The sequence below is a fragment of the Bacillus sp. GW823-FHT06A11 genome, assembly GCF_058795355.1.
This window is the reverse complement of record NZ_JBXAHS010000003.1, coordinates 757176-814846: the sequence shown is the minus strand read 5'-3', so window position 1 is coordinate 814846 and position 57671 is coordinate 757176. Positions and strand designations below refer to the sequence as shown.

General features: G+C 35.1%; 54 protein-coding genes, 2 pseudogenes and 2 riboswitches (1 of these 58 only partly in view). Of the genes and pseudogenes, 43 read left to right on the top strand and 13 right to left on the bottom strand.

The genetic code is table 11. The features are described 5' to 3' along the window. Nucleotides 1-49: 49 nt before the first annotated feature. Together AC1Q8L_RS18305 and AC1Q8L_RS18300 are read right to left on the bottom strand one after the other, a co-directional pair. Nucleotides 50-361: a hypothetical protein gene (locus AC1Q8L_RS18305; protein WP_000860701.1), complete on the bottom strand. Its 312-nt coding sequence runs from the start codon at nt 359-361 to the stop codon at nt 50-52. 167 nt (nt 362-528) lie between these two features. Beyond that, entirely contained in the window at nt 529-1806 is a 1278-nt protein-coding gene (locus AC1Q8L_RS18300) for a histidine--tRNA ligase (protein WP_000425311.1), read from the bottom strand. Nucleotides 1807-2147: 341 nt separating this feature from the next. On the opposite strand from AC1Q8L_RS18300, the gene ybaK reads away from it, so the two are divergent. From ybaK to AC1Q8L_RS18280, 4 genes are all read left to right on the top strand, one after another. Next, entirely contained in the window at nt 2148-2624 is a 477-nt protein-coding gene (gene ybaK / locus AC1Q8L_RS18295) for a Cys-tRNA(Pro) deacylase (protein WP_000710852.1), read from the top strand. 236 nt (nt 2625-2860) lie between these two features. Further along, nucleotides 2861-2964, top strand: a riboswitch (purine riboswitch). 176 nt (nt 2965-3140) lie between these two features. Further along, nucleotides 3141-4019 carry a 5'-methylthioadenosine/S-adenosylhomocysteine nucleosidase gene (locus tag AC1Q8L_RS18290; RefSeq protein WP_000742449.1) on the top strand — a complete coding sequence of 293 codons (879 nt, stop codon included), beginning with the start codon at nt 3141-3143 and terminating at the stop codon, nt 4017-4019. Nucleotides 4020-4237: 218 nt separating this feature from the next. Beyond that, the gene (locus AC1Q8L_RS18285) at nt 4238-4594 is read left to right on the top strand and encodes a hypothetical protein (protein ID WP_001229427.1); all 357 of its coding nucleotides are present in this window, start codon (nt 4238-4240) and stop codon (nt 4592-4594) included. A gap of 583 nt (nt 4595-5177) precedes the next feature. Next, complete coding sequence (locus tag AC1Q8L_RS18280; RefSeq protein WP_000672183.1) at nt 5178-6005, top strand: endonuclease I family protein; 828 nt, start codon at nt 5178-5180, stop codon at nt 6003-6005. A 146-nt stretch (nt 6006-6151) separates the two neighbouring features. Here AC1Q8L_RS18280 and AC1Q8L_RS18275 read toward each other — a convergent pair whose 3' ends face one another. Further along, on the bottom strand, nt 6152-7582 hold the full coding sequence (locus AC1Q8L_RS18275; RefSeq protein WP_098311822.1) for a YfcC family protein: 1431 nt from the start codon (nt 7580-7582) through the stop codon (nt 6152-6154). Between the two features lie 199 nt (nt 7583-7781). On the opposite strand from AC1Q8L_RS18275, the gene rraA reads away from it, so the two are divergent. The 7 genes from rraA to AC1Q8L_RS18240 all read left to right on the top strand — a co-directional run bounded on the left by rraA (nt 7782) and on the right by AC1Q8L_RS18240 (nt 15547). Continuing rightward, a complete protein-coding gene (gene rraA, locus AC1Q8L_RS18270; protein ID WP_000266036.1) occupies nt 7782-8261 on the top strand; it encodes a ribonuclease E activity regulator RraA in 480 nt (159 codons plus the stop codon). Nucleotides 8262-8600: 339 nt separating this feature from the next. After that, nucleotides 8601-10541, top strand: coding sequence for a DUF4430 domain-containing protein (locus tag AC1Q8L_RS18265; protein ID WP_001241091.1), 1941 nt, complete (start codon nt 8601-8603; stop codon nt 10539-10541). Between the two features lie 57 nt (nt 10542-10598). Then, nucleotides 10599-11432, top strand: coding sequence for a DUF4430 domain-containing protein (locus AC1Q8L_RS18260; protein ID WP_000048891.1), 834 nt, complete (start codon nt 10599-10601; stop codon nt 11430-11432). Between the two features lie 22 nt (nt 11433-11454). Next, entirely contained in the window at nt 11455-12333 is an 879-nt protein-coding gene (locus AC1Q8L_RS18255) for an energy-coupling factor transporter transmembrane component T (RefSeq protein WP_002152639.1), read from the top strand. Continuing rightward, complete coding sequence (locus tag AC1Q8L_RS18250; RefSeq protein ID WP_002152641.1) at nt 12306-13967, top strand: ABC transporter ATP-binding protein; 1662 nt, start codon at nt 12306-12308, stop codon at nt 13965-13967. Before AC1Q8L_RS18255 ends, AC1Q8L_RS18250 begins: the two co-directional genes overlap by 28 nt. Beyond that, on the top strand, nt 13940-14641 hold the full coding sequence (locus AC1Q8L_RS18245; protein ID WP_000044914.1) for an ECF transporter S component: 702 nt from the start codon (nt 13940-13942) through the stop codon (nt 14639-14641). The genes AC1Q8L_RS18250 and AC1Q8L_RS18245 overlap by 28 nt, the downstream gene beginning before the upstream one ends. 183 nt (nt 14642-14824) lie before the next feature. Continuing rightward, nucleotides 14825-15547 (top strand): YwiC-like family protein, encoded by a 723-nt coding sequence (locus AC1Q8L_RS18240; protein WP_000706561.1) that lies wholly within the window; start codon nt 14825-14827, stop codon nt 15545-15547. 32 nt (nt 15548-15579) lie between these two features. Here AC1Q8L_RS18240 and AC1Q8L_RS18235 read toward each other — a convergent pair whose 3' ends face one another. Beyond that, nucleotides 15580-15771, bottom strand: a complete 192-nt coding sequence (locus AC1Q8L_RS18235) for a hypothetical protein (RefSeq protein WP_000554029.1) — start codon at nt 15769-15771, stop codon at nt 15580-15582. A gap of 121 nt (nt 15772-15892) precedes the next feature. After that, nucleotides 15893-15991, top strand: a riboswitch (SAM riboswitch). A gap of 40 nt (nt 15992-16031) precedes the next feature. Between AC1Q8L_RS18235 and AC1Q8L_RS18230 the strand changes: the two genes are divergently transcribed. The 4 genes from AC1Q8L_RS18230 (at nt 16032) to AC1Q8L_RS18215 (ending at nt 17946) form a co-directional block, all read left to right on the top strand. Continuing rightward, nucleotides 16032-16349 carry a hypothetical protein gene (locus AC1Q8L_RS18230; protein ID WP_002094089.1) on the top strand — a complete coding sequence of 106 codons (318 nt, stop codon included), beginning with the start codon at nt 16032-16034 and terminating at the stop codon, nt 16347-16349. Nucleotides 16350-16608: 259 nt separating this feature from the next. Further along, nucleotides 16609-16992, top strand: a complete 384-nt coding sequence (locus AC1Q8L_RS18225) for an SWIM zinc finger family protein (protein WP_086387799.1) — start codon at nt 16609-16611, stop codon at nt 16990-16992. Nucleotides 16993-17020: 28 nt separating this feature from the next. Then, entirely contained in the window at nt 17021-17596 is a 576-nt protein-coding gene (locus AC1Q8L_RS18220) for an NAD(P)H-dependent oxidoreductase (protein WP_001101578.1), read from the top strand. Further along, the gene (locus AC1Q8L_RS18215) at nt 17593-17946 is read left to right on the top strand and encodes a hypothetical protein (protein ID WP_001006466.1); all 354 of its coding nucleotides are present in this window, start codon (nt 17593-17595) and stop codon (nt 17944-17946) included. Before AC1Q8L_RS18220 ends, AC1Q8L_RS18215 begins: the two co-directional genes overlap by 4 nt. 40 nt (nt 17947-17986) lie before the next feature. Here the strand turns inward: AC1Q8L_RS18215 and AC1Q8L_RS18210 are convergent, their stop codons facing one another. Next, a complete protein-coding gene (locus AC1Q8L_RS18210; RefSeq protein WP_000490008.1) occupies nt 17987-19333 on the bottom strand; it encodes a short-chain fatty acid transporter in 1347 nt (448 codons plus the stop codon). 597 nt (nt 19334-19930) lie between these two features. Further along, nucleotides 19931-20476 (bottom strand): transcriptional regulator, encoded by a 546-nt coding sequence (locus tag AC1Q8L_RS18205; protein ID WP_000066851.1) that lies wholly within the window; start codon nt 20474-20476, stop codon nt 19931-19933. Nucleotides 20477-20598: 122 nt separating this feature from the next. Between AC1Q8L_RS18205 and AC1Q8L_RS18200 the strand changes: the two genes are divergently transcribed. From AC1Q8L_RS18200 to AC1Q8L_RS18190, 3 genes are read left to right on the top strand one after another with little or no spacing between them, the layout of a single operon-like run. Then, nucleotides 20599-20838 (top strand): PLD nuclease N-terminal domain-containing protein, encoded by a 240-nt coding sequence (locus AC1Q8L_RS18200; RefSeq protein WP_000690914.1) that lies wholly within the window; start codon nt 20599-20601, stop codon nt 20836-20838. Next, complete coding sequence (locus tag AC1Q8L_RS18195; protein ID WP_000763099.1) at nt 20835-21740, top strand: ABC transporter ATP-binding protein; 906 nt, start codon at nt 20835-20837, stop codon at nt 21738-21740. The genes AC1Q8L_RS18200 and AC1Q8L_RS18195 overlap by 4 nt, the downstream gene beginning before the upstream one ends. Continuing rightward, nucleotides 21737-22525, top strand: coding sequence for an ABC transporter permease subunit (locus AC1Q8L_RS18190; RefSeq protein WP_001065771.1), 789 nt, complete (start codon nt 21737-21739; stop codon nt 22523-22525). Before AC1Q8L_RS18195 ends, AC1Q8L_RS18190 begins: the two co-directional genes overlap by 4 nt. Nucleotides 22526-22579: 54 nt before the next feature. On the opposite strand, the gene AC1Q8L_RS18185 is transcribed toward AC1Q8L_RS18190, so the two are convergent. From AC1Q8L_RS18185 to AC1Q8L_RS18175, 3 genes are all read right to left on the bottom strand, one after another. Continuing rightward, nucleotides 22580-23839 carry a serine hydrolase domain-containing protein gene (locus AC1Q8L_RS18185; protein ID WP_000768738.1) on the bottom strand — a complete coding sequence of 420 codons (1260 nt, stop codon included), beginning with the start codon at nt 23837-23839 and terminating at the stop codon, nt 22580-22582. A 100-nt stretch (nt 23840-23939) separates the two neighbouring features. Next, entirely contained in the window at nt 23940-25139 is a 1200-nt protein-coding gene (locus AC1Q8L_RS18180; RefSeq protein WP_001190321.1) for an MFS transporter, read from the bottom strand. A 15-nt stretch (nt 25140-25154) separates the two neighbouring features. Then, nucleotides 25155-25571 carry a MarR family winged helix-turn-helix transcriptional regulator gene (locus tag AC1Q8L_RS18175; protein ID WP_000343680.1) on the bottom strand — a complete coding sequence of 139 codons (417 nt, stop codon included), beginning with the start codon at nt 25569-25571 and terminating at the stop codon, nt 25155-25157. A 189-nt stretch (nt 25572-25760) separates the two neighbouring features. Here AC1Q8L_RS18175 and phaZ point away from each other — a divergent pair, with 189 nt between their 5' ends. The 7 genes from phaZ (at nt 25761) to AC1Q8L_RS18140 (ending at nt 32003) form a co-directional block, all read left to right on the top strand. Further along, on the top strand, nt 25761-26657 hold the full coding sequence (phaZ, locus tag AC1Q8L_RS18170; protein ID WP_000594880.1) for an intracellular short-chain-length polyhydroxyalkanoate depolymerase: 897 nt from the start codon (nt 25761-25763) through the stop codon (nt 26655-26657). Between the two features lie 67 nt (nt 26658-26724). Continuing rightward, nucleotides 26725-26952, top strand: coding sequence for a hypothetical protein (locus tag AC1Q8L_RS18165; RefSeq protein WP_000549496.1), 228 nt, complete (start codon nt 26725-26727; stop codon nt 26950-26952). 118 nt (nt 26953-27070) lie between these two features. After that, nucleotides 27071-28267 carry an MFS transporter gene (locus AC1Q8L_RS18160; RefSeq protein WP_000062798.1) on the top strand — a complete coding sequence of 399 codons (1197 nt, stop codon included), beginning with the start codon at nt 27071-27073 and terminating at the stop codon, nt 28265-28267. Next, on the top strand, nt 28251-28451 hold the full coding sequence (locus AC1Q8L_RS18155; protein WP_000166303.1) for an NETI motif-containing protein: 201 nt from the start codon (nt 28251-28253) through the stop codon (nt 28449-28451). The genes AC1Q8L_RS18160 and AC1Q8L_RS18155 overlap by 17 nt, the downstream gene beginning before the upstream one ends. 604 nt (nt 28452-29055) lie before the next feature. Beyond that, entirely contained in the window at nt 29056-30291 is a 1236-nt protein-coding gene (locus tag AC1Q8L_RS18150) for a CapA family protein (RefSeq protein WP_000887593.1), read from the top strand. A 48-nt stretch (nt 30292-30339) separates the two neighbouring features. Continuing rightward, nucleotides 30340-31071: a M15 family metallopeptidase gene (locus AC1Q8L_RS18145; protein WP_000241993.1), complete on the top strand. Its 732-nt coding sequence runs from the start codon at nt 30340-30342 to the stop codon at nt 31069-31071. A 593-nt stretch (nt 31072-31664) separates the two neighbouring features. Further along, the gene (locus AC1Q8L_RS18140; RefSeq protein WP_001071899.1) at nt 31665-32003 is read left to right on the top strand and encodes a DUF3895 domain-containing protein; all 339 of its coding nucleotides are present in this window, start codon (nt 31665-31667) and stop codon (nt 32001-32003) included. Nucleotides 32004-32107: 104 nt separating this feature from the next. Here AC1Q8L_RS18140 and AC1Q8L_RS18135 read toward each other — a convergent pair whose 3' ends face one another. Next, entirely contained in the window at nt 32108-32815 is a 708-nt protein-coding gene (locus AC1Q8L_RS18135) for a DNA alkylation repair protein (RefSeq protein WP_492339475.1), read from the bottom strand. A 282-nt stretch (nt 32816-33097) separates the two neighbouring features. On the opposite strand from AC1Q8L_RS18135, the gene AC1Q8L_RS18130 reads away from it, so the two are divergent. The 13 genes and pseudogenes from AC1Q8L_RS18130 (at nt 33098) to AC1Q8L_RS18070 (ending at nt 50589) form a co-directional block, all read left to right on the top strand. Beyond that, nucleotides 33098-33556, top strand: a complete 459-nt coding sequence (locus AC1Q8L_RS18130; protein WP_000591650.1) for a hypothetical protein — start codon at nt 33098-33100, stop codon at nt 33554-33556. A 322-nt stretch (nt 33557-33878) separates the two neighbouring features. Further along, a complete protein-coding gene (locus AC1Q8L_RS18125) occupies nt 33879-35678 on the top strand; it encodes an S-layer homology domain-containing protein (RefSeq protein WP_025117791.1) in 1800 nt (599 codons plus the stop codon). Between the two features lie 461 nt (nt 35679-36139). Continuing rightward, on the top strand, nt 36140-36916 hold the full coding sequence (locus AC1Q8L_RS18120) for a DnaD domain-containing protein (protein ID WP_000312097.1): 777 nt from the start codon (nt 36140-36142) through the stop codon (nt 36914-36916). A gap of 112 nt (nt 36917-37028) precedes the next feature. Further along, a pseudogene (locus AC1Q8L_RS18115) lies at nt 37029-40435 on the top strand (DUF4132 domain-containing protein). Nucleotides 40436-40537: 102 nt separating this feature from the next. Further along, nucleotides 40538-42928, top strand: a complete 2391-nt coding sequence (locus tag AC1Q8L_RS18110) for a penicillin acylase family protein (RefSeq protein ID WP_086387795.1) — start codon at nt 40538-40540, stop codon at nt 42926-42928. Between the two features lie 552 nt (nt 42929-43480). Further along, nucleotides 43481-44308: a helix-turn-helix transcriptional regulator gene (locus AC1Q8L_RS18105; RefSeq protein ID WP_000762795.1), complete on the top strand. Its 828-nt coding sequence runs from the start codon at nt 43481-43483 to the stop codon at nt 44306-44308. Nucleotides 44309-44601: 293 nt separating this feature from the next. Then, nucleotides 44602-44841 (top strand): cupin domain-containing protein, encoded by a 240-nt coding sequence (locus AC1Q8L_RS18100; RefSeq protein ID WP_000997182.1) that lies wholly within the window; start codon nt 44602-44604, stop codon nt 44839-44841. Nucleotides 44842-45042: 201 nt separating this feature from the next. Next, the gene (locus tag AC1Q8L_RS18095) at nt 45043-46110 is read left to right on the top strand and encodes a glycoside hydrolase family 113 (protein WP_000739781.1); all 1068 of its coding nucleotides are present in this window, start codon (nt 45043-45045) and stop codon (nt 46108-46110) included. 89 nt (nt 46111-46199) lie between these two features. Next, nucleotides 46200-46391 carry a DUF378 domain-containing protein gene (locus AC1Q8L_RS18090; protein WP_000670804.1) on the top strand — a complete coding sequence of 64 codons (192 nt, stop codon included), beginning with the start codon at nt 46200-46202 and terminating at the stop codon, nt 46389-46391. Between the two features lie 208 nt (nt 46392-46599). Continuing rightward, complete coding sequence (gene serC, locus AC1Q8L_RS18085; protein WP_000442914.1) at nt 46600-47682, top strand: 3-phosphoserine/phosphohydroxythreonine transaminase; 1083 nt, start codon at nt 46600-46602, stop codon at nt 47680-47682. 12 nt (nt 47683-47694) lie between these two features. Beyond that, on the top strand, nt 47695-48867 hold the full coding sequence (locus AC1Q8L_RS18080; RefSeq protein WP_000490222.1) for a 3-phosphoglycerate dehydrogenase family protein: 1173 nt from the start codon (nt 47695-47697) through the stop codon (nt 48865-48867). Nucleotides 48868-48880: 13 nt separating this feature from the next. Beyond that, nucleotides 48881-50128: a DUF1015 domain-containing protein gene (locus tag AC1Q8L_RS18075; RefSeq protein WP_001063081.1), complete on the top strand. Its 1248-nt coding sequence runs from the start codon at nt 48881-48883 to the stop codon at nt 50126-50128. Between the two features lie 84 nt (nt 50129-50212). Further along, nucleotides 50213-50589 (top strand): annotated as a pseudogene (locus tag AC1Q8L_RS18070) (MaoC family dehydratase). A gap of 186 nt (nt 50590-50775) precedes the next feature. Here the strand turns inward: AC1Q8L_RS18070 and AC1Q8L_RS18065 are convergent. Together AC1Q8L_RS18065 and AC1Q8L_RS18060 are read right to left on the bottom strand one after the other, a co-directional pair. Further along, on the bottom strand, nt 50776-51186 hold the full coding sequence (locus tag AC1Q8L_RS18065; protein WP_000454093.1) for a DUF3224 domain-containing protein: 411 nt from the start codon (nt 51184-51186) through the stop codon (nt 50776-50778). 75 nt (nt 51187-51261) lie between these two features. After that, on the bottom strand, nt 51262-52293 hold the full coding sequence (locus tag AC1Q8L_RS18060) for a S66 family peptidase (RefSeq protein ID WP_000905881.1): 1032 nt from the start codon (nt 52291-52293) through the stop codon (nt 51262-51264). A 309-nt stretch (nt 52294-52602) separates the two neighbouring features. Here AC1Q8L_RS18060 and AC1Q8L_RS18055 point away from each other — a divergent pair, with 309 nt between their 5' ends. From AC1Q8L_RS18055 to AC1Q8L_RS18035, 5 genes are all read left to right on the top strand, one after another. Beyond that, complete coding sequence (locus AC1Q8L_RS18055; protein ID WP_000525482.1) at nt 52603-53244, top strand: F0F1 ATP synthase subunit alpha; 642 nt, start codon at nt 52603-52605, stop codon at nt 53242-53244. Nucleotides 53245-53575: 331 nt separating this feature from the next. After that, nucleotides 53576-54415, top strand: coding sequence for a YitT family protein (locus AC1Q8L_RS18050; protein WP_000747488.1), 840 nt, complete (start codon nt 53576-53578; stop codon nt 54413-54415). Nucleotides 54416-54567: 152 nt separating this feature from the next. Next, complete coding sequence (locus AC1Q8L_RS18045) at nt 54568-55245, top strand: response regulator transcription factor (RefSeq protein ID WP_000781973.1); 678 nt, start codon at nt 54568-54570, stop codon at nt 55243-55245. A 1-nt stretch (nt 55246) separates the two neighbouring features. Beyond that, a complete protein-coding gene (locus AC1Q8L_RS18040; protein WP_025117784.1) occupies nt 55247-56623 on the top strand; it encodes a sensor histidine kinase in 1377 nt (458 codons plus the stop codon). A gap of 201 nt (nt 56624-56824) precedes the next feature. Next, entirely contained in the window at nt 56825-57295 is a 471-nt protein-coding gene (locus tag AC1Q8L_RS18035) for a DinB family protein (protein ID WP_000820992.1), read from the top strand. 104 nt (nt 57296-57399) lie between these two features. Here AC1Q8L_RS18035 and AC1Q8L_RS18030 read toward each other — a convergent pair whose 3' ends face one another. Beyond that, nucleotides 57400-57671 carry the end of an MFS transporter gene (locus tag AC1Q8L_RS18030; RefSeq protein ID WP_016512572.1) on the bottom strand. It continues 988 nt past the right edge of the window, so only the last 272 of its 1260 coding nucleotides appear in the window; its start codon lies off the right edge, out of view; its stop codon occupies nt 57400-57402.

Below are 57671 nucleotides of genomic sequence, written 5' to 3'. Positions count from 1 at the left end.
TTGCCAACCTATCTCAAAACTCTATGGATTAAAGTTTCATTTTATCCATCTATGAATCATACACTTCTTTTGCATTCATAGAAACAGCATCTAATAAAAGAAAAATGGCTGCTATAATATGTAGAAGGATTTCTATATAAGGAAAGAAGGCAACTAGAGTAACGATAATACCTATATAATGAGCGTACGTATTCATCCCTGCTTTTTTAGCTAATAAAATAGTAGTGATATGTAAAGCAATCAATAGTAGTAAAGGTAATCCATCTAGGTTAACAAGACTTGGAAATAAATAATAACAAGGAATTAATAAAAGATGATAGATTCCTGTGATCCACTTTAGTGCTTGTATGTAAGTTTTCAAAGTAAATCCTCCTAAAACAATATACATCTATATATTACTAAAAATAACAGGTAATTGGATATTATATATTTTTAGTTTTAGTTTTAGGTAGCTTGTAATTATTTTATGTAAACTAATTATTGATTATCTATAAAATAGAAAAGCCACCCAAACGAGGGTGGTTCGTATTATAAATAACTACTTAAAGAAGAAAGGGAGACCTTCACTTCACTACCTTCTTTCATATTTCTTAGCATAACGGTTTCTGTACTAAGTTCTTCTTCACCAATAATAAGCACATAAGGGATATTCTCTTTATTGGCATAATTAAGGGCACGTTTTAATTTGCGTCCTGTTAGTTCAAGTTCAACTTTTAAGGAAGTGGTAGAACGTAATTGCTGGGCAATTTGTAAGCATTGTAATTCTGTTCCGAGTGGGATGATAAATAGATCCGCTGTAGATGATAATGTTTCTTTCTGCGAAAGTGCTGTATAAATAACGTCTAAACCGAATGAAATGCCGACTGTTGGATAGTTCATATTATCACCACGGAATGCTCCGATAATGTTATCGTAACGGCCGCCACTACCTATGCTAGATGTAATTGAGCCATCTTTTAGGAAGATTTCATATACAGTCCCTGTATACATTGTGAGTCCTCTTGCTAAAAACGGATTGAATATCGTATTTTCATTTATTCCGAGAGCGATTAAATATTGCTGTAATTGTTGCAATTCGTTTACTCCATCGGCAACGAGTTGGTTATTGAAAGCTTCTTTAAAGTCAACAATTGTAAGCTTTAGACAAGATAATACAGTATTACATATTGTATCAGCCATTTCTTCAGAAATGCCGCGCTCTAATACATCTTTTCGTACACCATCAATCCCAATCTTTTCGATTTTGTCTAATGATAAAATGACGTCACTTGTTAATTCAGTAGGGATGTTAATGGCCTGAAGAATACCATTTAACAATTTTCGGTTATTATATTGGATCGTTATCTCTAAGTTTAATGTTTGGAACAGCTCAAACGCCATGCTCATGAGTTCTGCTTCTGCCATGACTGATTCTACACCGACTATATCAACGTCGCATTGTATAAATTCACGAAATCTTCCTTGTTTAATTGGCCCATCTCGAAATACTTTCCCAATTTCATAACGTTTAAAAGGGAGGCGAATATTCGGATTCATTGCCACAACTTTTGCGAATGGAATAGTTAAATCGTATCGTAAGGCAAGCTCACGTTTTCCCTGATCCTCAAGTGTATATATTTCTTTTAAAATTTCATCGCCACCGCCGTACTTGTAAGACATAAGCTCATACATATTTAACGTCGGTGTCTCTAACGGTTTGCATCCGTATCGTTCAAACGTATCTTCACAAGCCCTTTTAATTTTATTTCGCAGCACTTGCTCCTCTGGTAAATAGTCTTTTGTGCCTTTTACATTTTTCATTTCCATTGTAATCACTCCTATTTTAAAATTAAAAAAAGCTATGCGGGTATAAAAATACCCACATAGCTTTATGAACGCTTCGTGGGTCAACAGGAAAAGCCCTGTACCCACGAAGAAAAATTTTTCTTCGGATACACGGCGTTACGTATGATGATGAAGTTGGAAAGAAGTATTAAAATTTCGCATTACAAATCTCTCCTTAACATAAGTTTTTTCAAATTATATCAGATGATTTTTGAATTATCAATATTTTTAGTTTTGAAATATACGTGAAGTTATGTAGGAGAAATGGAAAAGGGTGTATAATAAAACTTAATAATATGAAATAACCTTTTAAGGAGAACGTTATGAAAAAAGATAAAACAAATGCGATGCGAATATTAGATAAAGAAAAAATTGAATATTCGATGATGTCATATGATCCAGACGATGGGAAAATTGATGGCGTATCAGTAGCCGAGAAAATTGGACGAGAAGTGAGAGAAGTATATAAAACGTTAATCGCTCAAGGGAATAGTAAAAATTATCATGTGTTTATTATTCCGGTAGATGAGGAACTAAATTTAAAAGCTGCCGCAAAAGCAGTAAGTGAAAAGAAGATTGAAATGATTGCTGTGAAAGATATTACGAAAGTGTCAGGATATATTCGTGGCGGTTGTTCACCAGTCGGAATGAAGAAGTTATTTTCTACATGTATTGATGAAAGTGCCCAATCACTTGAAACGATGATAGTAAGTGGCGGGAAAATTGGAATACAAATTGAGCTTAAAGTAGATGACTTGGCGAAAGTGACGAGAGCGCAGTTTGGAGAGGTAACGAAATAAATATATATAAAGAAGTTCTGATTTTATGGGATTTCTTTTTATTTTAGGAAGATTTTCATTAACGATTGCTGTGGGGTAAATTAGTTTAGTGTATAATATTTTTTGTGATGTAATCTATTTGAAAAGGTTTTTTTATACCTAATAAACCTTTAAATACGAACATTTACGAAAAAAAAATAAAAAATGTTCATATTTAAATTGCGCACACACGAATAGTTTGTTATATTATCCATATAATAATTTTGAATAACATCACTCGTATATACTCGGTAATATGGTCCGAGCGTTTCTACCTAGTTCCCAATGAAAGAACTGGACTACGGGTTAAAGTATTCGGTCGCCCTGTGTAATGTGCGCTACCGTTCTATAATGTAGCATTGGTCTCATCTTTTGTTTCATTAACTTTGACTACCGTAGTTCTAGAAAGTAGAGAATCTTCTACAATTTCTAGAACTTTTTTTGTTTGGACCAAAAGCATCCAGTATAGAAAACAACAAGAGAAAGAGGAGATTATTTATGAAGAAGAATACGTTGAAAAAATGTGCTGCCCTAGTAACTACTGTTGCATTGTCATTCTCGATACTTGCGGGATGTGATGCGAGTCCGAAACAAGTTGAGGCAAAAAGCAATCAAAAACCAATCTTAATTCAAGGGCCAATGCCGATAGAAGCAGAAAAGTTTGCGAAAAGGCTAAAAAATGTGAAAGAAGAAAAGTCTGGAACTTTTGTATTTTATAAAGGAACTGTCGACAATTATCCTGTAATCGTTGCGAAAACAGGTAAAGGAATGGAGAATACAGCAGCTGCTACAGCGGTGGCTATTGAAAAATATAAACCTACAGCAATTATTAACCAAGGAACATCAGGTGGACATGATCCAAATTTAAATGTATTTGATATTGTGTTAGGAAAACAAGTTGCAAATATAGGTTCATTAAAAACAACAAATATGGATGAGAACCAAGGAATTGAGCCGACAAAATGGATATCTATGGACTTAATGGCTTCTGAAGGAAGTGCAGGAGAAGATCCAAATGCTGAGAAAATCCGATACTACGAAGGAGATAAGGAATTACTTGCAGCGGCTCATGCAGTGAAAGATAAATATACAAAAGGTAAAGTAGTTGAAGGTACGATTGGTTCAGCAGACGTTTGGAATAACGAAGTTGATAGAATTAAGTGGTTCCATACAAAATACGGTACATCTGTAGAAGAAATGGAAGGAGCTGCTGCAGCTCAAATCGCAAAAGCTTATGACGTCCCGTTTTTAGGGATTCGAGTATTATCTAATAATAAAACAAACGGTGGGAAATATAACCCAAATACAGCAGCGGCAAATCAAGAATATGTATATGAAGTAGTTAAAAAATATATAGATTCAATGCAAAGTAAATAGTAGTAGTTCTGTTCCAGCATAAACGTCAAGTAACTGTAACTGTAAATGTTTTCGAGACGGATAAACTTGTCTTAGGAATGGTAGTTGAAAAAGAAAAGCTTGTTTCTTATAGAAAATATAAGAAACAAGCTTTTTTATTTAAAATAAATTGGGTAATTAAACTATAACATCAATATATAACGTTGAATATCATAATAATATAATGGAGGTGATGTTATATGGCTCTTACTACAGGACCAATTGAAAACGTAGGAAATCAACCTGCTAATGCAAATAGAGTTAGGGTAAAAATCCTTAACCGTACTGCTGGCCCACTTACTGGAGTAGCTAGAGTTTTTAGACTTGACGGTTCATTAGTATTAATTGAACAGGTAAACTTCAATGTAAATTCTAATGCTTCTACTTTTGTAACTCTAAGTTTAGTTCATCCTGCTCTTGGACAAGCATTTGAATATGAAGTTCAAATTGTTCCTAATCAACCTGGTGGACTATATAGTGTTTATGGACTAACAGCTGACAGTGTTATCATTACTGCACAACGTATTGTGAACTCAGAATTGACACAGTTTCTTTAATTAAAATAGATTGGTGCCTACATGGTATCCAATCTATTTTTGTACGTATTATTCAGAGAAAGAAAGGTTTTACACAAAAATAAAGACAGTTATGGAAAAAGGAAAAGTCGAGCTATCATCTTGATTTTTATCCCGCTATTTGCCGGGCAGTAAGACCACCACCTCAAAATTCAGCGGAAGCAAAGAAGTTAGGTGAGGGAGGAACGAAATCCCACTGATTAAAGTTTCACTTTATCTGTTTTGTGGCACGGTTTTCTTTGAATGCTTTTTATTCAAACTGTTTTTTTTAAGTATTTATCAAATATGCATTATTGCATAAATTAATTTACATTTATAAGTTAATATTAAACTACTTTTTAATTGTAAAGAATATTTTAATAATCTTTACGGGAGAAGGATATTTCTTGTGAAAAGTAAAATTGTTTGGAAAGTAGATAAACAAAAAGTTTGGAAATGATATAAACTCAATAGAGTTTTGTATTAAATAAAAAGAAAAGGGTGGGTATGGGTTTCTAAAAGTTTTGGGGGAGAAAGCATTTTTTAGTTAGTAGCTTCAAATTATATTTTAAAGGGGAATGGGTATATGAAGTTTCGAAATACAAAGATTGCTATGATTACACTATCTTCATTTTTTATTTTAGGTTCTGCATCTCTATCATTCACAGATACTATACACGGTGAAGTAGCTTCTGCATCAGCACAAGAGATTATTGTAAAAAGTTATGACGATACATATTATAATAACGCAATAGGAAAAACGGGCTTAGAATTAAAGAAGGAACTGCATAATATTATTGATAATCATACAAAGTTATCATACAGTGCGGTTTGGGAAGCACTAAGAGATACTGATGAAGATCCAAATAATAAAAATAATGTGATACTCTTATATACTGGTCGTTCGCAAGGGAAGCTTACGAATGGATCAGGAGTAAATAACTGGAACCGTGAGCATGTTTGGGCAAAATCTCACGGTGACTTTGGAACGACTGCAGGACCTGGAACAGATCTACATCATTTAAGAGCGACGGATGTATCTGTAAATAGTTCACGAGGGAATTTAGATTTTGATAATGGTGGTGTGAATCATTCTGAAGCGACAGAATGTAAATATGATAGTGATTCTTGGGAACCTCGTGATAGTGTAAAAGGAGATATTGCTAGAATGCTGTTTTATATGGCTGTTCGTTACGAGGGGGACAACGGCGAAATAGATTTAGAACTAAATGAAAAAGTGAATAACAATAAAGATCCATACATGGGGAAACTATCGGTTTTATTAAAATGGAATGAACAAGACCCGGTCGATGATTTAGAGCGAAAGCGTAATGAAGTGATTTTTACAAAATATCAACATAACCGCAATCCTTTTATTGATCATCCTGAATGGGTAAATAAAATTTGGAACTAAGATTTTTAAAGGTATTATATTTTGATAGAAGGGATTGATCATTATGATCAATCCCTTCTTATATTTTTACTAGAATAAATGATTTTTATAGGATTGAAGAGGAGAATAGGATAGATATTTTATCAAGTTAATTATATATGGGTATTTTAGTACGGTCCCCACTCAATATTCACCCCAACAATAAGAAAAACAAGTCCAATGATAAACCAAATGAGTGCAAGTGGAGCCATGAAACGAATCCATTTTCCATAAGAAATCCCGCTTGCTGCGAGAACGCCCATTAAAACACCGGAAGTTGGATTTAAGCAGTTTACTACACCTTCCCCAAGCATAACAGCCTGTACTGTAACTTGGCGTGTAATGTGCATGAAATCAGCTAATGGAGCTAATATCGGAATAAAAATAACCGATTCTCCTGTCCCGGATGAAATAAGGAAATGTAATGCAGCACTACTTACGTACATACCGATAACGCCAAATACAGGGCTTTGTCCTTCAAGAGACTGTGCGAGTTGGTTAACGATAGTATCAAGTAATTTGCCTTGTTCTAAAATGACTGAAATACAACGAGCCATTCCAACGATTAGAGCACCGTAGATAAGATTTTGGCAGCCAGTTAGAAAAGTAGATGCGATATCGTTTGCTTTCATACCACCTATTATTCCGGCTGTAATTGCTATGAAAATAAAAGTAGCGGTCATTTCTGCGTCCGTCCAATGTAGACGAAAAGCGCCTATTAAAAATACAATTAACGATAAAGCTGAAACGAGTAAAATTAATTTATGACGTATTGTCCAAGGAACTTCTTTTTTCTCCGCTTCTTTTTCGCTTGAAAGAGCGTTACTTGGAAACCAGTTTTCGCCAAGAATGCTTCCTTTATTCGATTTTTTCAAGCGCTTTACATACCAATTAATATAAAGGATAGTGGCAAGTAAAAAAGATATATATATTGCGGTGCGTAAACCAATCCCGGAAAACATCGGAAGTTCTGCGATCTTTTGTGAAATGCCTAAAGGTGAGGGGGATAAAATAGTAGCATTAAAACCAGCATAAGTGCCTAAATAAATAATTGCTACACCGACGATAGCGTCCCATTTTAACGTGCGTGCAACGATGATACCGATGGGGATAAAACCGATAACTGAGTTAACGATAATACCAGTCGTTCCAAGAATAGAAAAGAGCGCAGCAACTATACAAATGAAAAGTAATTGCTGATTCCGAAATTTGTTAATAACATGATAGATTAAACCGTCAAGAGCACCTGTTTTTTCAAGAATTGCAATGGCTCCACCTGTAAATAAAATTAGAAAGATAATAGGAGCAGCAAGTTTCATTCCTTTTTCAATAGCGGTAAAAAAAGAAACAAATCCTACGGGTGATTGCGGAACAGAATGGTAGCTACCTGGTATTGTCGTTGTAACGGTCCCGTTTGTAACCCTTTTAAATTCTCCAGCAGGAACGAAATACGTAGCAATGGCGCAAAGTAAGGCAATAAAAAATAGTAGTACGTACGCATCAGGCATTTTAAACTTTGGTTTACTAGGTTGTTTTTTTGCCTCAGTTTGTATTTGCATAAAATCCCTCCTTCTTCATTTTGTTAATTTTTAATATTCTGAATTTAATCTGTGAAATAGATTATAATAAAGGTAGCTTCTTAAGGCAATAGTTTTTGTATCCTTTCCCGTACATACAAATTATTGCAATATTAGACAGGGAAACGATAATAAGCCAAGAATATGTTATGTAGAAAGAAAAAGGAAAAGAGGGAACAAGATGTGGAAAACTACAGATCTATGTGATGAATTTGAAAAGGAATTACAAATATGTCGCCAGTCTTTTCGGTCTTTTGGGAAGAAAGAACAATTCCACGGGAAAATTGCAACTGTAAAAGTGAAAGATGATAATGTACTAGTGAAGGAAGGGTTGCAAACATTACCAGAAGGAACAGTATTAGTTGTTGATGGCGGAGCGTCTACTAATTGTGCGTTACTCGGTGATAATTTGGCAGCTATTGCGGAAGAAAGAAAGTTAGCAGGAATTATTGTGAATGGGTATGTTCGTGATTCTAGTGAACTAAAGAATATTAATATTGGTATTTTAGCGTTAGGAACGATGCCAAATAGAAGTGTGAAAGAAGGAAAAGGAGAACGAAATATTTCATTGCACTTTGGAAAAGTGGATTGGAATCCAAATGAATATGTCTATGCGGATGAAGATGGCGTCATTATTAGTGAAAAGAGTTTACATAGTTAAGAGTTAACAAGTTATTATTCTTAGAAAATAAATCCGATAAAGCGTGGACAAAATTCTTTGTCAATAGTAAAATAATACAGAAATTTAAAATTTACAGAATGTATAGGTTTATCGTTTTACGATAACTTAAATGGAAGTAAGTTGTGCCAAGAAAAGTGAATGTTATCACAATGATACGTTCATAAACAAAATTATTTTTCCTATACAAATATAGCCGCGAATAATGCGGGTAGGAGGTGTTGTACATTTTTGTTCGACACTTACAAAAAGAGAGTGTCAATCGCACGCCCTTGAAGGGCCTTTTTTTGTGTAAATGGTAGTAAGGGAGGAAATTTTGGGATGGCAATGTTGAAAAAATGGCTGCTTACATCATTAATGGCAGTGACACTTGTATTTGTTTCTTTTGCGAATACAGTACATATTACGTTTGCTGAAGGAAATACAGCAAAACTTGCAATTATTGGGGAATCACAAAAAGGCATTATGTTATGTCCGAAAGAAGAGCAAATTAAAGATGGAGAAACAGCTTTAAGTTTGCTGCAAAAGGTCATGGGGGACAAGGTAGAATCTGAAACGATGTCGTTTGGAACATATGTAAAAGGCATCGATGGTTTAATGGCCGGGGCTACAAGTGCTTGGCTGTATGATGTAAATGATCAGTCTGCAGAAGTCGGAGCAGATAGTTATAAATTAAAATCTGGAGACGTTGTTGTCTTTCGTTTTGTTTCAGACTGGAGCAATATAAGCCAGGAAACATTGAAAGAAACGTTAGATAAGTTCGGAACGTGTAAAATAGAAGAACCTAACGGTGGCAAAACAGAAGAACCAAAACCAGAAGGTCAAGACGGTAAAACACCAGATGGGAAAAATCAAGGTGACCAAGACGGTAAAACACCAGATGGGAAAAATCAAGGTGACCAAGACGGTAAAACGCCAGATGGGAAAAACCAAGGTGATCAAGACGGTGAAAAACCAGATGGGAAAAACCAAGGTGATCAAGACGGTGAAAAACCAGATGGGAAAAACCAAGGTGACCAAGACGGTAAAACGCCAGATGAGAAAAACCAAGGTGATCAAGACGGTAAAACGCCAGATGGGAAAAAACCAGAACAACCACAGCAAGAGAACATTCAAGTTCCAAGTGCACAATTAAATGAAGCCATTTCTAAAACATCAGACAAGATGTTACAAGATGGAATTGAAAGTGATTGGGTAGCTGTAGCGCTTTCTCGTTCTGGAAAGAATGTGCCAATTGAGGCAAAATTAAATTATGTTAAGTCAGTAACTGAAAAAGTAGAAAAGCGCATTAATCGTTTTTCAGCGACAGATTTAGCTAGAACAATTATTATGATGAATGCAATGAGTGCAGACCCTAAAAATGTAGGTGGACATAATTTAGTTCAAAAATTGTATGAGTCAGATAAAGTGAATTCTGTTACAGGTTATGCATTTGCTTTACTTGCATTTGATACGAAGAAGTATGAGATTCCAGTTGAATCAAAATGGAACAGAGTTGCTCTAGTGGAAGCACTGTTAAATAATCAGCATACAGACGGTGGATGGACTTATAATAGTTCAGGTAGTAAAGATAGTGCTAGTAGCGTTGATGTAACAGGTATGGTTTTATCAGCATTAGCTCCTTATCAAGAGCGATCAGATGTGAAACCAGCTATACAAAAAGCTGTTGCGTATTTATATAACGAACAGCTGCAAAATGGCGGTTTTTCAGCTGATGGACAAGAAAATTCAAATAGTACTGCGCAAGCAATTATTGGATTATCACTTGTTAAAGATGTAGATCAAAATCGTCTTTATAAGGCAATGCAAAACCTATTATCATATCAACTTTCAAATGGTGAATTTAAATGGTTACCAAGTGATCAAAATGGTAACGGAATGGCTACAGAACAGGCTCTTTTAGCATTACTTCAATTTAAAGAAATGGGAAAATCTATTTATGATTGGTCTAATGTAGACGCTGGTGATGTAATTAAGCCAAAACCGATTGAAGAGCCAGAAAAGGTCGTTGAACCAGAAAATAATGTAGTAGAAAAAGAAGTTACTGAAGAACCGAAAGAACAAAACCAAGTACAACAAGAAACAAAAGATGAAAATCTAAAAGTAGTTGTAGATAACGAACCGGTTAAGAATAAAAAAATCGGAAACGGTAACAGTCTACCAAAAACAGGAGCATCTTCTCATAGTGCAGCAACAGAAGTAGGTATGGGTGTATTATGTATTGCTTCTGCATATGTATTATGGAGACGTAAAGCAGCTTAACAAAAAATTAGGAGCAATTATTTGCTCCTAATTTTCGCATGAAAGGTGAGAGATAGGATGAGTAAGGTGAAATGGTTCATTTCTTTACTGCTTTCGCTCGGGCTACTTGCCGGATGTGAAGAGGCAGCTGTAAAGCCTGAGAAGAAGGTAGAACCGAAGCAAGAAGAGGTAGCGAAACAAGAAGAACAAAAAGATGAAGCGAAGCCGGAAGAAAAAACAGAAGAAAAGCAAGCTGAATCAGAGCAAAAGCAGCAAGAAGAGCAGAAAGAGAAACAAGAACAAAAAGTAGAAGAGAAGCCGAAAGAGGAAAAGCCGCAGGCACAACCAGAGGTAAAGAAAGAAGAGAAACAACAGGAACAACCGAAAGAACAGCCGGCTGTAAATAAGCAACCAGAGCAGCAACAAGCACAAGAAGAGAAACAACAACCGAAAGCACCAGAAGTAAAAGAAGAAGCAAAGGTTGTGAATCAGCCGAAAGAAACACCGAAGCAGGAGCAAAAAGTTGATCCGAATAAAGGTGGAAAAGACGTAACTCTTCCAGCACCACCGAAACCAGTACCACCTAATCCACCAGCACCACCGAAACCGCAAGCAAAACAAGTAACAATCTCGGTAAAAGGAAATAACGGATATATAATGGGTGCGAAAAAGATGGATATACAAGATGGCGATACTGTGTATAAAGTATTACAACGTACAGGATTAGATGTTGATGCAAGCGGATCTAGAGATAGTATTTATGTAAAAGGTATTAATGATTTATATGAAAAAGATATTGCGGATACTAGTGGATGGAAATATCGTGTGAACGGTGCTTTTCCAAACCATAGTGCTGGTGTAGCTACGGTAAAACCAGGAGATACAATTGAGTGGGTATACGTATTACAATAAGAAAGGCATTCGGTAAAGGGCTATGAAAATAAGTTTTTCTTCTTTACATCCTTTTGTGAATTTTTTCTATTATATCGGGGTGATGATACTATGTATGATGTGTCTTCATCCTCTTTTTTTAATTGGAGCAATACTATTAATTGTTATTTTAAATGTGATGCAAGGAAATAGCGAAAAGATAAGAAAGATGTTACCAAGCACAATTGTTTTCTTTTTTATGGTCATTTTATTTAATTCGTTATTAACGCATAGAGGTCGAACGACATTATTTTGGTTAGGTGATAGCCGTATTAAGCTTGAGGCGATTATGTTTGGAATAGTAATGGGGTTATTACTAGTTGCAGTTATGTTTACGTTTGCGTCATACAATGATATTATTTCCAGTCATAAATTTTTATATTTGTTTTCAAGAATTTCACCGAAAGTTGCATTGTTAACGATGATTACAGTGAGATTTGTTCCTTTGTTTATAAGGCGATTAAAGAAAATCACACTCGTTCAAAAGACGAAAGGTGTGCAGGTAGATTCAGGTTCGATAATTGAACGCGTCAAAAATGGTATGCAATTGCTGCAAGTATTATTAATTTGTTCATTGGAAGATGCACTGCAAACGGCAGATTCTATGCAAGCTCGTGGATTTGGTGTAACGAAACGTACGACATATATTCGCTATAGAATGGAAAAACGAGATTGGTATACGCTCAGTTATTTAAGTATTCTATTTATAATTGCTATCATATGTAGTACGTATGGCGGAGGAAAGTTAATCATTTATCCGAAAGTCGAATCTATTTTATTTCAGCAATACGATGGGATGATGTTTATCGTATTTACGATGTTTATTAGTTTACCAATTATAATGGAAGGAAGGGAATGGTTATGGTGGCGCATGCAGAAATAAACAATTTATCATTTGTATATGCTGATGAAAACGAAAAAGCGTTACAGCATATTTCTCTTTCTGTTCAAAAAGGAGAGTTTATTGCACTTGCCGGCGGATCAGGATCCGGGAAGACGACTTTATTAAAACATTTTAAAAAAGAATTACTTCCAATTGGTAAGCGTACTGGGGATACATATTATGATGGTACTTTATTAGAAAATGTACCTGATTTGTTATCTGCTCAAGAAATTGGTATGGTATTTCAAAATCCAGAAAATCAACTCGTAATGGATACAGTTATTCAAGAATTAGCATTTTCTTTAGAAAATATTGGGTTACCATCACATATTATTCAAAAACGAATAGCAGAGCTTATTAGCTTTTTAGGATTTCAAGATTTATTGCATCAATCTGTTCACACGTTATCTGGTGGGCAAAAGCAACTTGTTAATTTAGCTGCGGTATTAGTTATGCAGCCGAAATTGCTATTATTAGATGAACCGACAGCGCAGTTAGATCCAATTGCTGCAAAAGAGTTTTTAGGATTATTAAAACGGATTAATGAAGAACTTGGAATTACGATTATTTTAAGTGAACATCGTTTAGATGAAGTTATCCCGCTTGCAACACGCGTTGTTTGTATGGATAATGGCTGTATTATGTATGATGGTAGTCCTAAAACTGTTATTACGAATATGTGGGGAGTAGAAACATTCCGTCCATTTATTCCGCAAATTCCAAGGCTATTTTTAGAGTGGAATGTGAGAGATATTCCGTTTACGGTGCGAGAGGCGCAAATGAAAATGAATAATTTTTCAGCGATATCATATGTAAATGAGCTAATAGCACAAAGTGAAAAGCAAGAGGTAATTTTAAGCGCAGAGCATATTTCGTTCCAGTACGAAAAAAATAGTCCGCTTATTTTACGTGATTTATCAGTTTCGATTGAAAAAGGAAAATGGGTAGCGCTCGTTGGAAAGAATGGGACAGGGAAGTCTACACTGTTAAAGCTTTTAGCTGGTTTGCAAAAAGTGAGAAGAGGGAAAGTAAAGTGGAATGGGAAAGTGATACATAAAATTGATTCGAAAGAACGGTTTAAAAGTATTGGGTATGTATCGCAGCATCCATATTATCATTTTACATTTGATACAGTGTGGGATGAGGTGTATGAACGTGCACGTGAATTATACGGAGAACAAGGAAAAGAAATAGCAGAAGATACGCTAAAACAGTTTTGGTTGTACTCGCTTAAAGAACGCCATCCGCACGATTGTAGCGGAGGAGAGCAACAATTACTTGCGTTATGTACGACATTATTATCAAAGCCAACTTTATTATTACTTGATGAACCGACAAAGGGGTTAGATCCATGGAAGAAAGAAAGAGTAGGAGAACTATTTAGGGAGCTGCAAAAAGAAGGTACAACAATTGTAATGGCAACGCATGACATTGAGTTTGCAGCGAAATACGTGGATCAATGTATGATGTTATTTGATGGAGCAGTTATTATGAATGATGCACCGAAAGAATTTTTTAGTGGTAACTTCTTTTATACAACATCTATTAATCGATTCATTCGAAAAGAATTGCCATATGCATTAACGTGGGAGGATGTGTACGAAGCGTGTCCAAACGATATGTTGCATTCATAATAGGTATTTTTGCAGTAATAATAGGCACATTACTCTTTACTACACTTATTATGGACGGTTATTACATGTTAAGTAGTTTGTTTTTATTAGTTGTTATTATGTTACCTTTCTATATCCGTTTTGAAAGGAAGTCGTTTGTTTCACGTGAAATTGTTCTCGTTGCTGTATTAGCGGCAATTGCAGCAGTTAGCCGCGTACCATTTTCTATTTTACCGAGTGTACAACCAACTTCTTTTGTTATTATCGTTTCTGCAATTGTATTTGGAAGTGAAGCGGGTTTTATGATCGGTGCAACAGCAGCGATTGTATCTAACATCTTTTTAGGGCAAGGTCCGTGGACGCCGTGGCAAATGTTTTCATGGGGTATGATTGGTTTTATAGCTGGATTATTGCGTAATACATTTTTAATGAAAAAGCTATGGGGGAGACTTCTTTACGGAGTAATTGTTGGTTTTTTATTTGGTTGGATTATGAATTTCTGGGGCCTTCTCGGTTTTATACGAGAAGCAACGTGGGAAACTGTCATTTCGTATTACATCGCAAGTTTTTACTTTGATTTAAGTCATGCGATTTCGAATGTTATTTTCTTACTACTATTTAGTACGTCTTGGATTACGATTCTCACAAGATTTAAAAAGAAATACGGTATATTAGATAAGCATAACATAGCATAGAAAAGCATACTCATATAAGGTAGGGTCGCGACTTACATATTCGTTTGCCTCTTTCATGCTTCTTACATATTGTAAGGAGCATTTTTTATTGTCAAAAAATAGTCCAATATATATCCGTTACTATATAAAATTATTTGTATAATAATAGGTGAGAACTATTTTCAAAAGGGAGGTGTATAGTTAATGAAGATAGTTATTCCGAAGCAACATGGTGCATGGGCGATGCTTGCTATACCATTTCTATTAAGTGTCATACTTGGAAAACCTACTATATATCACATTCCATTGTTTATAGCTTGGTTCTTTATCTATTTAGCTACGTATCCATTCCTTATGTACATAAAACAAAAACGAAAAAAAGAGTATTTACATGCTTCAATTGTATATTTTATTATTGCGTTCGTATTTGGGATGATTTCTCTATTATATGAATGGCGCATTCTTTTATTCGTAATAGTCATGATTCCACTATTTATAGTAAATATGCATTATGCTCGTCAAAAAAATGAAAGGGCACTATTAAATGATATTTGTGCGATCATTGTGTTTTGTGTTGGTGGGTTAATTAGTTATTATTTTTCAATGAAACAAATCGATCATACAGCATTATTCATTGCACTTATTTCATTCTTATACTTTTTAGGAAGTACGTTTTATGTGAAAACGATGATACGTGAGAAAAATAATCCGAAGTATCGTTTTATATCTTGGGGTTATCATATTCTATTAACAATCATTGTATTTGCAATTAATCCGTGGTGCTCCCTTATTTTTATACCAAGTGTCATTCGAGCCATTATATTGTATGGCAAAAAAATTTCTATTATAAAAGTAGGGGTTTTAGAAATTGTGAATTCTGTATATTTTTTAATCATAACGGCAATAATTATGAAGTATGCCATTTGAAAAAACTTCCCACCTTATGATGGGAAGTTTTTTCAATCTTGTTCTAAAATGTGAACGGTGTAATCGCAGCGTTGAATAGCTTGTTCGATCGCATAAAGGGATTGCTCAATACGAGCGCGATTAAAATCTTTTTCAACAGTCTGTAGTGCTTCTTCTAAACAATGTTTTGCTTCTTGTAATGATTGAAAAGAATCTTGTACATATCCGCGAGCATTTTGATGCATTTCATAATCCTCCTTGCATATTCATATATGTATAGTATGAACAGTAAAGAAGAAAATATTATTTGTTATATTTGTTTGACAATTAAAATGAAATTACGTATAGTAAGAATTAAGTGAATATTTCTTATCCAGAGAGGTGGAGGGACTGGCCCGATGAAACCCAGCAACCGCGATGCAGGTGCTAATTCCAGCAGAACATATTTGTTCTGGGAGATAAGACGAAGATATATACGTAACTTCTTCTTATCGGAGAGGTTTTTTTGTTGCAAAAAAACCGATTACGAAAATTTATATTAAGAAGAAAGGGGTTGCGCATTGCTGTGACACTCGAAAAATACGTAAAACTGCGTAGTACAGTTTATGAATATATGATAGAGCAAGATAAGCCAATATCATTGTTAGATATTCAAGAACATATCGTTTCGCATCATGAAGGAAAATTCACGAAAAAGATGTTACATCAATTTTATTTATCAAGACTATTAGATGAACTGAAACTGGATGGGAAAATTACATTAGCTGATGAATATCTCTATACTGAAAAAGGGGTATTTTATAAGGCGAGAAAAGGGAGCTAAGCTCTCTTTTTTTAAAATAACGGAGTATGTAGAGTAAAAGACTGCTTAAGCAGCCTGATACAGGGAATGGTGTTGAGTGTGTAGTGTCAAAAATTGAATGTGCCTGAAAGAGGCAATTCGTATCGGCTGCAAATGAAAAGAGACACCTTCGCCGAATAGGTGTCAGTCGTTTTGTCACGTAGACTTGCTACTTAACAGTAATTAGAATAACATGCAGGATTTTTGAAGTCAAAAGGGAATTAAAGGAAGGGGTACAATTATGTACGCTTACTTATTAAAAGATATAACGAAATGGATCCCAAATTACATTGTAGATAAGGGATATGAATATTATGAAGATGGACATGTAGAAGATGTTGAAATACAAGATAAAAAAGTGTTTGCTTTCGTTACTGGAAATGCAGGGAATTATGAAGTAGTTATCGATCTCGAAGATTTTTCAAAAAGTAGTTGCGAATGTCCGTATGAAAATTATTGTAAACATATGGCGGCAGTTGTTTATGATATTCAAGGTGCTGGTGAGAGTGCAGTTAAAGAGAAACTGAAAGATTTAGAAAAAGAAGAGTTACTTACTGTATTAAATCGACTGTTGCAAAGTTCGAAAAACGTACAAATTGTAGAGAAGTTATTAAAGAAGGGATAACTTTAACGATAGAGGGAGTTGTTTTGTAGTGAACGTACTGATTATATACGCTCATCCTAATCCTTCAAGTTTTAACGGTGCAATTTTAGAGCATGTGCAAAAAGGGCTACAGGAAACAAATCATTCGGTTACGTTGCTTGATTTATACAAGGAACAATTTGATCCGGTACTTGTATTCAATGAAGAGAAGAAAAGACGTGATTTAATAAATGAAGAAGAGACAGCGCGGTATAGAAAATTAGTGGAAGAAGCAGATACACTTCTCTTTATATATCCGATATGGTGGTGGGGGATGCCAGCTATTTTAAAAGGTTTTATTGACCGTATTTTCGTAGCTGGATTTGCTTATAAATATGAAGGGGCTCTGCCGAAAGGATTATTGCAAGGGAAAAAAACGTGGGTTATTAATACGTTAGACTCGCCTCTATGGTACGTCGCATTGTTATATCGATCAGCAGATTGGATTATGATGAAGAGAGGTGTTTTACGTTTTTGTGGCATTCGTGATATAAAACGGTCAGTTTTTCAATCTGTGAAAACGAGTAAAGTATCAAAGCGCGAAAAATGGTTATTACAAATAGAAGAAAAGGCTCGTACATTATGAATGAAGTCGATCGTATTATAAACTGTTGTCAGTATGATAACGAACTTTTTCGGAAGTATATTACGTGTTTACTTCAATTGAAAAAATGCAGCGATACATTTCAACAAATTCAAATAGAGTTAAGAAATGATTATTTAATAAGGGGAATTTGTGAAAGAGAAGTTGATGAGGTAGTACGGGGAAGTAAAGAATATGAAATGCATTTTCTTCCTAAAGTATTACAGTGGAATTTTTTGAGGGAACATCCACACCTGATTGGAAAAATTTGCGAAGATTTTTTTGCATTTGAGTCACTACATCTTAAGGACATAGAGTGGAATACAGTTATAAATTGCATGGGAAATAAATGATTTATTATGTAAAAAAGCTAGTATAAAACTAGCTTTTCGTTTAAATAAATAAGAAGCATAGACTAATGATAAAACCTGCATATAGTAAGTTCACAACGCAAAATCCCATAATATCACGAGCACCTAAACCAGCTATCGCTAATGCTGGTAATGCCCAGAAAGGTTGAATTAAATTCGTCCAAGCATCGCCCCACGCAATGGCCATTGCAGTTTTTGCAGCAGGTACACCAAGTTCAGCGCCAGCTGGAATCATAATTGGTGCTTGCACGGCCCATTGACCGCCACCAGATGGAACGAAAATATTAACGATGCCAGCACTTAAAAATGTAAAGAGCGGAAAAGTCGTTTCATTTGAAATGCTAATAAAGAAATTAGAAATAGCTCCTCCAAGTGAAAGTCCTTCACTATTTACTCCAATCATCATGCCCATAATTCCTGCGTAAAACGGAAATTGAAGTAAAATGCCAGAAGCACTTTTCGTAGAGTCTGAAAAAGCGCGAATATACTGAATCGGAGTACGGTGGAAAATAAGACCGGCAATTAATAACATAAAAATCACGATATCGAGAGTAAGGTTAAAACCTTTCGTATAAAAGTAATTGAAAATATAAATGAGACCTAACAATCCAACGCAAAGTGTAATAATAATGCTATTTTCCATCTTTTCAGCGAACGTATTATTTTCTACTTCTTGAGCAGCAGCTTCTTCATGGAACACGCTAGGATCTACAGTTATCGTATGTTTTTCATCTGGATGCATCGCTTTATTAATGAGAGGCATCGTAACGAGAAAAATAATAACTGGAACGAGAGCGTATGGTGAGAATAACGTTTCTGTTATCGGAATCGCCTCTTTAATACTTCCAGCAGTCGTTTTAATTAACGTTTCACCGCCTGTTGCTAACGTAAGAGGGATAGAGGCAGAAAGACCGGCATGCCAAATGAGAAATCCAGAGTAAGAAGAGGCAATTGCTAGTCTATAATCTAATCCGTCCAGTTGCCTTGCCACTTCTTTTGCGTATAAAACAGATACAATAATTCCAAAGCCCCAGTTTATGTATGCACCAAGTAAACTTACAATTGAAATGGCAATAATGCCTTGGCCATTCGTTTTTGGTAGTCTGGCAGCTTTCGTTAATCCTTTTTTAATAAGAGGAGCATTTGCTAAAGCAGATCCAGTCACGAGTACAAGCGCCATTTGCATAGAAAAGGCGAGGAGTCCCCAAATTCCATTACCCCAGTGATTAATCATTTCTACAGGTGTTTGGTGAGTCGCAAACATACCAAAGAAGATAACGAAAACAGTTAGTAAACATGATAAAATAAACGGTTCTGGCAAGAAGCGTTGCACTAAGGCGACGCAACCATTTGTAAAGGAACGAAACAAAATAGATCAACCTCCTTATGTATATGTATTAAAATTATTCGAGGTTGTTTGGGAGATAACCTTTAATGTAAAGAAAATTCAGATATTTATAGAGTGGTAATTTATTGATAGGTTGATATAGAGCCTTGTATCAGATTCTGCTTTTAATATACTAGAAGAAAACGGTTGGAAATGGGGTAGCACTTATAAGGATAAGTATAGAGAAAGGTTACTAGCTGGCTTCAAAGCAACTGTTGCAAAATGGTCAAAAAATAAAGTTCATCATCCCTGAAGAAACTTTATTTTCATCTATAGAAGAAATTTTCGACCAATATGAACAGACAATCTTTGTAAGGGAAGTGTTTTAAAGGAAACGATTAATTTATTATCTTTTTAATAAAGTGATAGAAAGCTTCATTAAAAAGATGAAGCTTTCTACTTATAAAAGATAACAAAAATAATACATTCATTACTACATTTGTGTGCGAATTCAAGAAAAATTAAACCACCTAGCTCCTAAAGAGAATATAGGAAGCAGATGGTTTAGATGTTTTGAGAAGTATCCTGTTTTCAGGATTTAGTTAAGATTATTGATTTGCATTTTTATATCGATTAAATTTAAGTTTCTGGAATAATTGTAATAGCAACGGTCCGAATCGGAGCCTCTATTTCGTCATCTTTACTTTGGTTATTGTAGTATTTAATCATTAATTCGTTAAGTTCGTTTTGAAATTTTTCAAAGTGTTCCTCATCTAGCTTTAATTCTACTACAGAAAAAGTAGCCTTATCTTCTTGACTGTTTTGTTCCTCTAATTTCTTAAGGTAACTTTGATATTGTGTCATAAGTGATAACTGATAATAGGAAATGTAGTTTAACTTTTCATCATCAGATAATCCTTTCCATTCACTTCCTTCAATTTTTGCATCTTCTTCATTGATTGCGTAATATTTTTCAGAAACAGATTTTACCTTTTTTTCTTTAATTACATGAACGATACCTGAATCAACCATAGTTTGTAGCTGTCTATATAGTGTTGCTTGTGGTACATTTTTAATGATTTTTACCATTTCTAATGGTGTTAACCCATCTTCTTTATTTCTCATTAACACTTGGCAAATTTTCATTCTTACCGGATGCATTAAAATTTCAACTTTATTACTCATTATATCACCTTATGTATTGTTTTTTATTCTCATTATAAATAATGAGAATAATGATTGCAATCCATCCGTTTTTATTTTATCATTATCAATAATGATAATGAGATTTAAAAGGAGTGATGACAATGAAAATACATTATGGATTGAATGATCTTAAAGACATTGATATTATGGCTTTTCTACCCATTATATTACCAGTTATTGCAGTGGGAGCACTTTTAGTTTTAATTGCATTCATTGATTTATATCGACATAGGAAAACAAGAAAAAATGTACTTGTATGGACGTTAATTATTCTTTTCGTTAATATATTGGGACCTATCTTGTACTTTGTTATAGGGAGAAAGGACAGTGAGAAATTATGAAATTAGAGATTAAAAATGTAATAAAATCATTTAAAGGAAAAATTGCTGTGAATAATTTCTCGATGGAACTGCAAGCGGGGGAATGCGTCGGATTAATTGGACCGAACGGAGCAGGGAAATCCACATTAATAAAAGTAATTTCGGATATTATTCATCCAACTGCTGGTGAAGTTTTATTGAATGGGATAAAAATATCAAAAATGAAAAGTGAAATTGGTTATTTACCGCAATATCCTAATTTTTTTCATTGGATGACAGCGAGGGAAACACTTACCTTTATGGGCCAACTTTCGGGGTTGAAAAAAGAAGAATTGTCAAAGTCGATTCCAAAAATGTTGGAGAAAGTTGGACTAAAGGAAGAAGAAAATGCAAAGGTTAGTACATTTTCTGGTGGAATGAAACAACGACTTGGTATTGCACAAGCATTATTGCATAAACCTTCGCTTATTGTCATGGATGAACCAGTATCCGCATTAGATCCGATCGGCCGGCGGGAAGTATTGAATCTGATTAAAGAAATAAAAAAAGATACAACCATTTTATTATCAACCCACATCTTAAGCGATGCAGAAGAAATCTGTGAACGATTTGTCATTATAAAAGATGGAACAAAAATAGAAGATACAACGATTACGGAACTTTTACATCGTAATAGTGAAAATAAATTAATGATTGAAATAACAGCAAAAGATCAAAAGTGGATTGAAATTGTAAAAAAATTACCGTATGTGAAGGACGTTGAAGTGGTTGGGCTTAAAATCAAAGTGAAGGTTGAAAGTATTGAAATAAATAAAAATATGTTATTGCAAAATGCACTCGAACAGAAAGTGAACATCGTTAAATTTGAAATGAGCAACGATACTTTAGAAGAAATCTTCTTGAATTTGGTGGTGCAAAAATGAATAACTCAATTGTATTGATAAAAAAAGAATGTGTTCAAATGTTACGTGATTTCAAGATTATTTGGCTACCAATTGTTTTTATATTTTTAGGCGCAACACAACCGATAGTAATTCATTATTTGCCATCAATTTTAGAAGCGTTAGGTGGAGGACAGGGAATTACCATTGATCCGAGTATGGCAACGCAAAAAGGGGGCGAAGTATTAGCGAGTACTTTGGGATCCCAGTTTGATCAGCTTGGACTTATGATTCTAGTGATTTCTATGATGGGTGCAATTCAAACAGATAAAGCTAATGGTATGTTGGCCTTTATTTTAACAAGGCCCGTTACTGTTACTTCATATGTAGGTGGGAAAATAGTGTCAAACTATTTAATGGTAGCGTTTAGTGTAACAATTGGATACGTAGCTTCTTATCTATATGTAAATTTTCTTTTTACTGTTGTTCCATTTGCACACCTAATTACTGGATTACTATTTTATCTAATTTGGGTTCTTTTTATCGTATCTTTCACAACAATGATAAGTGCTATTTTTCACAGTCAAGGTATTATTGCATTAATTTCAATTGTATTCCTTTTAGCCTGCAGAGTAATCGTCGGTTTGAATCCAATAATGGATCAGCTTAATCCAGCCGGTATGAGTAAGTATGCAATGGAAACGTTAGTCACGGGGGTAGTAAATTCAAACGCAATAATTACTGGATTACTAACTATAGTGTGGATTTTATTGACACTCTTCGTAACGTATTATTGGATTGCTAATAAAAAGTTTCATTATGAATAACCGTGATGAGGGTAGTGGTTTCAAATAAAACAACGCAATAAGAAGAAGCTTCCACTACCGTGGAAGCTTCTCCAAATGATGTGCAATATCAACATACATATTTGAGTAAACTGAATGTATTTCATTACTTGGCGTAGCGTTAGAAGAGAAGTGGACAATTACCATATTTGCTTTCGGATCGATGTAAAGTGTTTGTCCGTAACTACCTAACACTTCAAAAGCACCCTGTTCATTGTGGGGAATCCACCATTGATTATGATAAGAAATGGAAGCTCCAGGGCCAATTGCAAGTTCACCTTCTTGGACATTTTTTATATCTCCAGTAATAGAAGAAGGGAGAATTTGTTTTCCGTTATATTCCCCGTTGTTTAATAGTAATTGCCCGAATCTCGCCATATCTCTAGCAGTTGCATTTAAGCCAGCGCTTGCTTGTTCTATTTTCGTTTCATCTGTAACGTAATACGCGTTTTCTTCCATACCAATTTGAGACCAAATTCGTTCGCTTACATTTTCAGCTAGTGATTTACCAGTAATAGTTCGAATAATCCAAGCGAGCGTTTCTGTTGATCCGTTATTGTAAGAAAAGGAAGAACCAGGCGGTGCAGTTTCTTCGGCTTCTCGTAACATATCATAAATTTTCATCGGACCGTCGTAATTTTTGCCGCGGGGTAAAATATTGCTAGCTAAATATAATTGTGCATCTTGATTTTCTAGCCCAGGCTGCTCATATCCGTGGGTCGGGTATTCTGCTGAAACTTGCATGTCCATTAATTGCTGAAGTGTCGCTTTTCCGAACGGTGTATTTTTTAATTCTTTTATGTAAGTGTCAGCTGTTTTCTCTAAATCAATACGATTCTCTTCAGCGAGAGATTGTATAATTGCCCCGGTAAAGACTTTTGCTAATGATGCCATACCATGAGGTTCATTCTGTTTATACCCATTGAAATATCGTTCATAAACAAGTTGTCCATTATGTACAACGACAAAAGCATCTGTTTTGTTATCGTCTAAAAGTTTTTTTAGAGGAGTTGTATTTCCGAATCTACGCTCCACAGCAAAATCGTCTAAGTTTTGCAATGCGGAAGGGAAGTGAGCAGTTTGGTCAGGATTGATTTTTACGTCATTAACTAAAGTGAATTCTTTCATATGTGTATACGACCAACGTAAGTAAGGGTCATTTAACCAGTTTTCTTTTGTCACATTATGTTTTGATGGGGTCGTTTTATTTTGTTTGAAGTAAGTAAACCCAAGTCCTGTAATTACAAATATGAATGTTAGTATAAGTAAGAGTAGGGGAGATTTTTTTAGTTTCATATATGGCCCTCCTTTTTATTTCTACTATAAGTATACGCTCGTCTTGAAAGAAATACAAAATAAGGAAAGTAAACGGGGAAGTTTACTTTCCTTATTAACGTTAAGCGGAAATTTTTCCGTCTGTAGATTGTTTCTTGAATTTTTGTTTTCGTCCGTGTAATCCATAATATAAAAGTAAAGTGAAAGCAACGATAATAGCTGCGATAAAATACATATTATGATAACTAGATTTCGCTGCGACAATACCTAAAATGAAAGAACCAAAGCCAATACCACTATCAAAGAATGAGAAATACGTAGCTGTCGCAGAACCACGTCTATGGTTTGGAGCAGCAGAAATCGCAATCGTTTGGAAACTCGGAATTAATGTTCCGTAACCTAAACCGATTAGCATACCTGCGCCAAGGAACCAAAATGAAGTTTGTGCTTGGCTTAATATGAACATTCCGATTGTGAAAATAATGATAGCGGGGTAAACGAGTACATTTTCACCGAAGCGATCAAAAATCTTTCCTGTAAATGGACGAGAAATGACAACAACAAGTGCGTATACAATAAAGAAATAACTTGCAATTTCACTTAAACCGAGTTCTTTCGCATAAATAGGAATAAAGGATAAAATACCACTATAAGAAAAGGCTAAAACAAATCCTGTAAGTGCAATCGGAATAGAAGATGGTTCGATTAAGTCTTTCCATTTCATTTTTTCACGTTTTTGTTTGCTCACAGGTGCTTCATGCGGAATATCTACAAGTAGTCCTAATAAAAATGCAAGTAATGAAAATACGGAACAAACGATAAATAAAACAGTAAACGAAAAATGAGAAATAATTGTTAAACCTAAAAAAGGACCAATTACCATCGGCAGACTCATAAATACGCCGAAATATGCAAGTGCTTCGCCTCGTCGATGAGCTGGCGCAACATCAGTTACAATCGTACCGGTAGCTGTCGTTGCCATCCCGAACCCAATACCGTGCAAGAAGCGAAGGGCAAGTAATAAGAATAAACTTTGCGCACCGAAATACATAACAGTAGCGGCTAAAAATAATGAAAGTGAAATAAATAATATTTTCTTTCTTCCTAAATCATCGAGCCATTTTCCTGTGAATGGTCTACATAAAACAGAAGAAATAAGAAACACAGTTGCAACTAAACCAATTTCCTCAGGTTTTCCTTTTAGGCCGTCTATTACATAGACAGGCAGAGTAGTCATAAGCATGTAAAATGTTAAGAAGAGAAATAGACTACTAAAACAAGTTCCGAGGAAATCCTTCGTCCAAAGTTTCTCACTTTGCATCGTCATCCCTCCAATTTAATCTAAATTTTTAATAATTTGTTGTAACACTTGAAATGCTTGATGTAAATCATCTTCATTAATACCTTCTAGCGTTTTTTCTTCGAAAGTATCAACTTCTTCTTGCCATACTGGAATCATCTTTATCGCTGTTTCGGATAAAGAAATGAGCTTCTCGCGGCGATCTTTACCTTCTGTACGAATAATCCATCCCATCGTTTCCATACGTGTTAACGTACGAGTCATCGTTGGTGATTCAACATTTAAATATTGGCATAATTCTGTTTGCGTACAAGAACCAGTTTGATTAATGCGGAAAATAACAGCCCACTGCGCACTAAATAACCCAGTTGGAGATACACGTTCATTAAATTTCTTCGTAAACTTTCGAGAAGTCTGGCTGACGATATGAAAAAAATGTTGTTTTTCGTCCATGTATTTTGATCCTTTCAAATTAGTTACCTAGCTAACTATATACTTTTTTATAATAATTGTCTAGTAATAGACATATTGATTTATGTGAAAAATTCTTATAGGTTTTATGTTGCGAACGTATATTCTACGTGCTATTCTTTAATTAAGTAAAGAATTTTCTTTCTATTAAATAGAATGGGGGAACTTGTGATGATTAAGCCTGCAACAATGGAGTTTGTTTCACTATCGAACGGAGAAACGATTGCATATCAGGAAGTTGGAAGGCGAAATACAGATATTCTTGTACTCATTCACGGGAACATGACATCGTCACAACATTGGGATTTAGTTATTGAAAAGTTGCAAGATCAATACCATATTTACGCTCTTGATTTAAGAGGGTTTGGACAATCAACGTATAATCAGTCGATAGATTCATTACAAGACTTTGCAGAAGATGTAAAATTATTTATCGACGAGTTAAAGCTAGAGAAATTCTCATTAATGGGCTGGTCAATGGGCGGTGGCGTTGCGATGCAATTTACAGCGAATCACCCAACTTTTGTAGAAAAGTTAATTTTAGTAGAATCAGTAGGAATGAAAGGATACCCAATCTTTAAAAAAGATACGAATGGGCAGCCAATCGTATCAAGTTTAGTAAAGACAAAAGAAGAAATTGCGCAAGATCCAGTACAAATCGCTCCAGTATTAGACGCGATAAAAAATATGAACAAACTATATTACCGTACAGTATGGAATCTATTAATATATACACATAATCAACCTGAACCGGACCGTTATGAAAAGTATTTAGATGATATGTTAACGCAACGTAATTTCGTAGATGTGAATTATGCGCTCATTACATTTAATATTTCGGATGAACATAATGGGGTTGTAGAGGGAAGTAAGCAAATTCATCATATTAAAGCGCCGACACTCGTCATACAAGGTGATAGAGATTATGTCGTACCGCAAGTAGTCGGTGAGGAATTAGCGAAACATTTGCCAAATGCAGAGTTGAAGGTATTAGAAGATTGCGGACACTCACCGTTTATTGATTGTTTAGATGTATTTATAAAACATGTAGAAGATTGGCTAGAATAGAAAGAATCCCCAAAATGAAAAGTTTTGCATATACTATAACATTTGTATGTATAAGGGGAGATTATCAATGCATAAACCATCCTTAATCGCTTATTCGCCATATGATCATCATATCTATACAAAAATAATGATAGATCCGATGTATATGCAAGTTTCACCAGCTGTAGTTCCTTTACAAATGCAGCAGCCACTAACAGCTCATATGCAACATTACTTATATGGACCATCATTTTATGAAAATCCATATTTTAAACATTTTCATTATAATGTGAAAGCACAAGTTTGGGAAGGATAAGATAACAAGCTAAAAGGTTCATTCTTTTAGCTTGTTTTTTATTGCGAATATTCGTACACGCATTTGCAGAAACAGTTTATAATGAAAAGTGGAAAGCGTGAGAAGGAGAGGGAAAGGGATGTCAATGCGTTTTACATTTTGGATTATGGTTGGGATTGTAGCAATTTCTGGTTTATCACAAGGAATGCTCTTACCTGCCATTGCAATGATTTTTGAACAAGAAGGGGTTAGTTCAAGTATTAACGGTATTCATGCGACGGCATTGTACATCGGGATATTAGTTATTTCGCCGTTTCTTGAAAAACCGATGCAAAGGTTTGGAATGAAGCCGATTATTGTTATAGGTGGGTTTCTCGTTATTATTTCATTATTCTTTTTTACACAAACATTTTCATTTTGGGTATGGTTTATCCTTAGATTTCTAGTTGGAGTCGGAGATCATATGCTTCATGTCGGAACACAAACATGGATTACGACAACATCGGACCCAAGTAAAATAGGGAGACAAGTATCGATATACGGTGTATTCTTCGGAATTGGTTTTGCCGTTGGTCCGTATTTAGCAAGCACTGTACAGTACGGTCTTGCAACGCCATTTATTATATCTACTATACTTTGTCTAATAGGTTGGCTGTTACTATTACCAACAAAAAATGCATTCCCAGCGCAAGATGAAAGAGAAGTGAAGAGTGAATCATCATTTTCTCGTTATAAACAAGTTGTTGGATTAGGATGGATTGCGTTACTAGGACCACTTGCATACGGTGTACTTGAGGCGATGTTAAATAGTAACTTACCAGTATACGCACTTCGTAAAGGGTGGTCTGTTTCAGATGTATCCTTCTTATTACCAGCATTTGCAGTTGGGGGTATTATTACACAGATTCCGCTCGGTATATTGAGTGATAAATACGGAAGGGATCGTATATTAACCTGGACGTTTAGCATAAGTACGGGCATTTTTCTACTTGCCGCCGTATTTGATCAATATTACTGGATCGTCTTTGCCTGCATGCTTTTAGCGGGTATGGTTATTGGATCGTGTTTCTCTTTAGGGCTTGGATTTATGACTGATTTATTACCGAGACACTTACTACCGGCAGGTAATATATTATCCGGAATCGCTTTTAGTTTAGGAAGTATTATGGGGCCTGTATTAGGCGGCGTATTTATAGAAAAAATACAGTATACAAGCTTTTTTATTGCGGTTATGATTATAATGGGAATTCTAGCAATGTTATACATGGTCTACATGAAGAATCAATTCGCATCAAGAAAAATAGAAAGTAGGTTAGGGCATGACAAAACAACCTAATAAAAAGAAATTTGAAGTACTTGAAAATGAAACAATTACAGACTGCTTAGCACGTATGGAACAAGAAGGCTACGCTCCGTCTCGTCGTATGGAAGAGCCAATCTTTCATGAAGTAAAGAAAGACGGCAAAACAGTAGTTGAGCCGTGCGGTAGGAAGATTGTTTTTGAAGGGAAATTGAAGTAATCCAATAACAAATTCTCTTTATCGTATAGAGCCATCCAATAGCTGGGTGGCTTGTTTTTTTATTAATCAATGAAGGAAGGAATTAATTAAAATGAATCTCCCTTTCATTTCTCCTAATTGGCTTCATTATATGGGTCAAAAGATTGCTACTTTTTTCGTATATTGGTAAAATAAGTTCTTGGGTCTTACTTATTGTTATCGGTATAATGTTTGTCGCTTAACGTAAAGAAATTAGTTACAAAGATTCCATAATATTTAAAGGGGGTACAGCAACGATCCCCTCTTTTTGGAGCCACTCACAAACGTAAAGCAAGAGAAGAGGCTATATGAACTATTCTTCTATCTTGTTTAGATTAAACGAGTTACTGCAATTGGAACAGGTATATGAAACTAGTCGACATCCTGATGGATCATGTTTCTCTAGCAATCTATCAATTCTGATGGAATTGATAGATTGCTAGAGAATGGAAAATGATTATCTGTATATTCCGAAGCAGATGTAACAGAGTGTCCTTCCATAATTAAGGGTAAAACCAAAATACGTTGTTTTAAAGAATGATTTGTTAGAACTGGTTATAAGTAATAAAACAGAAAAGAGGATCACATGTTAGATACTTTACAGAGAAGTAAAAAGTTTTTTTTATTATGTCTTATTTTTTTAGTGCTTTTAACTGCTTGTGGTAATACAGATGTTAAGACATCTAAAGCTTCATTACCACCGGCTGAATCTAATATAGATACATCATTAAAAGCACCAAATTGGGTAGAGAAGAGTCCTATCCAACAGTCTCCTAATTTTGCGGAAGATAAAAAAGTAAAATCGGTTGTGAATTTACTAGCAACGGGTGATAATTTATATCATGACGCAGTAATTAAAGATGGCAAACAAAAAGACGGTTCATATGATTATAACTATATTTATGAAAATATCAAAAAAGCTGTTAAATCAAGTGATCTTGCTATCGTGAACCAGGAGACTCCAATTGCAGGAAATAATCTAAAAGTACAGGGATATCCGACTTTCAATACACCTGAAGAAGTAGGCCAATCTTTAGTGGACACTGGATTCAATATAGTGACTCAAGCGACAAATCATGCTATGGATATGGGTATTAAAGGTGTTGCGAATACAAGAGAATACTGGAAGAAATATCCGGATGTTATCCCAGTAGGCATTAATGAGAGTCAAAACGAGCGTAATGAAATAAAAACGATTACAAAAAATGGTATTCGCTTTGCGTTACTAAATTATACATATGGTACTAATGGAATTAAAATTCCGGCTGATAAGTCTTGGGCTTTAAATTTAATTGATAAAAAAGCGATACAAAATGATGTGGAAAAGGCAAAGAGTAGCTCTGATATGGTGATTGTTATGGTGCATTGGGGAGTAGAATATACATCTACACCTTCAAAGCAACAAAAAGAAGTTGCTCAATATTTAACAGATTTAGGTGTAGATGTAGTAATTGGAAATCATCCACATGTAATTCAACCAATTGAGTGGAAACAAAATAAAGATGGACATGAAACGCTAATCTATTATTCTCTTGGAAATCTTATCTCTGCGCAAGAAAAATTAGAAACATTGGTTGGAGGATTATCTTATGTACAATTTGTTAAGTATGAAGATAAAACTTTTGGTATACGACAAGCGGCAATCGTACCGACAGTAACCGACTACGCTGATGGTAAGAAACAATTTAAAATTCAATTTTTAAAAGATTATTCGGATGAAGATTCTAAAAAACATGGAATTAAAAAATTTGTCGGCCCCGTTTCTTTGAAGGATTTCAAGGAGATTCCTAGAGACGTGTTGGGAAATTGGTATAAAGACTAATAAACAAAAAGGGAATGAGATACAATTAAAAAATTTATAATTTTAGCATTGGTATTGGCAATGGGATGGAGTCTTGCTGCTTGTAGTGGAAAGCAAACATCTCAGGAAACTACTAATAATAACGATAAAAATAAAAAAGAGATACATGCGAATAAAAAAGATGTTTTACCTATCTCTGATCCTAATGATTGGAGAATTATTCTTGTAAATAGAGAGCATATGTTATCAAAGGAATTAGGAATTGAATTAACAAGTATTACCCAAAATGCTAAGCCGAATATGAAAATAGATAGTAGAATTGCAACTTCCTATCAGGATATGGTAGCAGCTGCAAAAAAAGAGGGAATCAATCTTTATTTAAGATCAGGTTATCGAGCTATAAAATTACAACAAACGTATTATGATGCTTCAGTTAAAAGCTATAAATCTCAAGGTTTGTCGGACAAAGAAGCTAGTGCTAAAGCATTGGAATATCTTCAGTATCCTGGTGCAAGTGAACATCATACTGGATTAGCGTTAGACATTATTTCAGTTGAATGGCAGAATACTGTAGAAGATTTAAATGCAAAATTTGAAACTACCGATGCATTCAAATGGTTAGATAAGAATGCTGCAGAGTATGGATTTACTCTCCGCTATCCAAAAGATAAAGAGAATATTACTGGCATTAAGTATGAGCCATGGCACTATCGTTATGTAGGAAAAGAAGTTGCTGTTTATCTAAAAGAAAAAGGGTTAACTTTAGAAGAATATAACGAAAAAATTAAGTCTGGTAAGTAAAAATACACTTTGATTCTATTAAAAAGTCAGATTTGGAGGGTGTGTTAATCTTCCTCCTAGAATTGCGAAAACAGTGTATGATAATGTAAGCACGTATGAACCAGTTATCGTGTGAAACGATGTATGTATAAAAAAGTTACATTTATAAAAGAAGCAATGAAAAAGGATCTGATATTCATATCAGATCCTTTTTCATTCACAACATATAATACTTACTTAACTAAGCCTTAAAGACTGCCTGCTTTTCAGGTACTACAATAGTAACCTCGCTTTTTTATTTTGGATGTTCGTTTTTTTTAGCTTGATAGACATGTGGAAGTAGTTCAAACAATGCGATTAGCATTTTTTTGTTTGCATGATTTGTGCACCGGATATTCACTATTGATTTCAGTTCAGTAATAACGAATTCTACAATAGATGACAGAACGTATATTTGGTATAATGGAAATATACTACTTAAAATAATGTACATGAGTTATAAAATCTATGTAAAGAGGTAAGGACTACATAACAATAACTAAATGTAAAAGTTCTAGTACATATAGGGTTCAGTTCATGTTAAGCAAATTCGTTGTGAGAAAGGAAAAGATGTAATGAATCAAATTTCATTTGAAGATTTATTTGAAGACGAAAAAGAAAATAAACAAGAAAAGGTAGAGGTAGCCGAGATACCTGCACCTTTATCAACATTGCAAAAAGATATATTGGAATTAATGGATTCTGAAGAAATAAGTGCATTGGAGCTATGCGAACAGTTAATACGATCTGGTAAAATATCAGACGAAAGATTTACAACGAATAAGCCAAAAGCATATGGACAAGTATGCTTAGCGTTGGAAGGCTTTGTTACAGAAGGAAAGCTTACTTTTGTTAAAAACGATGAGAAAAGAGATAGGGTGTATAAAGTGAAAGAAGAAATTTCTAACATATAAGTTGTAAAGAGGGAAATGAATGATTTTTAGGGAGGTAGTCCATTTTCTACTTCTACATTAAAAAAAGGTGCCAATCTTTCTTGATTGACACCTTTTTTAATAATCTAACATCTAACGTATTTACGTTTGAAACCAACTCTTCCTCTATCGACTTCTTTCTGAATACTTTCGGAAGCATTTAACAAACTGCTTTTTTTATTATCACGTTTTACTTCAACTATACCAACTTCTTTTGCAGTCTCGACTGCTTTTTCGTGTAGTGGCACATATGAAATTGCTACAGTATTTATAAAATTATTCATAGCAGATTTTGTTCGTTCTGGCGCAGCATGAATTGTATTTTTTACAATTTCAAGCATATCGGAAATTTTGCTTTCGGCAAATTCATTGTTTTTGCGATTTCCTAAAAGCCAGCAGTAGCAACTCCAGCCCGCTGACATTCGTAGCTCATCCCCACTTGCAATCCATTTATCCGCAACGTCTTGGGCGATAGTTGACTCCGATAAAGTTACTGCTACCACATAATCAGATAGCATATAAAAATATGCCCCGTCCATCCAGCGATCAAAATCAGACTCATTCATAGCTTTTGGATCTGCAATAATGCCTGCAAAGTACATAGCATCGTAGTTACCTGTAGCATAAAGTTCCTCAGCTAACTCTTGATTTACTTTTATTTTCTTAGCGATTGGTTTCATAGCACCTGTAGCTACGCCAAAAACCGGCTCGTGTGCACCGTTAGAGATGTATGTTTTTTTTGTTCTTTCCTTACCAAGGGCTTCAAGCTCTTGCATGACTGTTTTAAAATCCATAGCTGTGCACTTCCTTCCTTAATATAAGTAATCATCTAGTTTATATATTTTCAATTCTAATACTAATCGTATGTGAGTAGGATGTCTACTTTCTATAATATTCCCGTATTAATTTTGAAAGCCTAGCTATTCATACTTATGAGGGTACTATATTAATGTAAAGGGAGGGACAATACGGATGTAAATAATATTTTATCTTTGGCTCTTTCTCTGTATTATCATGTTATTTTATAATAAGGAAATAAATAGCATTTTAAATTAAGTATGTGAGGTTAGTTATAAATGATAAAGAAATTTACTAGAGTAGTATTAACTATGGTTATGCCAATCAGTCTTATTACAGGTTGTGGAGCTGCTGAAAAAACTGAAGCACAAAAGCCGAAAGGGGTACAAAAGGAGAAAAAGGACTATACGGATTACTCATATGGTAGCAAAGGTATACTAGTAAGCGGAAAAGCGAAAGAACGGCAACAATACGAGATTGGATATATAGATGATAACAAGTTAATTGGGATTGATGAAAATATTGAAGACTGCATTATTTTAGATAATAAAGATGAAGTAGGTCTCATTTGGAAACAAATAGAGCGTGGATCTATTATTGAAGTACAATACGGTAAGGATCGCAATGATATTGTAGGCGTGCAATTCGTAGGAGATCGTGAGCCATACGAAATTAGTGATAAGTTTGATCGAAATACGATAAACGAAATTGTCGGACAAGTTAAAGGTAATTTGTAATAGTATATAATGTGAAAGAAATAGCATTTACTATAGCTATTAAAGTGTGGATTGTTGAAAATGCTTTTGACGGTATTGGTAATTAGTTGTAAAATAATTTTTGTTGACGGATTTTGTAAAAAGTATGTTAGATGAAATTCATTTGTAGGGATGACATATAAATATTTTCTTAACGGGCATAAAATAATATAATTTAAATATATAAATAAAAAGAAAATATATTAGAAGTACATAATAGATTCGTATTTTTAAAATTAATGTGACAACAAAAGGAGGTTGAGATATATACACGGCGAAAATGTGTGTATATCTATTTATAATAATGAATAAGACAATCAAACAACAAGTAATCGCACTATCAACAAGTCTAGTGATTTTAGGGAGTGTACCTTTATCAGCATCAGCAGAAGAGATAAACAAAGCTCAAACTGATCAACTAAATATTGCCCAAGGAGAACATGGAACGAGCGGATTAAATTATTCTAATTTCAAGTTGGAAGTTCCTGATTATGTACAAGTTAACGAAGCAGAAGTATCTGAAAATGAAAAAATGCTTTTAGAAGAATATAAGCATAAACATGATGAAACAGAAGAATTAAACAAAATGAAAGATGCAAAGAAGGGGCAAGTAGCAGAAAAGGAAGCTATTTTAAATATTGAAAAGGCATTTGAATCTGTAGATGGTCGAAATGATGGATCTGATCGTCAAATGAAACCTGTTGCAAAGCCAAGAGGTATTCAATATAGTGCACCGAGTACGAAGAAATATGGAACACTTGCAGGAGTTCCATTTGTAGAGTGGATTGTTCCAGCAGGAAACTCTGATATTCGTCCTGCAAATCCGATGAAAGCACGTTACATTACAATCCATGAGACGGCAAATACGGCCGCTGGTGCTAATGCTGAAAATCATGCGAAATATTTGTATAAACAAGCAACAGAGGGGACGTTCCGAACAGCTTCATGGCATTTTACAGTAGACGATAAACAAATTTATCAACACTTACCAACAAACGAAAACGGTTGGCATGCAGGAGATGGAGATGGATCAGGAAACAGGGAGTCTATCGGTATCGAGATCGCGGTTAACCAAGACGGTGATTACAATAAAGCTTTAGAAAATGCAAAACGACTTGCGGGTTATTTAATGAACAAAGAAGGAATTGGTGCAGATCATATTTACAAGCATCAACAATGGAGCGGGAAAAAATGTCCTGACATTTTAATTTCACGTGGTAATTGGGCTGGTTTCGTACAAGGAATTCAGTGGTATGCAAATATAAATGCGCAGATTGATACTCCTTTACAAGATAAAAATGACTCATTTAATCCAAATGAAAATAATCCAGCTGAACCTAGCATGGAACTAGTGGTAAATGGTAGTGGCATCAATGTACGTAGTGATGCGGGTATTGAACATCGTGTTGTACGTAAAGCTTCAAACGGAGATCGTTACAAAGTATTAGCGGTTAAAAATGGTTGGTATAAAGTAGGTAATGGAGAATGGATTTTCTATGACCCAAGTTGGATTAAAATTAACTACAATGTACCAAAGGAAGAGGTACAAAAGCCTAAGGAAGAAGTACAAAAACCAAAAGATGATATTACAGGTGGCTGGTTTGAAGGGCATATTCGTAAATTAAACAGTCTAGGTATTATGCAAGGCGAAGGCAATGGTGTATTTGCGCCATATCGAAATGTAACGAGAGCGGAGTTTGCGAAATTAATCTCGAATGCTCTTAAACTACCAGAGGGAAATAAGTCATTTGTAGATATTAATGAGGCACATCCATCACTTCATGACGGTATTAAACGTTGTGCAAGTGCAGGAATTATTAATGGTCGTGGTGAAGGGGTTTTTGATCCTAACTCACCAATTACTCGTGAAGAAGTATCTATTATGATTGACAAAGCATTACGATACAAAGGAATTACAGGTGAGTTAGTAGCATTACCATTTACAGATAAGCATTTAATAACATATAAAGAATCGGTTCAACGATTATACAGCTTAAAGGTAGTTAATGGTGTTGGAAATAATGAGTTTGATCCCCGAGGTACAGCGACTCGTGGTCAGGCAGCTGCTTTTATTGTGAAGATGTTAGATTCAATGCAAAAATAAAACTTTAATCAGTGGGGCCACTCGCGTTGCAATCGAGCAGTTTATTCACCGAATTTTGAAATGAGGGTTTTACTGCCTGCAAATAGCAGAATAAATTGTATGTAGAAGCTGACATTGGTAGAAGTAAAAAATAAGAAGAATTTGAAAGGAGCTATCCAAAATAATAATTTGGAATAGCTCCTATTTAGTAGGAAGAACAAATTGTATTTCATAGATTGTAATGCAGAATGCCCTTCCAAGCCCCTCATAAGCCCCTCATAAGTCCCTACCAAGTAATAAATCACTAAGAAAAAACAAAAACAAAAACAACTACAAGAACAAAACAAGCACGAAAAAATGAAACCGGCGTTGTAGTAGTAAAAAAAATTGTAATTCGAATGCCAAAACCATTCCCGCATTCCTATTTTTATAATGAAGGATTAAAATCTTCCTATTTACTAGCAAAGAGTGGAGGGAAACATATGGCGGTATACCGTAATGTGCAGGTGAACTTTTGGCAAGATGAATTCATATTAGATTTAACGCCAGAGGAGCGTTATTTTTACATATATTTGTTAACTGGTACGAAAACGAAGCAATGTGGTATTTACATATTACCGAAGCGTGTGGCAGAGCTTGAAACAGGTTATAGTATGGAGACTGTTGAGAAGTTGCTAAACAGGTTTGTTGAGTATGGAAAGATTTTATATGATACGGAAACGAAAGAGGTATTCATAATAAACTGGTTACACTATAACCCTATTTCAAATACGAATGTAGAAAAGTGCGTATTACGTGAGTTAAAGACTGTAAAAAGTAATGAGTTCATACATATCTTTTTACGTAAATGCCTTGAAGAAGAATACACGATTCCATTATTATTGCAGCATTTTGGTATGCCAAAAGAAGAGGATAATAGTAGTTCACAAGTAGTTATTGAAGAGAAAGAAGAAGCGGAAGAGGTAGAAAGTATAGAAGAGAACGTTCCAAATAGTGAAGTTTATAAGTTTTATGAACAAAATATTAGTAGTTTATCCCCATATATTGTGAAAGAATTGAAGAATTGGATACAAAGACTTTCTGGAGAGAAAGTGTTAGAGGCACTTAAAATTGCGTTTGAAAATAATAAGAAAACGTTAGCTTATGTGAAGGGGATTTTGAGGAATTGGTGTAGCAAAAAGTTAAAGGATTTTAGTGGGGAGAAGTGTGTAATGGGAAGTTTAGAGAGAAGGAAATGTATGTTGAGTAGTGTATTTTAATTTACATTAATTTAATGTAGAATGTACGTTCGTTTTTTGTGGGTTTTATGCTATACTACCATTAAATAAGGGTATTTTTATAATAGATAAAAAGATGCGGGGGGTACAAAGTTTGACTACTAGTACATCTGAGTTGTTTCAATATATTAATATGACAGAAGAACAGGAACAATTATCACTACGATATTTACAGACAAAAGAAGAAGAGATTTTAAAAGATATTGAACTAACGACGATTCGTGATCAAAAAAGAAGCGATTTATAAACGATTTTAGGAAAGTACATAAACAAGATCCGGGTTTCTTTCGGTTATTTTATCATATACTCGAGGAGCAATTATTAAATGTTCTTGTAGTCCGTTTTGCGCATGTCAGTTTTTCTAAAATGAAGGTTTATTTAGAAAAAAGTGCACTACCTTTGGACAAACTTGTAGCAATTGCATGTAGGTATTTATCTAGTATTTCAAGTTACGTCAATGAAGCAGATGTTTTTCTTAGAGAGTTAACAAAAGAGAAACCGAACTATATAGAGGAACAATTACATACTTTACCAACTAAACAGCAATTAACATTACTTCTCGTAATGTTTGATGTAGAGTATGAAAAGTTTCGTACATATAGTTCTTTATTGAATGAGAGGTTAGAAGAACATACAGAATTTATATTGAAACTGCTAGGGGAAAAGGAAAAGGAAAAGGTTGAAGCAGTTAAACGGTATTTAAAAGGTGAAGATGATAGTGAAGTATTTATAGGTGGGAATTTACCGGAACATATTTGGCGGCTATTATTTTGTGTTCATAAACATTCGAATGTTGCGAGGCGATATATTGAGATATTGGCGAAGAAAAATGTTTGGGGTTTTATAAACTATGCAACACGTTATATGTGTCACACTCTCGGTCAGTCTCAAAACCACAAAAAAACTGGTAGTGTAAATAGAGAAACGTATGAAGAAATTCAAAGTTTTTGTACACAGTTTTGGATTTCTAAGGAAAGATTTTTTGCGCATCGTCTAAGGCAACATGATTTGAATAGTGAGGATTTTTGTAAGACGTATGAATATGAATTGCTATGCTTTATGTTGGAGGAAAACCCTGAATTTATTCAACAAACTTTGCAATATGTAAGTAAAATGAATTATCTCATCATCGCACGAACGCTAGCCGAAAAAGGATATGAGCTAAATAGAGGGAAAATGCGAGAAGAATTTTTTGTTGCTGCTTTGCAAATTAAATTGTCTACAGTGCGGGATACATATTGTGATTATTTACTAGGGAAGTTGTCACTTGAGGATATGGAGCAAATACTTAAAAATCCGAAATATAGAAGTATGTATTGGGGTATGCCGGTGTTAGAGGTTGCGCTTCTTTGGGATATAGATGATGTAGCGAAAAGGGAAGCTGTACTTACACTACAGTTTGGAGATGATGATAGTGTTAATTTATACGCACTTCTTTACGAATGTTCTGTCAGAGGAGTAGAGCCGAAACAAGTATTAGAAGATCTGCTTTCGTATGGGTTAAGTAAGGAAAAACTTATCGCTTATGCAGTTGAAGAAGCTGCATGCTACAGTGAAGAGAGAAATAAGGCGAAGGAAGCGCTTGTTTGTGTAATTGTAAAAGAACAAGCATATATAATTGAACGGTTTGATGAGTATTCTGCTATGGCAAAAGCATATATTTTAGAAGAGTTAGCAAAGGATAACATGGTTAAAATGCGTCCGATTTTAATTAAAAGCTTAGGAGATTCATCTAAAAAAATGCGTGAGTCTGTAGTTAAACTGCTTTCAAAAGATATAGAAGCTGCAGCAGATGTAGCAGTTGAACTTCATAATAAAAAGAAGATTGTTCGTGAAAATGTGATGAAAATACTAATAGAGTATAAGCTTGAAAAATATACGAAACTTGTACAGGAAGCTTTGCAAGAAAGTAAAAATGCATCTTTCGCAGGAAAATTGTCGTTTTTATTTCAAACGGAGGAAGAAAAGATCGAAGAACTATGTGCACGTATTTTAACGGAACAAACAAGAAATTCACTTCTGCAATTGATTGGGGATGAGCCACAAATCCGTTTACGTGACTCTAATGAAATTGCTGATGCTGCAATTCCGTTAGCCTATTTACAACAGTATATTTCAGATGCTGTTATTGAGAAGAAAGAAACGGCAGAAGTAATTGGTAGAGCTTTAAATGAAGAGGACTTAAAAGAATATGTGCAAACAATATATCAAATATGGATTTCTCAAGACGCAGATGTGAAGAAGCGTGGAATTCTTTCGTTATACGGAATGTATAGTGACGACAAAATGGTCGACATACTTATAAAGCAAATTGATGAATGGGTGCTTCAAATGAGAGGAAAGATAGCAGCGGATGCCGTTCGTGCTTTAGGTTTGTCTTCATCTAAGCTTGCACTTATGTCTATTCATGCAATAGCATTTAAATATAAACATAAGCAAGTACGTAATGCAGCAAAAGAAGCCCTAAGTCTTGCTGTGAAAACACGTGGTATAACAGAGGAAGAGCTGGAAGATCAATTGGTGCCGGACCTTGGCTTTACTATACATGGTGAAAAGATAATTGATTTCGGGAATCGAAGTTTTACTGCCATTTTAACTACAGAGTCAAAAATTGAATTAGAGACAGAGGAAGGAAAACGTATGAAGTCACTTCCAAAGCCGAATGCAAAAGATGATGTAGAAAAGGCTGAAGAGGCTAAAAAAGAATTAGCCTCTTTAAAGAAGGAGCTCCGAACTACTCTTTCAATGCAAAAACAACGATTAGAAGCGGCACTTTCGTTAAAGCGTTATTGGTCACATAATGCATGGAAGTCTGTATTTATGGATAATTCAATTATGAAGCAATTTTCTATTTCACTCATTTGGGGTGAGTATAAGGAAGGGAAGTTGCTGAACGCATTCCGTTATGCAGAAGGTGGCGTGTTCTGTACAATTGAAGGGAAGAGTTATGAACTTTCATTTGGCACTGTTATTGGTTTCGTTCATCCGTTAGAATTGTCTGGGGCGGAGAAGGAATTATGGAAAGAGCAATTAGAAAGTGCGGGAATTGTTCAGCCGTTCCTACAAATTGAGCGTCCAATGTTTGTAGTAGAAGAGAATGATGAGAGTGCTATTGAGAGATTTGGTGGTATTTTACTAAATGGTCGTTCGTTATTCGGTAAGATGACGAAGCTTGGATGGATCCGTGGATCTGTTCAAGATGGCGGTGTGTATTATACATTTTACAAAGAAGATACTTGTAACGGATTAGGAGTGCAATTGTCATTTAGCGGAGCGCTGATTGGTTATGAAGATGAAGAAGATGTATGTGTATTTGACATTCAATTTTATAAAGCAGGTACAGTGAATCGTGGTTCATATGAGTACGATGAAATTGATGATGAAAGACGCATTGTACCAAAAGAAGTAGATAAAGGCTTCTTTAGTGAAATGTTATATGATGTGCAAGTAGCGACAGGTGCAAATCTTGGGCATAATGAAAGTTGGCGTAGCAAACGATAAGAAAGACCCCCTTCATTGGTAGGAAAATGAAGGGGGTTTTTTAATGTTTTTAAAAGGTTCATTCTCAAAAAGAAGCGAATAGTGTGAGAAAGGGGTGGTTATATGGAGGTAGTTATAAAGAAGAAACGAAAAAGGGGAAGAAGAATTTTTATTTGGGCTAGTAGTATCGTTCTCTTGTTAGTTATTTCCGCTGCGATTTTTTTGAATATATATACGCTGAAATCTATGCCAAAGATAGATGGAACGATAAAGCTAGAGGATTTACAACACGCTGTTACGGTGAAGCGGGATAGTAAAGGTGTCCCGCATATTAAATCGGAAAATGCACATGATTTATATTTTTCACAAGGGTATGTACAAGCGCAAGATCGGTTGTTTCAAATGGATTTAAGTAGAAGACAAGCTTCTGGTATGTTAAGTGAAGTTGTTGGGGAAGCAGCTGTTGACCGAGATAAATTGTTTCGAACACTCGGTTTACGGCGAGCGGCAGAAGCTTCAGTTAGTCAATATGATGGAGAAGCAAAATATGCCCTGCAGTCATTTGCTGATGGGGTGAACGCTTTTATACGTGAGGCGAAAAAGGAAAAGAAATTACCAGTTGAGTTTACTATATTAGGTTATGAACCTGCTGAGTGGTCAATTGTTGATACTTTAACGATCGGGAAGTATATGGCGTTTGACTTAGGAGGACATTGGCATGGACAGGCGTTTCGATATTGGGCGCTGAAAAACCTTCCGAAAGAGCAAGCAAATGAGCTATTTCCTAAATATCCGAAAGATGCTCCTAGATTGCTAGCTGAACTGAAAAATACAAATGTGGACGTAGCGCAAAGTTTTTCAAAAACGATAATTCCGCCGGAGTTTAACGGTAGTAATAACTGGGTTGTGAGCGGTGAGAAGAGTGCATCAGGTAAGCCAATTTTAGCAGATGATCCTCATTTATCTCTTGCGACGCCTTCTATTTGGTATCAAACGAGACTTGAAATGCAAGGTTTAAATGTGAGTGGCGTTATTTTCGCTGGAGTACCAGGTGTTATATTAGGACACAATGACAAAATAGCGTGGGGCGTTACGAATACAGGGCCTGATGTGCAAGATTTATATATTGAGAAGAGAAATCCTAATAATGAAAATGAATTTCTGTATAACGATAAATGGGAGAAAGCTACCGTTGTAGACGAGTCTATTAAAGTAAAAGGCGGGAAGACAATTCCTTATAACGTTACAATTACGAGGCATGGACCAGTAATTTCAGAGTTTGCGAATAAGGGGAAGGAGAAAACGAAAACCGTATTCTCTTTAAAGTGGACAGCTTTAGAACCGTCAGCTGAGTTAAAAGCTGTATTAAATATGAACAAAGCAAAAGACTGGACGGAGTTTGAAACCGCTCTTCAAGATTTCCATACACCAACGCAAAACTTTGTGTTTGCATCAAACGATGGCACGATTGCTTATAAAGCGAATGGAAATATACCAGTGCGTAAAAAAGGCGATGGTAGCTTGCCTGTTCCAGGATGGACAGATGAATATGAATGGGAAGGATATATTCCATTTGATCAGCTGCCGAAAGTTATAAATCCGAAAGAAGGTTTTATTTCAACTGCGAATAATAAAATTGTTGATGATGATTATCCGTACCATATTAGCAATACGTGGGCACAGCCATATAGGCAAATGCGTATTCAAGAATTTTTGCAAGAGAAGGAAAAGTATACGGTGAAAGATTTAGAAGAGTTACAGATGGATCAAAAGAATTTATACGGGAAAGAGTTTACTCCTATATTTTTAAAAGAGTTAAATAAAGCATCTTTAAATGAGGTAGAGAAAGAAGGTGTAAACCAATTAACAAAGTGGAATTTTTACGATAGTAAAGATGAAGCGGCACCATTAATATTCCATTTATTAATGAAAGAGATTTCAAATACGTTATTTTCAAAAGAAATACCGAAAGATGTAATGGAGTTATTTAAAGGGAAGTCACAAGTTGTGGATGAATTAATCCGGAAACAAGTAGCAGGAGAAAATAGTGCATGGTTTTCTAAGTACGGAGGTTTCACAAAAATTGTGCATACATCGTACGAGAATGTAATGAAGAAATTGCAGAAGGAATATGGACCCGATGTTGGGGCCTGGAAGTGGGGCGATTATCATCAACTCGCTTTTACACATCCAATTTCGAAATCATCTAGTATGTTAGCGTTACTCGCTTTTAATCGTGAGAAACCAGTTCCAATTGGCGGAAGTCAAGTTACCGTTCAAGCAGCGAGTTACGGCGATAACGGCATTGTAAATCACGGGGCTTCTTGGCGATTTGTTATTGATACGAAAGATATGTCAAACGGTTATCATATCGTAGGGCCAGGACAATCGGGACATTTTAGAAGCGATTGGTATCATGATCAAATAGATGATTGGGTAAGTGGAACGTATCATACGACTACATTGAATACGGAGGGAATAGAGGGGAAGGTGCTAAATTTAGAACCGAAGTGATAGGGTGTTTTTGTTTGTGGAGGGACTAGTAATAATCTTTTTGATAATGAAAGCTTATCATTTAGAACATAACCCAGTTCTTAAATAATTTTAACAGCCAGCCTACTATCATTTAATTTGATAGTAGGCTGTTTCCATCTTCGAAATACGCTGTAGCAACTTCTTCAGGATTACGATTATTTCCACATGCTGCAAGTGCTGTAACAAATAAAGCCATTACAACTATTAACATGATTATTCCAGTTTTGAGGGGAATTAGTTAACAAAGACCAGGTATTATTTGCAACAGAACGGTCCCTCTGTACCCCTTGTTTCGTCATTTTTCTACGCCATCCAACTTGACAAATGTTTTTTTATCAAACTACAATGAAAATCATTATCAATAATATAGGGAGGATACTTTTGTCAATAAATGAAAAACAATATATTTATAGGTTAATAACCAGATCTTGTTAAGTCGTATGTACTATTTTTAGTTTAGCGTTGCCCAGAATGTACACCAATTAATCTCGCGAATTACAAGAAAACTATTATTGAAATGAGGCGTGCATTGTGAAGTTGGACGTGAATGAGTTAGCAGAGTATCTTGCCAATAATCCTTTCCGAGTAGAAGGAGTATATCGTTATGCTAAAAATCCAGGTGTGCCTTGTGCTGAGTCTACAGATTCTTTCCCAGGATTTGTATTTCCACTTACAGGGAAGACGCAATTTCAATTTAATGGTACGCCGTATATCCTTTCCCCAGGAAAAGTTATACATGGGGGTGCAAAAATGACATTAGCCCATAAAATGCTTGGTGAAATAAACTGGGAATATATTCTTGTTTTATATCAGATAAGCAATTCAGAACGAGAAGACTCTGGCTTTACTCATCAGCATTTTGAATTATTAACAGGACAATCTCCTCGTCTTGTCGAATTACTTATGCGTCTTTGGGATGTGTATAATCAGCGTGGAGGCATTTCGATGCTTCAGACCGAAATGCTGTTTCGCGAAGCGTTGAATGAAGCTTTATTAAGTGTTGTCAATAGAGAAAACAACTATGAGTCGCATACTTTATTCGAACGAATATCTAGTTACGTTCGTAAATGCTATTATAAAGATATTACAATACATACGCTTACAGAACAAAATAATGTTAATCGAAATCGTCTTTCTTACGTGTTTAGAAAGCATGCAGGTATGGGGCCAGCAGAATATGTATTGAACTATCGTATAAAGATGGCTCAAAAAATGTTATGTACAAGTGGTGTGCCTGTACAACAAATTGCGCAGGCTGTTGGAATCGCAGACCCTTTTTATTTTAGTAGAGTTTTCAAGAAGCGAGTTGGCATTTCGCCTACTAAATATCGCGAGAAGTTCATCAATAATCCATACTAATGTCAACAGGGGTCCATTCTTATTTGAAAATCACTGTTCTATACTTATGGAGAGTTAAAGGAAACATTGGATTGAAAGAACTTTCATTGAAATCACTCCTTTGTACTATCTGAATGAAAAGTTCTGGCCGGAGCATTTTCTTTTTAAGCGTAATGACGACTTTTTTACTTAGATTATTGTAATATAGTGGAAGTTAAAAATGAGGAGGGATTATTATCCATTACCAACCTATTAAACTAAATGACGAGTTATCTAAAATTAACGATTATTGGTATCCACGAGTGATTGGTGAAATGAATGATGATCAAATTCAGCTTTTTAAAGCTAATGGAGATTTTATATGGCATGAGCATCCTAATACGGATAAGCTATTTATTGTGCTTGAAGGGGAGATGTTCATCGATTTCCGTGATGGACAGGTGAAAATTTCTAAGGGCGAGATGTTTATTGTCCCGAGAGGCGTTGAGCATAAACCTTTCACTGAAAAGGAATCCCACATCATGTTGGTAGAGCCTAAAAGGGAAATGGATTGATAATCGTAAAAAGATAAAAAAGGAGCGGAAATCCGTTCCTTTTTTATTTATCTTACTATTTTTAGGAGCTTAGTATGAGTAAGATGTGAATAAAGGATGAATAGCATTTTTATCAATAAAAATTTATTGGATTTTTTGTGGAATATATATGAAACGTTGTATAAAATAATCAAGAAAGCCAAAAATTATAGGGGGAAAGTTGTGAAGAAAAATAAGAGTTTAATAAGTTTTTTAGGAGTGTTTATTATGTTGTTTTCTTTTTGTTTTCAAGGAAATGTACAGGCAGATGTAAATACTGTTCAATCTGGAAAAATCAAATCAGGAAACGTAACAGTATGGGAAGTTGGAAATGTAGCGAAAGTACTAGCGGATGTGGAGCGCTTAAATTTAAATACAGTAAATGTACCGATTCAAGTGGATATCCCGAATGTGACTTCTACGAATATGGTAATTAATCAAGCGCAAAAGCAACAAGCTATTATTTTAATTCAAGAATTATTAAAGCGTAATATTCAAGTTATAGTGGAACCGTTCCCGTATATTCAGCAGGGGAATGTTGGAGAGACAGAATGGAACCCAAGTAACATTAATGATTTCTTCTGGAATTGGAAGACGGTTATTCTGCAAGATATTTTTAATTCCATTACAAGTAAATACAATGTGTATGGACTAAAGATTGCTTCTAATTTCGTGAATATGGAGTATGCAGAAGGATACTGGAGCGATACAATTAATTTTGTTCGTAATCAGTATAAAGGAAATGTTTTGTATCAAATGAACTGGTGGTTAACAGCAAGTTGGGACTCTTCTTATGAAGCGAAGTTTAAAGAAAAAATCAATCGCCCGTATTTAAAAAAGGTGGATATTGTTAGCATAGATAGTTGGTTTGAAGTTTCAGGAAAAAGGAATCCAACATATGAAGAAGTGAAACAAAGTTTATTTGCGACAACAGTATATAATCGTGGGCAAAATGTTGTTCAGCAATTGGAACAATTACATAATGCAACAGGAAAGCCAGTTTACTTCGGTGGATTTAACGTTCCAGCACGTGAACTTGGATTACAAAATCCATGGAATCCAGATGTTTCAAATGTGTTTTCGAAAGATGTACAATTAAATGGATGGCGTGCTTACCGCGATGTATTAGAACCGAAACCATATTTTAAAGGTTTTTCAATTTGGTTTATTGGCTCTAATGATAGTACACATCCGTATCAAATACATAGTAAAGAAGCAGAGGCAGTTATTAACGGGTGGTACCGAAAATAAATTTTATAAAATAGGTAAGTTTTAAAGTTTACTACATATATTTCTAGTGAAAGGCCTTTCACCATCTTATCACCTAGGGGGCAATCATAATGAAATTTTTGTCTTACCTTACAGTAATTTTGGTGATTCTTGGCGGTTTGAATTGGTTATTTGTAGCGTTAGATTACAATGTAGTTGAGAAATGGTTTGGTTCTATGCCGGCGCTTGTGGACACTATTTATTGGCTCATTGGTCTCTCTGCTATTTATCAAATTTTTGATCGGTTCTTTACGAACGATTAGCTATTATTCTTTCATTATTAGAGTGTTAAGTACGATTATGTACTTAACACTTTTTTATATGTTCATAAAAAAGTCTGCACTTGCAAGCGATTCCATCGCGTCTTGCGCCGTAATAATAGAAAACAAATTGACCACATATTATATTTTGGGTTATAATTCAGAAAGTTTAAAAAATAATCCGATGAGAAATAGGGAGGTTATGAGGGTAATGGAGAGAGTCTATAATTTTTCAGCAGGACCATCAATACTCCCTTTGCCAGTTTTAGAGAAAGTGCAAAAGGAGCTATTAAATTATAACGGGACAGGCATGTCTATTATGGAAATGAGTCATCGATCTTCTTATTTTCAAAGTATTATAGAGGAAGCGAGTAACTTACTTCGTGAATTAATGAGCATCCCTGATGAGTATGATATTTTATTTTTACAAGGCGGTGCGTCATTACAATTCTCTATGATACCGTTGAACTTAATGAATACGTATAAAAAAGCTGGATACGTACTAACTGGCTCATGGTCTAAAAAGGCATTGCAAGAAGCCGAAAAAGTTGGGGAAGTACAAGTGATTGCTTCTTCCGAGCAAGAGAAGTTTACTACGATTCCTAAACTGGACGGTTTATTAAGTGATGAAAAACTAGATTATGTACATATTACAACGAATAATACAATTGAGGGGACAAAATATGTGGAAATTCCACATGTAGAAAGAGTGCCGCTCGTTGCGGATATGTCCTCAAATATTTTATCAGAGAGATATGATGTTTCGAAGTTTGGTCTTATATATGCGGGGGCGCAAAAGAATTTAGGACCTGCGGGTTTAACGATTGCTATTATAAAAAGAGATTTAATTGGGGGAGCAGATCGCTCTTGTCCGACAATGTTAAATTATGAAACTTACAGTAAAAATAACTCCTTATATAATACACCGCCATCCTTTAGTATTTACGTAACAAAACTTGTACTAGAGTGGTTGAAAGAGCAAGGCGGAGTATCTGCGATTGAAGAACAAAATAAAATGAAATCTTCACTTATTTATCATTTTTTAGATGAATCTAAATTGTTTACTTCACCAGTTGACCCTGCGTATCGATCACTTATGAACATTCCATTTACAACACCGTCAGAAGAACTTAATAATGAGTTTTTACAAAAGGCGAAGGAACGCGGTTTCGTTACGCTAAAAGGACATCGCTCAGTCGGCGGTATGCGTGCAAGTATTTACAATGCGATGCCAGTGGAAGGTGTAAAACAATTAGTAGATTATATGAAGGAATTTGAGCTTGAGAATAGATAGGGAGATGGGGATATGTTTCGTGTTCAAACGTTAAATCAAATTGCAGAAAAAGGTTTACAAGTTTTTACTGAAGAACGTTATGAAGTAGGGGATAAAATCAATCACCCAGATGGGATTTTGCTTCGTAGCTACTCTTTACATCAAGAAGAGTTTTCAAAAGACTTAAAGGCGATTGCAAGAGCTGGCGCTGGTGTAAATAATATTCCTGTCGAGCGATGTACAGAAAAAGGAATTGTAGTATTTAACACGCCGGGGGCAAATGCTAATGCAGTAAAGGAACTCATTATTGCCAGTCTTATTATGTCTTCACGCAACATTATTAATGGTGTAAGTTGGACGAAAAACTTAGAGGGTGAAGAAGTACCACAGCTTGTTGAATCAGGAAAAAAACAATTTGTTGGATCAGAAATTGCAGGGAAACGTCTAGGTGTTATCGGACTTGGCGCAATCGGTGCTTTAGTTGCGAACGATGCGTTAGCGTTAGGCATGGATGTTATCGGATATGATCCTTATATTTCAGTTGAAACAGCTTGGCGTCTTTCTACACATGTGCAAAGAGCATTTAGCCTTGATGAAATTTTTGCAACGTGTGATTATATTACACTGCATATTCCTCTTACGAATCAAACGAAGGGGATCATTGGGGAACACGCTGTAGAGAAGATGAAAAGAGGGATGCGTCTATTTAATTTCTCTAGAGGAGAACTTGTAGATGAAAAGGTTCTTCAAAAAGCATTAGAAGAAGATATTATTACACATTACGTAACGGACTTCCCAAATGAAAATGTAATAAAGATGAAAAATGTAACAGCGACGCCTCACCTTGGTGCATCTACGTCTGAATCAGAAGAAAATTGTGCAGTAATGGCAGCACGTCAATTACGTGAATATTTAGAGACAGGAAATATTCGTAATTCAGTAAACTATCCAAACGTAGAATTGCCGTATATCGGAAAGAAACGAATTACAATTATGCATCAAAACGTTCCAAACATGGTAGGACAAATTACAGGATGTTTAGCAGAACATCATATTAATATTGCCGATATGATTAATCGTAGTAAACATTCTTGGGCATACACAATGATTGATATCGATAACGGAATTGATGATATAATAAAAGAGAATATTGTAGAAAATATAAGCAAAATTACAGGTGTTGTAGCCGTTCGAATGATTGTGTAAAGGAGAGAGGAATGTGGCAAAAATACGACCGTTTCGGGCCATTCGTCCAGTAGAGGAAAAAGCGGCACAAGTGGCAGCTTTACCGTATGACGTATTAAATAGTGAAGAGGCAAGGGAAGTTGTAAAAGGGAATCCATATTCTTTCTTGCATGTTGATAAAGCAGAAATTGATTTAGATCCTGAACTGTCACCGTATGATGATCGCGTGTATGAAAAAGCGGGCGACAATTTAAAGCAATTTATACGAGAAGAAGTGTTCATACAAGATGAAGAGCCAGCGCTATATATTTATGAACTGACGATGCAAGGAAGAACGCAGTCAGGCCTTGTCGTTTGTACATCTATTGATGAGTATGAAGATGATACAATTAAAAAACATGAAAGAACACGTCATGAAAAAGAGCTAGATCGTATTCGCCACGTAGATGTGTGTGACGCAAATACAGGTCCGATTTTTTTAACGTACCGTACAAAAGATGAAGTAAAGCATTTAATTAGGAGCTGGAAAGAAGAACATACGCCAATTTATACATTTACAGCAGAAGACGGTGTTAAGCATGTTGTGTGGAAGATTGTAGATGAAGATGTAATTACGACTTTAGTAAACGCATTTGAAGATATTCCTAATCTTTATATTGCAGACGGGCATCACCGTTCTGCATCAGCTGCAAAAGTAGGACTTATGCGAAGAGAACAATATCCAAATTACACAGGAGAAGAGGAATTTAATTTCTTCTTATCGGTTCTATTCCCTCATGATGAATTATCGATTTGGGATTATAACCGAGTTGTGAAAGATTTAAATGGCTTATCAGAGGAACAGTTTTTAAATCAAATTACGCAGTACTTTTATGTAGAAGAAGCAACTGTTTCTCCGTATAAACCAAATGAGCCCAAATCATTTGGTATGTATGTAAATGAGAAGTGGTATAAGCTTACTGTGAAAGAGGAAACGTTTGATGCGAATGATCTTGTTAGAGGTTTAGATGTATCTATCCTGCAAGATCATTTATTAAGCCAAGTGCTTGAAATACATGATCCGCGATCTGATTCACGCATCGACTTTGTCGGAGGAATCCGTGGATTAGAAGAACTAGAACGTCTTGTAAATAGCGGTGAATATAAAGTGGCGTTTTCACTATATCCGACATCAATGGAAGCTTTATTAGCAATCGCAGATGCCGGAGAAGTCATGCCGCCAAAATCAACGTGGTTTGAACCGAAACTGCGTAGCGGGTTGTTTGTACATTCTTTAAAATAAATAGACTTCTTGAGTTAGAAAAACCGAAATGATTTTTAGTTTCGGTTTTTCTTATTTTACAAGTGTTTTTGAGGAGGGGTATGAATGAAATTGCAAGTAGGCGAAAAAATCAACTTTGAACGAACTTTTACGAAAGAGGATGTTGCGTTATTTACAGAAGTATCGAAAGATGAAGGCGTTCATCATGTTACACCAGATGAGCAGGGAAGATTTGTTGTACAAGGGCTGTTAACATCAACATTGCCTACAAAAATTGGCGGTGATTATAACGTACTAGCTCGCAAAATGGATTTTGAATTTTTACGTCCTGTTTTTAGCGGCGATACGATTCGTTGTGACGTAACTATTGAACAATTTGAGCCTGATGAAAAAATCGTACAAAAATTATTGCGACGTTTATATGTAGGAATCAACTTGAAAAGGAAGTTATGAAGGGGAGTTTTTCGGGGATTATTCTTTAATTAGTAAAAAAAGAAATGAATAGGTGGGGGCATGATGTCTCTAGGGCGTAGATTTTTAATTCCCCCATGAAGAAAATTTTATGCATTGCTGAATACTGATAATATACTCTGTTCATTTTTAACTTGAATAAACTCGTCAACAAAAAGGACATTCCTAGTATTACAAGAAATGTCCTTTCCACTAAATTATAAGGTATTTTGCTGAAATTCAAACTCTAAAATTAGTTTACTAGTTTGACCTGTAAACTGATAATTATAGGATCCTCTCAGGTTTTCTAAGTTACCGGTAGCTTTAATAATTGTTCCTGGGGAATCTAAATTTCCTTTATCAAATATTCCTTGCTCTAGAGCTGTAAATGTTCCTTGTTGCCCCTTATAAATCCCTTCAAAGTGTAAAAATCCAGAAATTTTAGCAGTAGCTAAGTGACCATCATTTATATTTGAGTCTAAATAATATAATAAGTATTCAACAAAAGCCTTTCCTTTTAATTCCCCATCAATATCATATTCGACATGAGCAATATTAATAGGGAAATCTTTTTTATTATCATCGATTGGTTTTTCATCCCACTTACTTACTGTAAATGTTACTTCCATACACGTAATCTCCCTCCAATTATATACTTTTAAAAAGTACCAATTCACAGACATATCTCATAGGAGTGTTTTTATTCATTCCACGCCACTTTCCAAAATAGAGAAAGATTCATTTTCACAATTAATTTCTGCCATTGCACCGTAAGGTAAAATAAACTTCGGTTCAGTATGGCCAAAATTTAAATTATAAAGAATCGGCAAATCTTCTAAGTTATGTTCCTTCATAACCTGCAATATTTCCTGTTTATATTCTTCATAGTATTGTTCATCTTTCGGTTTACCAAAAATGATTCCTTTTGCTTTTTGCAGAATACCTTGTGCTGCATAATTTCGTAACCAATATTTTATATAACTTGGTTCTGGATGATCTTCAGAAGTTTCAAAGAAGAGAATACTATTCTCCCAATGTTTTTTCTCAGGCCAAAGTTCCGTTCCTTTTGCAAATTCCAATACTTCAATACAACCACCAATTAAGCGCCCCTGTACAGTGGTAGAGCCTTGAAGTAGCTCATATCCATTGTTTTGCTGCATCGTACGTCTTGTATCCTTATTTATTTCAATCCATTCTAAATGCTCACTTGTCCATTCATAAGCTGGTTGAATCTCTCCAATCGTTTCATTTGAAAAGAGGGTACGATTTACCATTTCAATTGTATATGGATCCATCTCTACATTTTCGGCAAAGTCGGTCAAAATTGCTGGACCGTATAAAGAGGAAAGCCCTGCTTTATGGCAAAATAAATGTGAAATAGTAACGTCAGAGTACCCCATAAAAATTTTCGGGTTTTCGCGTATCACATTAAAATCTATATAGGGAAGTAACCGGATGCTATCTTCACCGCCAATATTCGCGATAATTGCTTTCACGCGTGTATCTTTAAATGCTGTCATTATATCTTCCGCACGATCCTCTGGATTGTTATAAAGGTATTCGCTACCTTTTAAGCTATTTGGCATTGGGATAACCGTAAGACTAAAAACTTCTTCTAATCTTTTTACTCCTTGTTCATATCGCCATCTTATTTCAGAATCACCTGCACCGCCCCATGAAGGACTTACTGTTGCTACGATATCTCCTGGCTGTAATCTCTTTGGCTTTATTAACATATGAATCCCGCTCCTATATAATTTAATGAACTACGGCTATACAAACCGTAGAGTTGAAGAACATTGTACATGACATTAGTTTCTCCGCCTTCAATAAGTTCACCTGCTGTAATTTGAGAATTTAGTATTAGTGCTGAATATAGGAATAATTTACAAATATTTTTTGCTAAAATTTATATTTGAAAATCACAGTATGCATCATTGCATGAGGAAAACGGTTGTTATTTTTACAACCTGTAACTATAATGATTACAGGTTGGTCGATACCAATCAAAAAAAATAAAATTATCATGAATGGAGATGTTACATATGGGTATGAAAAAAATAATTTTAGCAGGTGCTTTAGGGATCGCAGCATTATCAGGAACAAATGTACCAGGATTAGAACTAACAAAAGCGAGTGCAGCTTCTATTGAATCGAATTTCTCGACGTTAGAAGGACGAGTAGTAGAAGTAGATAACGGTGTGATTGTTGTAAAATCTAAGCAATATGAGGAACCTGTTAGTGTGTATATTGATTCACTTTCAAACGTGAAAGTAGGAGATGAAGTAAAAGCTACTGGATCTATGATGCGTAATTTTACAGAATACATGGTTGCAACTGCAGTTGAAAATACAACAAACAAGTTAGGTATGCACATGAAAGAAGATGGCTCGCCCGATTATGTAATTGGAGAAGTATCAAAAGTAGGAACGATGGAAGATGAGGGAGACGGTGCTACTAAATATGTTGTAGTTGAGTATCCATCGCTAAACGGGAAGAAAGATATTATTGATGTTTTCTTAACAAAGGGACAAGTATTTAATGTGGGTGAGAAAGTGAAAATTGATATGAAGTATGCAGGGTGGGGCGGAAGTTCTATTAACTGGAACACAGTTGACCATATTGAAAAAGTTCATGAAGCAAAGACGAACGTTGAAAATAATGATGATGTATGGATTTGGTCTTAATAAGGCGAGTATAAGTCGTTATTTGCAATTTTCTCCAAACAATACATGTAAAAACTAAATGTATCATGCAGTACCCATCTAATTATCATTGCGTATGACAATTAGGTGGGTACTTTTTTATTTGAAATTTGTGCAAGTCAATGTTCAGCATTTCTTTTTAAGAGTAAATTACGGGTGAAATCAAAACTTTATTTGCAGTACATAATAAATAATGTTGATTTTTTATCTTATATTAAAATAAAAACAAACCACTGTTCGATTTGAATATTCCACGATATAATGGTGAGAGTTTATGACAGAATAAATATTTACATAAGAAGTGAGGTACTGTATGAAAAAAAGAACGACAGACATTATTTTTATTATTATCGGTGCATTTCTTTTTGCGTTAGGTGTCAATTTGTTTGTTATCCCGAATGAGTTTGGTGAGGGCGGGGTAACAGGTATCACGATTATTACGTACTATTTATTTGAATGGTCACCGGGTTTAGTTAACTTAATTTTAAATGCGATTTTGTTAATAGCCGGTTATAAATTTTTAAATAAGATTACAACAATTTATACAATCATTGCTGTAGTTACAAACTCACTATTTCTTCATTTGACAGAAGGTTGGACGATCGCTTCGGATGAAATGCTCGTAAATGCCATTTTCGGAGGAATATTTATTGGATGCGGGATTGGTCTAATCATTCGTGTTGGCGGAACAACTGCAGGTACTACCATCTTAGCAAGGATGACACATAAATATTTAGGATGGAGCATTAGCTACGGTCTACTGTTCTTCGATTTAATTGTTGCGTTTTCATCGTATTTCATCATTGGTGCAGAAAAACTGATGATAACAATTATTATGTTATATGTAGCAACGAAAGTGATGGAGTTTGTAATTGAAGGTTTAAATCCGAAGAAAGCCATTACGATTATTTCTGATAATCCGAATGAAATTGCCGGGAAGGTAACTACCTTAATGGGCAGAGGGGTTACTGTGTACTCAGGTCATGGCTATTACACGAAAACTCCGAAGGAAATTCTTTATGTTGTTATTAATAAGCAAGAAGTAGTGAAGCTAAAACGGATTGTTCAAACTACAGATCCGGCTGCGTTCATCGCTATACACGATGTTCGTGACGTATTTGGAGAAGGATTCGTTGATATTTCTAAAGCATAGAAATTATTTTTCATTAAAATAATCTTAATACTAAAACGTAAGAATCTATTTTGAATAATCTTTTTTCAAAATAGATTCTTTTTCTTTTTCTTGCAAAAAATTCAATTGTTTCTTAATGTAGTGATGTAGAAGGATGAACGAGAGAGGGTTTAATGAAGATGATACATATTTTATTAGCTGATGACGATAAACATATTAGAGAGTTGTTGCATTATCATTTACAAAAAGAGGGATTTCAAGTTTTTGAGGCGGAAGATGGAAAGGTAGCGCAAGACGTATTAGAGAAGGAAAATATTCATCTTGCGATCGTAGACATTATGATGCCATTTGTTGATGGCTATACGTTATGTGAAGAAATACGGAAGTATCATGATATTCCTGTTATTTTATTAACTGCGAAAGACCAGTTAGTGGATAAAGAAAAAGGCTTCATTTCTGGTACAGACGATTATATTGTGAAACCATTTGAACCAGCTGAAGTGATTTTTCGTATGAAAGCTTTATTACGTCGTTATCAAATGCTGAGTGCAGATATTATTACGTTGCACGGAACGACAATTGATCGAAAAGGTGTGGAAGTAAAGTGTAACGGTCAAACAATTTTGCTTCCTTTAAAGGAATTTGAGCTATTATCACAACTTGCTAGTTATCCTGGAAGAACATTTTCAAGAGAAGAATTAATTGAATTAGTATGGGGAATGGATTTTGAAGGAGATGAACGAACAGTTGATGTTCATGTGAAGCGACTACGAGATCGTTTCTCAAAACGAACGGATGATTTTCAAATTACGACAGTGCGCGGCCTCGGGTATAAGTTGGAGTTGAAATAAGATGAAATCACTATATTCTAGATTTGTATTTATGACGGTCGGCATTATGCTACTTAGTAGTATTATCGGCTTTTTATTAACGAACGTATATTATCAAGTGAAGTTAAAACCGTATAATAGTGAAAAGATTTTAAAGTATGCGGAAGAAGTTAAATCGTTATATGAAAAGCAAAGTGAAGAAAATCAAGAGACGTATTTGCATTCTATTGCAAAGTTAGGGTATGAAATTTATATTGTCGATGATCAAAAGAATGGGAAGCGTATTGGTAATGCGTTTCGTAAGACGTCTATTAGCGATTCTACTGTTCATAAAGTATTGCAAGGAGAAACGTTTAATGGTGTTTCTACGTATCCAACGCGTCTTTTTATTACAGGATTTTTCGATAATGAATTAATAAATAGTGTTGGTGTACCGGTAAAGCACGGTGATAAACAGTACGCGTTATTTATTCGCCCCGACATTCAGAACCAATTTGGCGAAATGCGAATTTTCTTAGCGGTATTACTTGGGTTTATCGTACTATTAAGCATTATCTTTATAGCGATTGCAGCAGGTTATATCGTTCGCCCAATCCGTAAATTTACGAAGGCTACGCAAAAAATTGCGAGTGGGGAATATGAAATTGAATTAGATGTAAAACGAAAAGATGAAATAGGAACGTTATCTACAAGCTTCCAAAAGATGACGAAAAGTATAAAAGAACTAGATGAAATGAGACAAGAATTCGTTTCGAACGTTTCACATGAATTTCAGTCGCCGCTTTCTTCCATACAAGGTTTTTCAAAGACGTTGCAAACAGAAAAGATGAGTGAGGAAGAAAGAAATCATTACTTACAAATTATTGAAGGCGAAAGTAAGCGAATGTCTAGTTTATGTAAACAGTTACTTACACTCGCTTCTTTAGATAAAGAAGAGAAGGTTCTACAAATAAGGGAATTCAATTTGCAGAAGCAAATTAAAGACGTCATTTTTATGCTTGAGTGGAAATGGCGTGAGAAAAATATCGCTGTTGAGTTTGATGTGCCGGACATTACAATTAAAGGTGATGAAAACTTGCTTCATCAAGTGTGGAGTAATATTTTTACGAATAGTATTAAGTTTTCAAACGATGGTGGAACGATTGAGTTTTTCGTGGAAGAGTTAGAGTCTAGTGTCATTATCTCTATATCCGATAACGGAATCGGAATGGAAAAAGAAGAGATGGAACGTATTTTTGATCGTTTTTACAAAGTAGATACAGCAAGGGCAAGAAACGTAGAAGGTAGCGGTTTAGGATTATCAATCGTGCAGAAGATTGTTGAACTGCATAACGGAAACGTTTCGGTATATAGCACGAAAGGGGAAGGGACGACTGTTCGGGTGGAGCTTCCTAAATAGATAGAAGAGGCTGTTTGGGAACAGCCTCTTCTTTTTTTGTCGCTAGTATACGTGTAAAATGAAAAAATATGAGTCATTTTAATTGCATAATCGGATGAGTTTATGGAGTGGGATTAGGAGGAAGTTTATTTAAAAATGTAGAATCTCTACAGAGTTAGAGGGAGTGTATTAAAACTTGAACTGTGTAGGGAGGAAATTACTTTGAAACGAATTGACTTGTTATTAAACGCACTAGATTCAACATTTGATAAAGAGAGTTGGTATGCACCGTTTAAACATGCTATAGGAGGGCTTACAGCCGAACAGGCTATGTGGAAACCATCAGGAGAGGTAACGAATACCATTTGGGAGAACGTTAATCATCTCACTTATTACAAAGAGCGACTTGCTGCAAACTTGGAAGGCCGTGAATGGACAAATAATCTCGATGGTGGTGAAACCTTCTATCTTACCAATCAATCTAATGATGAGAAAGAATGGAAGAAAGTCGTTGAACGTTCTGAAAATGCTCAACGTAATTTAAGACAGGTATTGAGTGCAATTTCTGAAAAAGAGCTTGAACAAAATTCACTTGAGGGGAAATTACTGGATATCATGCTTCATGATGCCTATCATACGGGCCAAATTATTCAATTAAGGAAAATGCAGGGGGCATGGCCAGCAAAACGTTGATTGAACTTTTTAGATCGTTCTATTAAAGGCGTTATTATTGAATAAAACTTAACATCCAAGCATAACCCCGTTCTAAATTTAGAACGGGGTTATGCTTGTTTCTGCTATAAAGCCGCACCTTTCCCGCGTTCTTCCTTAAACCGAAGCTCAAAAGTATCCGCTGTAATTTCATCAGCTTTTGGAAAAGCCCGTAATTTCGGATGAAGTAGCCATACGAGGGAAATGAATAAAATCCCAATGCTAGCAAGCGCGAAAATAAGTTGGCTACTATATACATTCGCAGTGTATCCGCCAATTAAAGAGCCGAGCGGCATAGCAATTGTGCCCATGCTCCGTGTGACTGAATTGATGCGCCCAAGATATTGGTTTGGAATTA

Coding starts and splice junctions, on each gene's coding strand:
- AC1Q8L_RS18280 (WP_000672183.1), top strand. CDS start 5,178: ATGAAGTTTCGAAATACAAAGATTGCTATGATTACACTATCTTCATTT.
- AC1Q8L_RS18165 (WP_000549496.1), top strand. CDS start 26,725: ATGCATAAACCATCCTTAATCGCTTATTCGCCATATGATCATCATATC.
- AC1Q8L_RS18225 (WP_086387799.1), top strand. CDS start 16,609: ATGTACGCTTACTTATTAAAAGATATAACGAAATGGATCCCAAATTAC.
- AC1Q8L_RS18180 (WP_001190321.1), bottom strand. CDS start 25,139: ATGCAAAGTGAGAAACTTTGGACGAAGGATTTCCTCGGAACTTGTTTT.
- AC1Q8L_RS18190 (WP_001065771.1), top strand. CDS start 21,737: ATGAATAACTCAATTGTATTGATAAAAAAAGAATGTGTTCAAATGTTA.
- AC1Q8L_RS18250 (WP_002152641.1), top strand. CDS start 12,306: ATGGTTATGGTGGCGCATGCAGAAATAAACAATTTATCATTTGTATAT.
- AC1Q8L_RS18290 (WP_000742449.1), top strand. CDS start 3,141: ATGAAGAAGAATACGTTGAAAAAATGTGCTGCCCTAGTAACTACTGTT.
- AC1Q8L_RS18195 (WP_000763099.1), top strand. CDS start 20,835: ATGAAATTAGAGATTAAAAATGTAATAAAATCATTTAAAGGAAAAATT.
- AC1Q8L_RS18150 (WP_000887593.1), top strand. CDS start 29,056: ATGTTAGATACTTTACAGAGAAGTAAAAAGTTTTTTTTATTATGTCTT.
- AC1Q8L_RS18255 (WP_002152639.1), top strand. CDS start 11,455: ATGAAAATAAGTTTTTCTTCTTTACATCCTTTTGTGAATTTTTTCTAT.
- serC (WP_000442914.1), top strand. CDS start 46,600: ATGGAGAGAGTCTATAATTTTTCAGCAGGACCATCAATACTCCCTTTG.
- AC1Q8L_RS18080 (WP_000490222.1), top strand. CDS start 47,695: ATGTTTCGTGTTCAAACGTTAAATCAAATTGCAGAAAAAGGTTTACAA.
- AC1Q8L_RS18285 (WP_001229427.1), top strand. CDS start 4,238: ATGGCTCTTACTACAGGACCAATTGAAAACGTAGGAAATCAACCTGCT.
- AC1Q8L_RS18240 (WP_000706561.1), top strand. CDS start 14,825: ATGAAGATAGTTATTCCGAAGCAACATGGTGCATGGGCGATGCTTGCT.
- AC1Q8L_RS18045 (WP_000781973.1), top strand. CDS start 54,568: ATGAAGATGATACATATTTTATTAGCTGATGACGATAAACATATTAGA.
- AC1Q8L_RS18175 (WP_000343680.1), bottom strand. CDS start 25,571: ATGGACGAAAAACAACATTTTTTTCATATCGTCAGCCAGACTTCTCGA.
- AC1Q8L_RS18260 (WP_000048891.1), top strand. CDS start 10,599: ATGAGTAAGGTGAAATGGTTCATTTCTTTACTGCTTTCGCTCGGGCTA.
- AC1Q8L_RS18060 (WP_000905881.1), bottom strand. CDS start 52,293: ATGTTAATAAAGCCAAAGAGATTACAGCCAGGAGATATCGTAGCAACA.
- AC1Q8L_RS18135 (WP_492339475.1), bottom strand. CDS start 32,815: ATGGATTTTAAAACAGTCATGCAAGAGCTTGAAGCCCTTGGTAAGGAA.
- AC1Q8L_RS18265 (WP_001241091.1), top strand. CDS start 8,601: ATGGCAATGTTGAAAAAATGGCTGCTTACATCATTAATGGCAGTGACA.
- phaZ (WP_000594880.1), top strand. CDS start 25,761: ATGATTAAGCCTGCAACAATGGAGTTTGTTTCACTATCGAACGGAGAA.
- AC1Q8L_RS18040 (WP_025117784.1), top strand. CDS start 55,247: ATGAAATCACTATATTCTAGATTTGTATTTATGACGGTCGGCATTATG.
- AC1Q8L_RS18300 (WP_000425311.1), bottom strand. CDS start 1,806: ATGGAAATGAAAAATGTAAAAGGCACAAAAGACTATTTACCAGAGGAG.
- AC1Q8L_RS18215 (WP_001006466.1), top strand. CDS start 17,593: ATGAATGAAGTCGATCGTATTATAAACTGTTGTCAGTATGATAACGAA.
- AC1Q8L_RS18120 (WP_000312097.1), top strand. CDS start 36,140: ATGGCGGTATACCGTAATGTGCAGGTGAACTTTTGGCAAGATGAATTC.
- AC1Q8L_RS18100 (WP_000997182.1), top strand. CDS start 44,602: ATGAATGATGATCAAATTCAGCTTTTTAAAGCTAATGGAGATTTTATA.
- AC1Q8L_RS18235 (WP_000554029.1), bottom strand. CDS start 15,771: ATGCATCAAAATGCTCGCGGATATGTACAAGATTCTTTTCAATCATTA.
- rraA (WP_000266036.1), top strand. CDS start 7,782: ATGTGGAAAACTACAGATCTATGTGATGAATTTGAAAAGGAATTACAA.
- AC1Q8L_RS18065 (WP_000454093.1), bottom strand. CDS start 51,186: ATGGAAGTAACATTTACAGTAAGTAAGTGGGATGAAAAACCAATCGAT.
- AC1Q8L_RS18155 (WP_000166303.1), top strand. CDS start 28,251: ATGACAAAACAACCTAATAAAAAGAAATTTGAAGTACTTGAAAATGAA.
- AC1Q8L_RS18275 (WP_098311822.1), bottom strand. CDS start 7,582: ATGCAAATACAAACTGAGGCAAAAAAACAACCTAGTAAACCAAAGTTT.
- AC1Q8L_RS18110 (WP_086387795.1), top strand. CDS start 40,538: ATGGAGGTAGTTATAAAGAAGAAACGAAAAAGGGGAAGAAGAATTTTT.
- AC1Q8L_RS18205 (WP_000066851.1), bottom strand. CDS start 20,476: ATGAGTAATAAAGTTGAAATTTTAATGCATCCGGTAAGAATGAAAATT.
- AC1Q8L_RS18140 (WP_001071899.1), top strand. CDS start 31,665: ATGAATCAAATTTCATTTGAAGATTTATTTGAAGACGAAAAAGAAAAT.
- AC1Q8L_RS18160 (WP_000062798.1), top strand. CDS start 27,071: ATGTCAATGCGTTTTACATTTTGGATTATGGTTGGGATTGTAGCAATT.
- AC1Q8L_RS18055 (WP_000525482.1), top strand. CDS start 52,603: ATGGGTATGAAAAAAATAATTTTAGCAGGTGCTTTAGGGATCGCAGCA.
- AC1Q8L_RS18050 (WP_000747488.1), top strand. CDS start 53,576: ATGAAAAAAAGAACGACAGACATTATTTTTATTATTATCGGTGCATTT.
- AC1Q8L_RS18185 (WP_000768738.1), bottom strand. CDS start 23,839: ATGAAACTAAAAAAATCTCCCCTACTCTTACTTATACTAACATTCATA.
- AC1Q8L_RS18125 (WP_025117791.1), top strand. CDS start 33,879: ATGAATAAGACAATCAAACAACAAGTAATCGCACTATCAACAAGTCTA.
- AC1Q8L_RS18200 (WP_000690914.1), top strand. CDS start 20,599: ATGAAAATACATTATGGATTGAATGATCTTAAAGACATTGATATTATG.
- ybaK (WP_000710852.1), top strand. CDS start 2,148: ATGAAAAAAGATAAAACAAATGCGATGCGAATATTAGATAAAGAAAAA.
- AC1Q8L_RS18130 (WP_000591650.1), top strand. CDS start 33,098: ATGATAAAGAAATTTACTAGAGTAGTATTAACTATGGTTATGCCAATC.
- AC1Q8L_RS18090 (WP_000670804.1), top strand. CDS start 46,200: ATGAAATTTTTGTCTTACCTTACAGTAATTTTGGTGATTCTTGGCGGT.